This window comes from Streptomyces glomeratus (assembly GCF_021462825.1).
Lineage (GTDB): Bacteria > Actinomycetota > Actinomycetes > Streptomycetales > Streptomycetaceae > Streptomyces > Streptomyces glomeratus.
The window spans coordinates 56066-112982 of record NZ_JAKEEB010000016.1 but is presented as its reverse complement, the minus strand read 5'-3'; the positions used below and the strand labels follow the sequence as shown (position 1 = coordinate 112982).

At 72.5% G+C, this 56917-nt stretch carries 54 protein-coding genes and 1 riboswitch (1 of these 55 only partly in view); of the genes, 32 read left to right on the top strand and 22 right to left on the bottom strand.

The window, feature by feature from the left end:
• Window positions 1–727: the 5' portion of a CynX/NimT family MFS transporter gene (locus LZ604_RS20370; RefSeq protein ID WP_234516838.1), read on the bottom strand. It extends 629 nt beyond the left edge of the window; only the first 727 of its 1356 coding nucleotides appear in the window; it begins with the start codon at window positions 725–727; the stop codon falls past the left edge of the window.
• Between the two features lie 87 nt (window positions 728–814).
• Here LZ604_RS20370 and LZ604_RS20365 point away from each other — a divergent pair, with 87 nt between their 5' ends.
• Complete coding sequence (locus LZ604_RS20365) at window positions 815–1504, top strand: FadR/GntR family transcriptional regulator (RefSeq protein ID WP_234516837.1); 690 nt, start codon at window positions 815–817, stop codon at window positions 1502–1504.
• On the opposite strand, the gene LZ604_RS20360 is transcribed toward LZ604_RS20365, so the two are convergent.
• The 3 genes from LZ604_RS20360 to fabG form a co-directional block, all read right to left on the bottom strand.
• Window positions 1456–1911, bottom strand: coding sequence for a hypothetical protein (locus tag LZ604_RS20360; RefSeq protein WP_234516836.1), 456 nt, complete (start codon window positions 1909–1911; stop codon window positions 1456–1458). The genes LZ604_RS20365 and LZ604_RS20360 overlap by 49 nt on opposite strands.
• A gap of 207 nt (window positions 1912–2118) precedes the next feature.
• Window positions 2119–2886, bottom strand: a complete 768-nt coding sequence (fabI, locus tag LZ604_RS20355) for an enoyl-ACP reductase FabI (RefSeq protein WP_234516835.1) — start codon at window positions 2884–2886, stop codon at window positions 2119–2121.
• Between the two features lie 5 nt (window positions 2887–2891).
• Window positions 2892–3596, bottom strand: a complete 705-nt coding sequence (gene fabG / locus LZ604_RS20350) for a 3-oxoacyl-[acyl-carrier-protein] reductase (protein ID WP_234516834.1) — start codon at window positions 3594–3596, stop codon at window positions 2892–2894.
• A gap of 269 nt (window positions 3597–3865) precedes the next feature.
• On the opposite strand from fabG, the gene LZ604_RS20345 reads away from it, so the two are divergent.
• Genes LZ604_RS20345 through tyrS form a run of 3 tightly spaced genes read left to right on the top strand, consistent with a single transcriptional unit; the run spans window position 3866 to window position 8138 of the window.
• Window positions 3866–5422, top strand: a complete 1557-nt coding sequence (locus LZ604_RS20345) for a TldD/PmbA family protein (protein WP_234516833.1) — start codon at window positions 3866–3868, stop codon at window positions 5420–5422.
• Entirely contained in the window at window positions 5419–6813 is a 1395-nt protein-coding gene (locus LZ604_RS20340; protein WP_234516832.1) for a TldD/PmbA family protein, read from the top strand. Before LZ604_RS20345 ends, LZ604_RS20340 begins: the two co-directional genes overlap by 4 nt.
• 56 nt (window positions 6814–6869) lie before the next feature.
• The gene (gene tyrS, locus LZ604_RS20335; protein ID WP_234516831.1) at window positions 6870–8138 is read left to right on the top strand and encodes a tyrosine--tRNA ligase; all 1269 of its coding nucleotides are present in this window, start codon (window positions 6870–6872) and stop codon (window positions 8136–8138) included.
• 97 nt (window positions 8139–8235) lie between these two features.
• Here tyrS and LZ604_RS20330 read toward each other — a convergent pair whose 3' ends face one another.
• Complete coding sequence (locus tag LZ604_RS20330; RefSeq protein ID WP_234516830.1) at window positions 8236–8520, bottom strand: GlsB/YeaQ/YmgE family stress response membrane protein; 285 nt, start codon at window positions 8518–8520, stop codon at window positions 8236–8238.
• 243 nt (window positions 8521–8763) lie between these two features.
• Here LZ604_RS20330 and LZ604_RS20325 point away from each other — a divergent pair, with 243 nt between their 5' ends.
• Entirely contained in the window at window positions 8764–9159 is a 396-nt protein-coding gene (locus LZ604_RS20325; RefSeq protein ID WP_234516829.1) for a DUF3099 domain-containing protein, read from the top strand.
• A 280-nt stretch (window positions 9160–9439) separates the two neighbouring features.
• The gene (locus LZ604_RS20320; protein WP_234516828.1) at window positions 9440–9676 is read left to right on the top strand and encodes a hypothetical protein; all 237 of its coding nucleotides are present in this window, start codon (window positions 9440–9442) and stop codon (window positions 9674–9676) included.
• 112 nt (window positions 9677–9788) lie between these two features.
• Here the strand turns inward: LZ604_RS20320 and moaA are convergent, their stop codons facing one another.
• From moaA to LZ604_RS20305, 3 genes are all read right to left on the bottom strand, one after another.
• Complete coding sequence (gene moaA, locus LZ604_RS20315) at window positions 9789–10778, bottom strand: GTP 3',8-cyclase MoaA (protein ID WP_234516827.1); 990 nt, start codon at window positions 10776–10778, stop codon at window positions 9789–9791.
• A 143-nt stretch (window positions 10779–10921) separates the two neighbouring features.
• Window positions 10922–12541: a monocarboxylic acid transporter gene (locus tag LZ604_RS20310; protein WP_234516826.1), complete on the bottom strand. Its 1620-nt coding sequence runs from the start codon at window positions 12539–12541 to the stop codon at window positions 10922–10924.
• Window positions 12538–12894, bottom strand: a complete 357-nt coding sequence (locus LZ604_RS20305) for a DUF485 domain-containing protein (RefSeq protein ID WP_234516825.1) — start codon at window positions 12892–12894, stop codon at window positions 12538–12540. Before LZ604_RS20305 ends, LZ604_RS20310 begins: the two co-directional genes overlap by 4 nt.
• Window positions 12895–13192: 298 nt before the next feature.
• Here LZ604_RS20305 and LZ604_RS20300 point away from each other — a divergent pair, with 298 nt between their 5' ends.
• Together LZ604_RS20300 and LZ604_RS20295 are read left to right on the top strand one after the other, a co-directional pair.
• Window positions 13193–14722 carry a S8 family serine peptidase gene (locus tag LZ604_RS20300; protein ID WP_234516824.1) on the top strand — a complete coding sequence of 510 codons (1530 nt, stop codon included), beginning with the start codon at window positions 13193–13195 and terminating at the stop codon, window positions 14720–14722.
• 92 nt (window positions 14723–14814) lie between these two features.
• Entirely contained in the window at window positions 14815–16248 is a 1434-nt protein-coding gene (locus LZ604_RS20295) for a CoA transferase (protein ID WP_234516823.1), read from the top strand.
• A gap of 112 nt (window positions 16249–16360) precedes the next feature.
• Here the strand turns inward: LZ604_RS20295 and LZ604_RS20290 are convergent, their stop codons facing one another.
• Together LZ604_RS20290 and LZ604_RS20285 are read right to left on the bottom strand one after the other, a co-directional pair.
• Window positions 16361–17407 (bottom strand): zinc-dependent alcohol dehydrogenase family protein, encoded by a 1047-nt coding sequence (locus LZ604_RS20290; RefSeq protein WP_234516822.1) that lies wholly within the window; start codon window positions 17405–17407, stop codon window positions 16361–16363.
• Window positions 17408–17568: 161 nt separating this feature from the next.
• The gene (locus LZ604_RS20285; protein WP_234516821.1) at window positions 17569–18309 is read right to left on the bottom strand and encodes a VIT1/CCC1 transporter family protein; all 741 of its coding nucleotides are present in this window, start codon (window positions 18307–18309) and stop codon (window positions 17569–17571) included.
• 335 nt (window positions 18310–18644) lie between these two features.
• Between LZ604_RS20285 and LZ604_RS20280 the strand changes: the two genes are divergently transcribed.
• The 4 genes from LZ604_RS20280 (at window position 18645) to LZ604_RS20265 (ending at window position 21641) form a co-directional block, all read left to right on the top strand.
• A complete protein-coding gene (locus LZ604_RS20280; RefSeq protein WP_234516820.1) occupies window positions 18645–19652 on the top strand; it encodes a DEDDh family exonuclease in 1008 nt (335 codons plus the stop codon).
• Window positions 19653–19730: 78 nt separating this feature from the next.
• Window positions 19731–19964 (top strand): metallothionein, encoded by a 234-nt coding sequence (locus LZ604_RS20275; RefSeq protein WP_234516819.1) that lies wholly within the window; start codon window positions 19731–19733, stop codon window positions 19962–19964.
• Window positions 19965–20012: 48 nt separating this feature from the next.
• Entirely contained in the window at window positions 20013–20801 is a 789-nt protein-coding gene (locus LZ604_RS20270) for an SURF1 family cytochrome oxidase biogenesis protein (RefSeq protein WP_234516818.1), read from the top strand.
• Between the two features lie 84 nt (window positions 20802–20885).
• Entirely contained in the window at window positions 20886–21641 is a 756-nt protein-coding gene (locus LZ604_RS20265; protein WP_234516817.1) for an SDR family oxidoreductase, read from the top strand.
• A 91-nt stretch (window positions 21642–21732) separates the two neighbouring features.
• Here the strand turns inward: LZ604_RS20265 and LZ604_RS20260 are convergent, their stop codons facing one another.
• The 3 genes from LZ604_RS20260 to abc-f form a co-directional block, all read right to left on the bottom strand.
• Window positions 21733–22545 carry an enoyl-CoA hydratase/isomerase family protein gene (locus LZ604_RS20260; RefSeq protein ID WP_234516816.1) on the bottom strand — a complete coding sequence of 271 codons (813 nt, stop codon included), beginning with the start codon at window positions 22543–22545 and terminating at the stop codon, window positions 21733–21735.
• A 132-nt stretch (window positions 22546–22677) separates the two neighbouring features.
• Window positions 22678–22899, bottom strand: coding sequence for a helix-turn-helix domain-containing protein (locus LZ604_RS20255; RefSeq protein WP_019885249.1), 222 nt, complete (start codon window positions 22897–22899; stop codon window positions 22678–22680).
• 365 nt (window positions 22900–23264) lie between these two features.
• Window positions 23265–24863: a ribosomal protection-like ABC-F family protein gene (gene abc-f, locus LZ604_RS20250; protein ID WP_234516815.1), complete on the bottom strand. Its 1599-nt coding sequence runs from the start codon at window positions 24861–24863 to the stop codon at window positions 23265–23267.
• Window positions 24864–25268: 405 nt separating this feature from the next.
• Here abc-f and LZ604_RS20245 point away from each other — a divergent pair, with 405 nt between their 5' ends.
• Complete coding sequence (locus LZ604_RS20245) at window positions 25269–25691, top strand: VOC family protein (protein WP_234516814.1); 423 nt, start codon at window positions 25269–25271, stop codon at window positions 25689–25691.
• A 7-nt stretch (window positions 25692–25698) separates the two neighbouring features.
• Here the strand turns inward: LZ604_RS20245 and LZ604_RS20240 are convergent, their stop codons facing one another.
• The 3 genes from LZ604_RS20240 to LZ604_RS20230 all read right to left on the bottom strand — a co-directional run bounded on the left by LZ604_RS20240 (window position 25699) and on the right by LZ604_RS20230 (window position 29395).
• On the bottom strand, window positions 25699–27156 hold the full coding sequence (locus LZ604_RS20240; protein WP_234516813.1) for a hypothetical protein: 1458 nt from the start codon (window positions 27154–27156) through the stop codon (window positions 25699–25701).
• A gap of 265 nt (window positions 27157–27421) precedes the next feature.
• Window positions 27422–28549, bottom strand: coding sequence for an alpha/beta hydrolase family protein (locus LZ604_RS20235; RefSeq protein WP_234516812.1), 1128 nt, complete (start codon window positions 28547–28549; stop codon window positions 27422–27424).
• 117 nt (window positions 28550–28666) lie between these two features.
• Entirely contained in the window at window positions 28667–29395 is a 729-nt protein-coding gene (locus LZ604_RS20230) for a class II aldolase/adducin family protein (protein WP_234516811.1), read from the bottom strand.
• 195 nt (window positions 29396–29590) lie between these two features.
• Here LZ604_RS20230 and LZ604_RS20225 point away from each other — a divergent pair, with 195 nt between their 5' ends.
• The 6 genes from LZ604_RS20225 (at window position 29591) to LZ604_RS20200 (ending at window position 33850) form a co-directional block, all read left to right on the top strand.
• Window positions 29591–30340 carry a lysozyme gene (locus tag LZ604_RS20225; RefSeq protein ID WP_234516810.1) on the top strand — a complete coding sequence of 250 codons (750 nt, stop codon included), beginning with the start codon at window positions 29591–29593 and terminating at the stop codon, window positions 30338–30340.
• A gap of 190 nt (window positions 30341–30530) precedes the next feature.
• Window positions 30531–31835: an inorganic phosphate transporter gene (locus LZ604_RS20220; protein ID WP_234516809.1), complete on the top strand. Its 1305-nt coding sequence runs from the start codon at window positions 30531–30533 to the stop codon at window positions 31833–31835.
• A 15-nt stretch (window positions 31836–31850) separates the two neighbouring features.
• On the top strand, window positions 31851–32063 hold the full coding sequence (locus LZ604_RS20215; RefSeq protein WP_234516808.1) for a hypothetical protein: 213 nt from the start codon (window positions 31851–31853) through the stop codon (window positions 32061–32063).
• A gap of 240 nt (window positions 32064–32303) precedes the next feature.
• Complete coding sequence (locus LZ604_RS20210; RefSeq protein ID WP_234516807.1) at window positions 32304–33161, top strand: helix-turn-helix domain-containing protein; 858 nt, start codon at window positions 32304–32306, stop codon at window positions 33159–33161.
• A gap of 45 nt (window positions 33162–33206) precedes the next feature.
• Window positions 33207–33656, top strand: a complete 450-nt coding sequence (locus tag LZ604_RS20205; protein ID WP_234516806.1) for a hypothetical protein — start codon at window positions 33207–33209, stop codon at window positions 33654–33656.
• A complete protein-coding gene (locus tag LZ604_RS20200; RefSeq protein ID WP_234516805.1) occupies window positions 33653–33850 on the top strand; it encodes a hypothetical protein in 198 nt (65 codons plus the stop codon). Before LZ604_RS20205 ends, LZ604_RS20200 begins: the two co-directional genes overlap by 4 nt.
• Before the next feature lie 74 nt (window positions 33851–33924).
• Here the strand turns inward: LZ604_RS20200 and LZ604_RS20195 are convergent, their stop codons facing one another.
• Complete coding sequence (locus tag LZ604_RS20195) at window positions 33925–34107, bottom strand: DUF397 domain-containing protein (RefSeq protein WP_308283611.1); 183 nt, start codon at window positions 34105–34107, stop codon at window positions 33925–33927.
• 329 nt (window positions 34108–34436) lie between these two features.
• A riboswitch (cobalamin riboswitch) is annotated at window positions 34437–34577 on the top strand.
• 101 nt (window positions 34578–34678) lie between these two features.
• On the opposite strand from LZ604_RS20195, the gene LZ604_RS20190 reads away from it, so the two are divergent.
• The 13 genes from LZ604_RS20190 (at window position 34679) to cobC (ending at window position 51991) form a co-directional block, all read left to right on the top strand.
• On the top strand, window positions 34679–35635 hold the full coding sequence (locus LZ604_RS20190; protein ID WP_234516803.1) for a cobalamin biosynthesis protein: 957 nt from the start codon (window positions 34679–34681) through the stop codon (window positions 35633–35635).
• Window positions 35632–37140 carry a cobyric acid synthase gene (locus LZ604_RS20185; RefSeq protein WP_234516802.1) on the top strand — a complete coding sequence of 503 codons (1509 nt, stop codon included), beginning with the start codon at window positions 35632–35634 and terminating at the stop codon, window positions 37138–37140. Before LZ604_RS20190 ends, LZ604_RS20185 begins: the two co-directional genes overlap by 4 nt.
• Window positions 37137–40844 (top strand): cobaltochelatase subunit CobN, encoded by a 3708-nt coding sequence (cobN, locus tag LZ604_RS20180; protein ID WP_234516801.1) that lies wholly within the window; start codon window positions 37137–37139, stop codon window positions 40842–40844. The genes LZ604_RS20185 and cobN overlap by 4 nt, the downstream gene beginning before the upstream one ends.
• Window positions 40841–42844: a putative cobaltochelatase gene (locus LZ604_RS20175; RefSeq protein WP_234516800.1), complete on the top strand. Its 2004-nt coding sequence runs from the start codon at window positions 40841–40843 to the stop codon at window positions 42842–42844. The genes cobN and LZ604_RS20175 overlap by 4 nt, the downstream gene beginning before the upstream one ends.
• Window positions 42844–43452 (top strand): cob(I)yrinic acid a,c-diamide adenosyltransferase, encoded by a 609-nt coding sequence (gene cobO / locus LZ604_RS20170; RefSeq protein WP_234516799.1) that lies wholly within the window; start codon window positions 42844–42846, stop codon window positions 43450–43452. Before LZ604_RS20175 ends, cobO begins: the two co-directional genes overlap by 1 nt.
• Window positions 43452–44807, top strand: coding sequence for a cobyrinic acid a,c-diamide synthase CobB (locus LZ604_RS20165; RefSeq protein WP_234516798.1), 1356 nt, complete (start codon window positions 43452–43454; stop codon window positions 44805–44807). The genes cobO and LZ604_RS20165 overlap by 1 nt, the downstream gene beginning before the upstream one ends.
• Window positions 44804–45553, top strand: a complete 750-nt coding sequence (gene cobI / locus LZ604_RS20160) for a precorrin-2 C(20)-methyltransferase (RefSeq protein ID WP_234516797.1) — start codon at window positions 44804–44806, stop codon at window positions 45551–45553. Before LZ604_RS20165 ends, cobI begins: the two co-directional genes overlap by 4 nt.
• Before the next feature lie 108 nt (window positions 45554–45661).
• Window positions 45662–46480, top strand: coding sequence for a precorrin-4 C(11)-methyltransferase (cobM, locus tag LZ604_RS20155; protein WP_234516796.1), 819 nt, complete (start codon window positions 45662–45664; stop codon window positions 46478–46480).
• Complete coding sequence (cbiE, locus tag LZ604_RS20150; RefSeq protein ID WP_234516795.1) at window positions 46477–47718, top strand: precorrin-6y C5,15-methyltransferase (decarboxylating) subunit CbiE; 1242 nt, start codon at window positions 46477–46479, stop codon at window positions 47716–47718. The genes cobM and cbiE overlap by 4 nt, the downstream gene beginning before the upstream one ends.
• A complete protein-coding gene (gene cobJ / locus LZ604_RS20145) occupies window positions 47715–49397 on the top strand; it encodes a precorrin-3B C(17)-methyltransferase (protein ID WP_234516794.1) in 1683 nt (560 codons plus the stop codon). The genes cbiE and cobJ overlap by 4 nt, the downstream gene beginning before the upstream one ends.
• Window positions 49394–49978, top strand: coding sequence for a precorrin-8X methylmutase (locus LZ604_RS20140; RefSeq protein WP_234516793.1), 585 nt, complete (start codon window positions 49394–49396; stop codon window positions 49976–49978). The genes cobJ and LZ604_RS20140 overlap by 4 nt, the downstream gene beginning before the upstream one ends.
• Window positions 49975–50910: a sirohydrochlorin chelatase gene (locus LZ604_RS20135; protein ID WP_234516792.1), complete on the top strand. Its 936-nt coding sequence runs from the start codon at window positions 49975–49977 to the stop codon at window positions 50908–50910. Before LZ604_RS20140 ends, LZ604_RS20135 begins: the two co-directional genes overlap by 4 nt.
• Window positions 50900–51991 carry an Rv2231c family histidinol phosphate aminotransferase CobC gene (gene cobC, locus LZ604_RS20130; protein ID WP_234516791.1) on the top strand — a complete coding sequence of 364 codons (1092 nt, stop codon included), beginning with the start codon at window positions 50900–50902 and terminating at the stop codon, window positions 51989–51991. Before LZ604_RS20135 ends, cobC begins: the two co-directional genes overlap by 11 nt.
• A 35-nt stretch (window positions 51992–52026) precedes the next feature.
• On the opposite strand, the gene LZ604_RS20125 is transcribed toward cobC, so the two are convergent.
• The 5 genes from LZ604_RS20125 to LZ604_RS20105 all read right to left on the bottom strand — a co-directional run bounded on the left by LZ604_RS20125 (window position 52027) and on the right by LZ604_RS20105 (window position 56763).
• The gene (locus tag LZ604_RS20125; protein ID WP_234516790.1) at window positions 52027–52959 is read right to left on the bottom strand and encodes an SCO1860 family LAETG-anchored protein; all 933 of its coding nucleotides are present in this window, start codon (window positions 52957–52959) and stop codon (window positions 52027–52029) included.
• Between the two features lie 205 nt (window positions 52960–53164).
• On the bottom strand, window positions 53165–54256 hold the full coding sequence (locus LZ604_RS20120) for an amidohydrolase family protein (RefSeq protein ID WP_234516789.1): 1092 nt from the start codon (window positions 54254–54256) through the stop codon (window positions 53165–53167).
• Window positions 54257–54278: 22 nt separating this feature from the next.
• Window positions 54279–55073: an amino acid ABC transporter ATP-binding protein gene (locus LZ604_RS20115; RefSeq protein ID WP_234516788.1), complete on the bottom strand. Its 795-nt coding sequence runs from the start codon at window positions 55071–55073 to the stop codon at window positions 54279–54281.
• Window positions 55070–55915 carry an amino acid ABC transporter permease gene (locus tag LZ604_RS20110; RefSeq protein ID WP_234516787.1) on the bottom strand — a complete coding sequence of 282 codons (846 nt, stop codon included), beginning with the start codon at window positions 55913–55915 and terminating at the stop codon, window positions 55070–55072. Before LZ604_RS20110 ends, LZ604_RS20115 begins: the two co-directional genes overlap by 4 nt.
• A complete protein-coding gene (locus tag LZ604_RS20105; RefSeq protein ID WP_234516786.1) occupies window positions 55912–56763 on the bottom strand; it encodes a transporter substrate-binding domain-containing protein in 852 nt (283 codons plus the stop codon). Before LZ604_RS20105 ends, LZ604_RS20110 begins: the two co-directional genes overlap by 4 nt.
• Window positions 56764–56917: the final 154 nt, after the last annotated feature.

The following is a 56917-nucleotide window of genomic DNA, read 5'->3' as shown; positions in this document are numbered from 1 at the left end:
CGCCCCCGGCGGCGCTCCCGGCGGAACGGGCGCCCCGCGCGCGCACGAACGGGATCCACGGCAGGACGGCCGTCGCCGACAGCGCCGCCCACATCGCGAGCCCCGACCGCCAATCGCTGCCGAGGGCATCGGTCATGGGGACCGTGGCCGCCGCGGCCGTGGACGTGCCGAGGGCGAGCGCCATCGAGTACAGGCCGGTCATGGAACCCACCCGGTCCGGGAACCAGCGCTTGACGATCACCGGCATCAGGACGTTGCCGACGGCGATGCCCATCAGGGCGAGCGCGCTGGCGGCCAGGAAGCCCGCGGTGCTCCCCGCGTACGGGCGGATCAGGAGCCCGGCGGTGATCGCGGCCATTCCGGCGCAGACCACGGCGGCCGCGCCGAACCGACGGGCCAGCCGCGGGGCCGTGACACCGAAGACGGCGAAGCACAGCGGAGGTACGGAGGTCAGCAGTCCGGCGAGGCTGCCGCTCATGCCGAGCCCGTCACGTACCTCTTCGAGAAGGGAGCCGAGGCTGGTGATGGCGGGCCGCAGGTTGAGCGCGGTGAGGACGATGCCGACGACGAGCACACGCGTCGTCCATGCGCTCGGGCGGGCCGCGCCGCTCCCGGCCCCCGCCACCGCGGTGCCGGGTACGGGGGCGGAGCCGCGTACCGGCGTGCTCGTGCGTGTGGGTGCGGAGGCGGTCGTCGCGGTCTCGTCGGAAGCCATACCGCTCATCATAGAATCATGGGATGATTCTGGGGGCACCCCCTTGGGTTACGCTCCGGATCCTCCGGCCCCGCACCCAGGACCGCACGAAGGACCGTCATGCCGCTGAGCCACCCCCGCCGATCCGCGCTGTCCGAACAGGTCATCTCCGAACTGCGGAACCAGATCACCTCGGGCGAATGGCCGGTGGGCTCACGCATCCCGACCGAGTCCGAGCTGGTCGACCAGCTCGGGGTCGCGCGCAACACGGTCCGCGAGGCCGTTCGCGCGCTCGCGCACAACGGTCTGCTGGACATCCGCCAGGGGTCGGGCACCTACGTGGCGGCGACCAGCGAGCTGGCGGGCGTGATGCACCGGCGGTTCGCCGACGCGGACCCCACCCACGTCGCCGAGCTGCGCGCGACCCTGGAGTCGGGTGCCGCCCAGCTCGCCGCCGAGCGGCGCACCGAGCGCGATCTGAAGCAGCTGGACGCGCTCCTGCTGCGCCGTGAGGAGGCCTGGGAGTCCGGGGACGCGGAGGCGTTCGTGACCGCCGACGCGACCTTCCACATGGCGGTGGTGGCCGCGTCGCACAACGACGTCATGACGGCGATGTACGCGGACCTGGGCGAGGTGCTGCGGGACTGGCTGCGCGACGACGTCGGCGGCGAGCTGACGCCGGAGACGTACATGGACCACACCGGGCTCGTGGACGCGATCCGCACGGGCGACACGGCGGCGGCGGCCGCGGAGGCGGCGAGTTATCCGTTCATGTGCCGTCCGGGCCGGTCGCGGGCCGCGGGGCGCTGACCGGGCTCACCGGCGTGGCCGACCCACGCGGAGCGGACCCTTGCCCAGCAGCGGCCCGTGAGCCGCACGGTCATCGCGGGTCCCACGTCGACCGGGGCGGTGTCGGTGTCCAGGTCCCACCAGGGGTCGCACTCGATGTGCAGGCTCACATGGTCGGTCCGGGGATACGGGTTGTGGCAGTGGGCGACGACGTCCGTACCGGTCACACGGACGCGGCAATCGGCGCCGAAGGGCCCCGTACCACCGGCGGACTTCCCGCCCTTCCCGCGTGCGTGGGGCTCGGTGCGCTCTGCGCGCGCGTGGCGCTCGGTGCGCTCCCCGCGCGCGTGCGGCATCGCCTCGTACGGCAGGACGGTCACCAGGGCAAGGGCGAGGAAGACCGGGGCGAAGCGGCGGGACAGGCGCACAACGGAACCTCCCAGGCCGTACGGCTGCGGGGCGGTGCGTACTCCCAGCGTGCGTGCCGGTCACTCGCGGGCGCCCGGCCGGGTACTCCGAACGGGCGATGCCCCGCTCCCCGCGTGGAACGGGAAACGGGGCATCGACCTCGTACGACGGGAACGAGGGCCGCGTCAGCGGACGCGCAAGCCGTCAGCCCTCATGGACCGGGCCGCTCAGGCGCCGATGGCGTGCAGGCCGCCGTCCACGTGGATGATCTCGCCGGTGGTCTTCGGGAACCAGTCGCTCAGCAGGGCGACGATGCCGCGGCCGGCCGGCTCGGGGTCCTTCAGGTCCCACTCCAGCGGAGAGCGGGTGTCCCACACGGAGGCCAGCTCGCCGAAGCCCGGGATGGACTTGGCGGCCATGGAGCCGAGCGGGCCCGCCGAGATCAGGTTGCAGCGGATGTTCTGCTTGCCCAGGTCACGCGCGATGTAGCGGCTGGTGGCTTCCAGGGCGGCCTTGGCCGGGCCCATCCAGTCGTACTGCGGCCACGCGAACTGCGCGTCGAAGGTGAGGCCGACGACCGAGCCGCCGTTCTGCATCAGCGGCAGGCAGGCCATGGTCAGCGACTTCAGGGAGTACGCCGAGACGTGCATGGCGGTGGCGACCGACTCGAACGGCGTGTTGAGGAAGTTGCCGCCGAGGGCGTCCTGCGGGGCGAAACCGATGGAGTGCACGACGCCGTCGAGGCCGCCCAGCTCCTCGCCGACGACGTCGGCCAGGCGCGCCAGGTGCTCGTCGTTGGTGACGTCGAGCTCGACGACCTTGGTGGGCTTGGGGAGCTTCCTGGCGATGCGCTCGGTCAGCGTGGGCCGCGGGAACGCGGTCAGGATGATCTCGGCACCCTGCTCCTGGGCCAGCTTCGCGGCGTGGAACGCGATGGAGGACTCCATCAGCACACCGGAGATCAGGACGCGCTTGCCCTCGAGAATTCCGCTCATGGTGATCAGTGACCCATTCCCAGTCCGCCGTCAACGGGGATGACGGCTCCAGTGATGTACGAGGCGTCGTCGGAGGCGAGGAACCGCACCGTCGCGGCGATCTCCTCCGGCTGCGCGTAACGGCCGAGCGGCACCTGCGACATGATGTTCGCCCGCTGTTCGTCGGTGAGCGCCTTGGTCATGTCGGTGTCGACGAAACCGGGCGCGACGACGTTGAAGGTGATGTTGCGCGAGCCCAGCTCACGGGCGAGGGAGCGCGCGAAGCCGACCAGGGCGGCCTTGGAGGCGGCGTAGTTCGCCTGCCCGGCGGACCCGAGCAGCCCCACCACCGACGAGACCAGCACGACGCGGCCCTTCTTCGCGCGCAGCATGCCGCGGTTGGCGCGCTTGACGACGCGGAAGGTGCCGGTGAGGTTGGTGTCGATGACCGAGGTGAAGTCCTCCTCGGACATGCGCATCAGCAACTGGTCCTTGGTGACGCCCGCGTTGGCGACGAGGATCTCGACAGGGCCGTGCTGGGCCTCGATCTCCTTGTAGGCCTGCTCCACCTGCTCGGTGTCGGTGATGTCGCACTTGACCGCGAGGAAGCCGGCCGGCGGCTCGCCCGAGCGGTACGTGATCGCGACCTTGTCGCCGGCGTCGGCGAACGCGCGGGCGATGGCGAGGCCGATGCCCCGGTTGCCTCCAGTGACGAGAACCGAGCGGCTCAACGGATCACCCTTTCGATAGCGGTCTGGAACCCCTGCAAGACAGGCGCCTTCGTCGAAAACCTATCGGTCCGGCCCCCCGCACGGACAATCGGGCACCGACAGTGGCGTAGGGGACTCACTGTCGGATCCCTACAGAAGTGGCGGCCGCGGAGTGAGCCGGGAGGCTCGTCGGAGGCAAAGGTCCGTTCGTCGGACGGAAGGATATGGTCCGCTCGGTCCCATGGGAGACATGATCGGATCCGACAGGCCACGACAGCAGGGAGACGTCCGTGCCCCACTCCATCGACGAAGCCTTCACGGCACTGCCGCTGCGGGCCCTGGCCGACGCCGCGCTGGCACGCGCGCGGGCGCTGGGCGCCGAGCACGCGGACTTCCGCTTCGAGCGGGTGCGCAGTGCCGCGTGGCGGTTGCGCGACGGCAAGCCGGCCGGGTCCTCGGACACGACCGACCTGGGGTACGCGGTGCGGGTCGTGCACGGGGGGACCTGGGGGTTCGCCTCGGGCGTCGATCTGACCCTGGACGCCGCGGCCAAGGTGGCGTCGCAGGCGGTGGCGATGGCCAGGCTGTCGGCACAGGTCATCAAGGCGGCGGGGTCCGACGTGGGGGCACCGCCCACGCCGTTCGGGCAGTGGGGGAGGGTGGAACTGGCGGACGAGCCGGTCCACGCGGAGCGGACCTGGGTCTCCTCGTACGAGATCGATCCCTTCACCGTGCCCGACGAGCACAAGACGGGACTGCTGGCCGACTGGAGCGCGCGGCTGCTCGCGGCCGACGGGGTCGACCACGTGGACGCCTCGCTGATGACCGTCCACGAGAACAAGTTCTATGCCGACACCGCGGGCACCGTGACGACCCAGCAGCGCGTGCGGCTGCACCCCCAACTCACCGCGGTCTCGGTCGACGACTCCACGGGTGAGTTCGACTCGATGCGCACCCTCGCGCCGCCGGTCGGCCGCGGCTGGGAGTACCTGACGGGCACCGGCTGGGACTGGGACGCGGAGCTGGAGCAGATCCCGGAGCTGCTCGCCGAGAAGATGCGCGCGCCGAGCGTGGAGCCGGGTGTGTACGACCTGGTCGTCGACCCGTCCAACCTGTGGCTGACCATTCACGAGTCCATCGGGCACGCCACCGAACTGGACCGGGCGCTCGGCTACGAGGCCGCGTACGCCGGCACCTCCTTCGCCACCTTCGACCGGCTGGGCAAGCTGAGGTACGGCTCCGAGCTGATGAACGTCACCGGCGACCGCACCGCCGAGCACGGCCTCGCGACGATCGGCTACGACGACGAGGGCGTCGAGACGCAGTCCTGGGACCTGGTCAGGAACGGCACACTGGTCGGCTACCAGCTGGACCGGCGCATCGCCCGGCTGACCGGTTTCGAGCGGTCCAACGGGTGCGCCTACGCCGACTCGCCCGCGCACGTTCCCGTGCAGCGCATGGCCAATGTGTCGCTCCGGCCGGATCCGGCCGGACTGTCCACCGAGGATCTGATCGGCAGCGTGGACCGCGGGATCTATGTCGTCGGGGACCGTTCCTGGTCCATCGACATGCAGCGCTACAACTTCCAGTTCACCGGCCAGCGGTTCTTCCGTATCGAGAACGGGCGGATCACCGGCCAGCTGCGGGATGTCGCGTACCAGGCGACGACCACCGACTTCTGGGGATCCATGGTGGCCGTCGGCGGTCCGGGGACCTATGTCCTCGGCGGCGCCTTCAACTGCGGCAAGGCCCAGCCGGGCCAGGTCGCGTCGGTCTCGCACGGCTGCCCGTCCGCCCTCTTCAAGGGAGTCAACATCCTCAACACCACCCAGGAGGCCGGTCGATGAGCGCCCGTACGAACAAGCCGCACGAGATCGTCGAGCGTGCCCTGGAGATGTCCCGCGCGGACGGGTGCGTCGTCATCGCCGACGAGCACTCCACCGCCAACCTCCGCTGGGCGGGCAACGCACTGACCACGAACGGGGTCACCCGCGGGCGCACCCTCACCGTCGTCGCGACCGTCGACGGCGCGCAGGGGACGGCGTCGGGGGTCGTCTCCCGCTCGGCCGTCACCGCCGACGGGCTGGAGTCGCTGGTGCGGGCAGCGGAGGCCGCCGCACGCGGCGCGGGCCCCGCCGAGGACGCACAGCCGCTGGTGACGGGTGTGCCGCAGTCCCCGCACTTCATGGACGCGCCCGCGGAGACCTCGTCCGCCGTCTTCACCGACTTCGCGCCGGCGCTCGGCGAGTCCTTCGCACGCGCGCATGCGGGCGGGCGTGAGCTGTACGGCTTCGCCAACCACGAAGTCGTCTCGACGTACATCGGTACGTCGACCGGGCTGCGGCTGCGTCACGACCAGCCGAGCGGCACGCTGGAGCTCAACGCCAAGTCCCCGGACCGCACGCGCTCGGCGTGGGCGGGATGCTCGACGCGGGACTTCGAGGACGTCGACCCGGTGGCGCTGGACGCCGAGCTGTCGCAGCGGCTGGCCTGGGCGGAGCGCAGGGTCGAGCTGCCCGCGGGCCGGTACGAGACGCTGCTGCCGCCCACCGCGGTCGCGGACCTGCTGATCTACCAGATGTGGTCCTCGACGGGCCGGGACGCGGCCGAGGGCCGCACGGTCTTCAGCAAGCCCGGCGGTGGCACACGCGTCGGCGAGAAGCTCTCCGGGCTGCCGTTGTCCCTGCGCAGCGACCCGGACGAGCCGGGTCTGGAGACGGCGCCCTTCGTGATCGCGCACGCCTCCGGCGACGATGCGTCGGTCTTCGACAACGGACTGCCGCTGAAGGCCACCGAGTGGATCCGCGACGGGGAGCTGAGGCGTCTGACGACCACCCGGCACAGCGCGGCCCTGACCGGGCTGCCGCTCGCGCCGTCGATCGGGAATCTGATTCTCGGCGGTGGCGCCGACCGGTCGCTGGAGGAGATGGTCGCCGACACCGGGCGGGGGCTGCTGCTGACGTGCTTGTGGTACATCCGGGAGGTCGACCCGGCGACGCTGCTGCTGACCGGCCTGACCCGGGACGGCGTCTACCTCGTGGAGAACGGCGAGGTCACCGGCGAGGTGAACAACTTCCGCTTCAACGAGTCCCCGGTGGACCTGCTGGGCCGCGCCACGGAGGCCGGGCGCACCGAAAAGACGCTGCCGAGGGAGTGGGCCGACTGGTTCACTAGGGCTGCGATGCCCTCGCTGAGGGTGCCGGACTTCAATATGAGCTCGGTCAGCCAGGGCGTATAACCTCGTACCGGTGGTCACTCGACCACCCGAGGACCTTCCAAGGAGATACGAGAACCGTGACGGACATCGTCGACGAACTGAAGTGGCGGGGGCTCATCGCCCTCTCCACGGACGAGGACGCACTGCGCAAGGCGTTCGCGGACGGTCCCGTCACGTTCTATTGCGGCTTCGACCCCACCGCTCCCAGCCTGCACCTCGGCAACCTGGTACAGATCCTGACCATGCGCCGGATCCAGCAGGCGGGCAACCGCCCGCTGGGCCTGGTCGGGGGCGCCACGGGCCTGATCGGCGACCCGAAGCCGACCGCCGAGCGCACGCTGAACGACCCCGAGGTGGTGGCCGGCTGGGTGGCGCGGCTGCGGGGCCAGATCGAGAAGTTCCTGGACTTCGAGGGGCCGCACGCCGCGACGATGGTCAACAACCTGGACTGGACCCAGGGCCTGTCGGCCATCGACTTCCTGCGGGACATCGGCAAGCACTTCCGGGTCAACAAGATGATCTCGAAGGAGGCCGTCGCCCGCCGGCTGCACTCGGACGCGGGTATCAGCTACACCGAGTTCAGCTACCAGATCCTCCAGGGCATGGACTTCCTGGAGCTGTACCGGAGGTACGGCTGCACGCTGCAGACCGGCGGCAGCGACCAGTGGGGCAACCTCACGGCGGGCGCGGACCTGATCCACAAGGTGGAGCCGCACGTCGCCGTGCACGCGCTGGCTACGCCGCTGATCACCAAGGCGGACGGCACCAAGTTCGGCAAGACGGAGTCCGGCACGGTGTGGCTCGACCCGGAGCTGACCACGCCGTACGCCTTCTACCAGTTCTGGCTGAACGCCGACGACCGGGACGTCTCGAAGTTCCTGCGCATCTTCAGTTTCCGTTCCCGTGAGGAGATCGAGGAGCTGGAGCAGCAGACGGAGGAGCGTCCGCAGGCCCGCGCCGCCCAGCGTGCGCTCGCCGAGGAGCTGACGACGCTGGTGCACGGTGCGGACCAGACGGCCGCCGTGATCGCCGCGTCCAAGGCGCTCTTCGGGCAGGGCGAGCTGGCGGACCTCGACGAGAAGACGCTGGCCGCGGCCCTCTCCGAGGTGCCGAACGCCCGGGTCTCCGAGCTGGAGCCGGTGGTGGACCTGTTCGCCGAGGTCGGCCTGGTGCCCAGCAAGTCGGCGGCGCGCCGCACCGTGAAGGAGGGCGGCGCCTACGTGAACAACACGAAGGTCACCGCCGAGGACGCGGTGCCCGCCCGGGAGGAGCTGCTGCACGGCCGCTGGCTGGTGCTGCGCCGCGGCAAGAAGAACCTGGCCGCGGTCGAGGTCGCGGGAGACTGAGGCGCGCCCGGCCTCATGGGCCGGGCGCGTGCAAGACAGCCGGACAGGAAAAGGGGGCGGCCCCGTCGGGAGACGGGGCCGCCCCCTTTCCGTGCCGTCAGACTCTCTCCCTGTCTCTGCCTCTGCCTCGCATCGACATGTACGCCATCTCGCCCAGGAAGACGAGGACGACCGCGGCTGCGAGCTGGAGACCGTGGCGGCCCCAGTCGATGCCCCGGGTCTCCGCGATCCCGATGGAGCGGGCGATGGCGTTGCCGATGATGCCGCCGATCATGCCCATGAGGGTGGTCAGCCAGAGGGGACTGTGCTGTCTGCCCGGCAGGATGAGCTTGGCCAGCAGGCCCAGCACGAATCCGACGATGATCGCCCACAACCAGCCCATGGCTGCCTCCTCGTACGGCTCGACGCGAGCGGTACGCCCAGTCTCGGGCGGTCCGCCATACGGCGCATGTCGGATGCATCCGTCCGCGCGCGAGCGCAGCGCGTCGCCCAGGCGGGAGCGGCCCCGGTCTCGAAGCCGCCCAAGGCTCGGCGTAACGTGGTGGGTGTTCGGGCTCGGCCCCTGACCGGCTACGGACCAGGTGCGGGCCGGGGAGAGTCCGGGGCAGACGGGTGGTGGAAGGTGATGCGGAAGCTGAGCAGCGGGGGGCAGACCCCGGTGTTCCGGATCACGGGTGCCCGGCAGGGACTCGAGGCCGACGTACGCGGCCGGCAGCGCCGTTACGTCATCTCCATGAGCATCCGTACGATCTCGGTGATCCTCGCGGCCACCCTGTGGAACATCGAGCGGCCGTTCGCCATCGTCGCGCTGGTCCTGGGTGGGGTCCTGCCCTATGTGGCGGTCGTCATCGCGAACGCGGGACGGGAGAACGCGCCGTCGCTGCCGTCCTCGTTCCTCCATGTCCCGGTGCGCCCGATGATCGCACCGCCCGCTGCGGACCAGCACACGGAATCCGTCCCGGAAGACGAGCCGGACGGGCGCGCGGCGGACGCCGGGGGCGAGCCGCGCGAGCGGGCCTGACCACGGCGGCCGCCGGATGCGGAATCGCATCCCCCGCGAAGCTCAGGAAAAGCTCAGGACAATCATGTTGTTCCGGTGCCGGGCACCGGGTTACCCGTGACATACTGCGTACGCGCTCCGCATCCCCCGTCGGAGCGACAGACCGACGCCGGGCAGCTCCCCCCGTGGCTGCTCGGCGTCGCCTTTTGGGGGCCATCGTGCTGTCACGTGTCGATGACCACCGTCCTCGGTCGAGGGGCTCGTGGCGCAGGGGCGGGAGCACGCTAGGGTCGGGCATGTGATGGCCCCTGATCCCGATGCGCCCATGTGCTCCGCCAAGGGCTGCCGCGCCGCCGCCGTGTGGGTGCTGGCCTGGAACAACCCGAAGCTGCACACGCCGGAGCGCCGCAAGACCTGGCTGGCGTGCGAGGAGCACCGCGAGTACCTGTCGAAGTTCCTCGGCGTGCGCGGGTTTCTGAAGGACGTCGTGAAGCTGGAGGATTGGGAGACTCCCGGCACGGGCCCCTCGGCGGGCTGACTCGGCACCAGGGCCCGGCCGCCGACCGGACTCGGCACCAGGACTCGGCCGCCCACGGGACTCGGCCGCCGATCGGACCCAGCCCCCCGTCGGACTCAGCTCCCGATCGCGCTCAGCCCCCGATCGCCGACATCGGCCGCTCGGGCTGGAGGAACGACGGGTCGTCCAGTCCGGAGCCCGCCTTCTTGCCCCACATCGCAAGCCGCCAGATACGGGCGATCTCCTCGTCCGCGGCGCCGGAGCGCAGCGCCTCGCGCAGGTCGGTCTCCTCGGTGGCGAACAGACAGGTGCGTATCTGGCCGTCGGCCGTCAGACGGGTGCGGTCGCAGGCCGCGCAGAAGGGGCGGGTGACCGAGGCGATGACGCCGACGCGGTGCGGGCCGCCGTCGACGATCCAGCGCTCGGCAGGGGCGGAGCCGCGCTCCCCGGCGCCCTCCGCGGTCAGCTCGAAGCGGGTGCGCAGCGAGGCCAGGATGTCGCCCGCGGTGACCATGCCCTCCCGCTTCCAGCCGTGCTGGGCGTCCAGGGGCATCTGTTCGATGAAGCGCAGCTCGTATTCGTGCCGGACCGCCCAGGCGAGGAGGTCCGGGGCCTCGTCGTCGTTGAGCCCCGGCATCAGGACGGAGTTGACCTTGACCGGGGTGAGGCCTGCCTCGTGCGCGGCCCGGAGGCCGTCGAGGACGTCCTGGTGGCGGTCCCGGCGGGTGAGCGCCTTGAAGACGTCCGGGCGCAGGGTGTCCAGTGAGACGTTCACCCGGTCCAGGCCCGCCGTCTTGAGGGCCGCGGCCGTGCGCCTGAGGCCGATGCCGTTGGTGGTGAGGGACATCTGGGGCCGGGGGGTCAGCGCGGCGACCCGCTCCACGAGGCCGACGAGACCCGGGCGCAGCAGCGGCTCGCCTCCGGTGAAGCGGACCTCCTCTATCCCGAGGGAGCTGACCGCGATGCCGATCAGGCGGACGATCTCGTCGTCCGTCAGCAGGTCCGGCTTGGCGAGCCACTGCAGGCCCTCCTCGGGCATGCAGTACGTGCACCGCAGATTGCACCGGTCTGTCAGCGAAACCCTCAGGTCGGTGGCCACCCGGCCGTAGGTGTCTATGAGCACGCGGGCCCCCTCCCTCGTCACGGATCGCTTTCCCGTCATCTGCGAGCCTACGTGACGGCAGCGACAACGACAGCGCCCGAACCCACGAGGTGCGCCACGGCCGCATCGTAGATCCCTACGATGCGGCCGTCGGCGCGGGGTGGTCAGTGGGCCCCGGTGCCGGTCAGGGACCGCACCTCCAGTTCCGCGTACTTGCCCGGGTCCGGCTGCTCCTTCGACAGGAGCGTGCCGAGCCAGCCCAGCAGGAAGCCCACCGGGATGGAGATGAGGCCCGGGTTCTCCAGGGGGAACCAGTGGAAGTCGGCGTGCGGGAACATCGACGTCTCCTTGCCGGAGACCACCGGCGAGAACAGCACCAGGCCGACGGCGGTCACCAGGCCGCCGTAGATCGACCACAGGGCCCCGGAGGTGGTGAACCGCTTCCAGAAGAGGCTGTAGAGGATCGTCGGCAGGTTCGCGGAGGCGGCGACCGCGAAGGCGAGGGCGACCAGGCCCGCCACGTTCAGGTCGCGGGCGAGGGCCCCGAGGGCGATGGAGACGGCGCCGATGCCGACGGTCGCCCAGCGGGCGGCGTTCACCTCCTGTTTCTCGCTCGCCTGTCCCTTCTTGATGACGTTGGCGTAGATGTCGTGCGCGAACGACGACGAGGAGGCGAGGGTCAGGCCCGCGACCACCGCCAGGATCGTGGCGAAGGCGACCGCCGAGATGGAGGCCAGCAGGATCGCGCCCCAGTCGGAGCCCGTGCCTCCCAGGTGGAGGGCGAGCAGGGGCGCGGCCGTGTTGCCCGCCTTGTTGGAGGCGATGATCTCGTCGGGTTTGATGAGGGCGGCGGCGCCGAAGCCGAGGGCGAGGGTCATCAGATAGAAGGCTCCGATGAGGCCGATCGCCCAGTTCACCGACTTCCGGGCGGCCTTCGCGGTGGGCACCGTGTAGAAGCGGATCAGGATGTGCGGCAGGCCCGCGGTGCCGAGGACCAGGGCGATGCCCAGGGAGAGGAAGTCCAGCTTGCTGGTGCCGGTGGCGCCGTACTTCAGTCCGGGCTCCAGGAAGGCGGAGCCCTTGCCGGTGTTGGCTGCGGCCTTGCCGAGCAGGTCCGACAGGTTGAAGTGGAACTTCAGCAGCACCAGGAAGGTCAGCAGCAGGGCGCCCGCGATCAGCAGCACGGCCTTGACCATCTGCACCCAGGTGGTGCCCTTCATGCCGCCGATGGTGACGTACACGATCATCAGGACGCCGACGAGGGCGACGATGCCGATCTTGCCGCCGTCGCTGGTGATGCCGAGGAGCAACGAGACCAGGACGCCCGCGCCCGCCATCTGGGCCAGCAGGTAGAAGATCGACACGACGATCGTGGAGGTGCCGGCCGCGGTGCGGACCGGGCGCTGGCGCATGCGGTACGCCAGTACGTCGCCCATGGTGTACCGGCCGGAGTTGCGCAGCGGCTCGGCGACCAGCAGCAGGGCCACCAGCCAGGCGACCAGGAAGCCGATGGAGTACAGGAAGCCGTCGTAGCCGAAGAGGGCGATGGCGCCCGCGATACCCAGGAAGGACGCGGCGGACATGTAGTCGCCTGAGACCGCGAGTCCGTTCTGGAAGGCGGTGAACTGGCGGCCGCCCGCGTAGAAGTCGGCGGCGTTCCTGGTCTGGCGGCCGGCCCAGACGGTGATGACGAGGGTCGCGGCGACGAACACCGCGAAGAGGGTGACGATGAGCGGCCGGTGCTTGCTCGCCTCACCGGCGGCCAGGAGCACTGCCGGGCTCATGCGCCTGCCTCCATCCGGGACTTGATGGCCTCGGCCTTGGGGTCGAGCCGGGCGGCGGCGTGGCGGGAGTACCACCACGCGATCAGGAACGTGGTGAGGAACTGGGCGAGGCCGAGCACCAGGGCGACGTTGAGGTTGCCGAGAAGCCTGGTGCCCATGAACCCGCCCGCGTAGTTCGACAGCAGCACATAGACCAGGTACCAGGCGATGAACGCCACGGTCAGCGGGAAGGCGAAAGAGCGGTGGGAGCGGCGCAGGTCACCGAATTCGGCGCTCTCCTGGACCGCGATGAACGCGTCGGTGGTCGGATAGCCGGCTTCTGTCTTGGAGGGGGGAGGTGCGTCGGTCGCCACGGTGTCTCCTCGCATACGGGCGTCATAGTGATGTGGGTCACATCACCGGGGTGCGACGCTAGCGTTCCGGTGTGTGATCCGACAGGGGGCGGCGGCCGCCGGGGTGCCCCCTGCCCGAGGTCACGGCGCGCCTCACGGGCCGGTTCAACTCCCTTGGTTTCTTTTTTACGTAGTCGCCCGAAGCCATTGCTGATCGCCCGGGGCGGCGGATAGCGTCACCCTGCACCACCCGTCATGTACCTGCCGGGATGCCACCGCGTTCCGGCTCGTTCACGTTTCCGGATGATGTGGAGATCCCATGGCTCATCTGCGTTCCAGACGCCGGCTCGCCCTTGCCGTGCCGGTCGTGCTGTCGCTCACCGCCTCCCTGGGCTTCCTGCCGGGCACGGCGTCGGCCGCCCCGAACACCGCCCCCGTGGCACGGACCGCCGATGGGCCCGAACTCGCCTATGTCGTCAACACCCGGACGGACCGTCATACGATCGCATCGGTGCGGCAGGCGATCGCCGCGGCCGACGGCACGATCGTGGTGACGTACGACCGGATCGGTGTGTTCGTCGTCCACTCCGCGAACCCCGACTTCGCCAAGACCCTGCGTACCGTCCGCGGGGTGCAGTCCGCCGGCGCGACCCGGACCGCCCCGCTGACCGCGGCGGGGACCACGGACGAGGGCGCGGCGCAGTACCTGACGAAGGCTCAGGCGGCCAAGCTCTCCGGCGCCTCGGCGGCCGCGGGCGAGAGCGAGCCCCTCGAGGCCGACCAGTGGGACCTGCGCGCGATCGGCGCCGACCAGGCCGCGAAGATCAACCCGGGCAGCCGGAAGGTCACCGTCGCCGTCATCGACACCGGGGTCGACGACACCCACCCGGACCTCGCCCCGAACTTCTCCGCGTCGCAGTCCGCGAGCTGCGTCGGCGGCAAGGCGGACACCTCCTACGGCGCCTGGCGGCCCGCGAAGCCCGAGCACTACCACGGCACGCATGTCGCGGGCGAGATCGCGGCAGCCCGCAACGGCATCGGCGTGGCCGGTGTCGCGCCGAACGTCGAGGTCTCCGCCATCAAGGTGGCCGACCCGGTCAGCGAACTCTTCTACCCCGAGAGCGTCGTCTGCGCGTTCGTGTTCGCCGCCGACCACGGCGTGGAGATCACCAACAACAGCTACTACGTCGACCCGTGGCTCTACAACTGCATGGACGACCCGGACCAGCGGGCCATCGTCGACGCGGTCGACCGTGCCCAGCGGTACGCCCAGCACAAGGGCACTCTCAGCGTCGCCTCGGCGGGCAACTCCAACGACGACCTCGACTCCCACTCCCTGGCCGACGCCTCCAGCCCCGACGACTCCACCGCGGTGAACCGCACGGTCGACCCGCACGAGTGCTTCGACGTGCCGACCCAGCTGCCTGGTGTGGTCACGGTCAGCGCGACGGGCGTTTCCAAGGCCAAGTCGTACTACTCCAGTTACGGCGACGGCGTGATCGACGTGGCGGCACCCGGCGGCGACAAGTACCAGATCCCGGACACGCCGTCGAAGAACGGCCGCATCCTCTCCACCATGCCGGGCGGCCAGTACGGCTTCCTTCAGGGCACCTCGATGGCGTCGCCGCACGTCGCGGGCGTGGCCGCGCTGCTGAAGTCGGCGCATCCGTGGGCGAGCCCGGCCGAGCTCCAGGCACTGCTCAAGGCGCAGGCCGACAACCCGGGCTGCCCGGCCGGCCCCTACGACGGCAACGGCGACGGGGTCGTGGACGCCACCTGCGTGGGCGGCGAGCGCGTGAACGGGTTCTACGGGTTCGGCATCGTCAACGCGCTGCGTGCGGTGAAGTAGCGCGACGCGCCGCCGGCGCGCGGGTCCCGGTGGAGCGACTGCACCGGGACCCGTCGGCCATGTTGATCGAGTACATCCGGCAGAGTGCCCCCATGACCGATACGGACACGACATGGGCGGCGCTGGGCGGGGACCCGGCACTGGTGCGCAGGATCTCGTGTGTCCCACGTGAGGGGACGCTGTCCTCGCGGCTGCCCGTACGGGAGGTGGCGCGGGCCTGTGTCGGGGCCTGCGCGCTGGCTGCCGCCGAGTGGGGCGCACGTCGGGCCGGGCTGCCGGTCGTGCCCGAGGTCCTGGTGGACGACGGGGCGGTGGCCACCGCCTTCCACAGCGAGCGGCATCTGCGGCTCGACGGCCGCGAGCCGGTCAACTTCGCACCACTCTCCCGCTTCTGGCGCACGGCGGACGGCTGGGTGCGCACGCACGCGAACTATCCACATCACCGCGAGCGGCTGCTCGGCGCCCTCGGGCTGGCGGCGGAGGCGTCCGTGGAAACCGTGGCCGCCGCGATCGCCGAGCGGTCGGCCGCCGAGGTGGAGGACGGTGTGTACGCGGCCGGAGGGCTCGCGGTCGCACTGCGCACGCCCGGGGAGTGGGCGGCGCACGAGCAGGGGCGCGCGGTCGCCGCGCATCCTCTGGTGAGCCGTGAGCGGCTCGATGAGGCGCCCGTACGCCCGCTGATCCCGCTCGAGCGCTTGGCCGGACAGCCGCTGCTGCCTGCCGCCGGTCTGCGGGTGCTGGATCTCACACGGGTCATCGCGGGCCCGGTGGCCACCCGCACGCTGGCGCTGCTCGGCGCGGACGTACTGCGGATCGACGCACCACACCTGCCGGAGATTCCCGATCAGCATGCCGACATGGACTTCGGCAAGCGGTCCACGGTCCTCGACCTGGCGGCGCCTGCGGGCCGGCGGGCCTTCGAGGAACTCCTGGAGCAGGCGGACGTGGTCGTCACGGGCTACCGGCCCGGCGCGCTCGACCGGTGGGGACTCACCCCCGGACAACTGGCCGAGCGGCGGCCCGGGCTCGTGGTGGCGCAGTTGTCGGCGTGGGGTGCGTACGGGCCCTGGGGCGGGCGGCGGGGCTTCGACAGCCTGGTGCAGGTCGCCACCGGGATCGCGGTGAGCGAGGGGTCGGTGGAGCGGCCGGGAGCCCTGCCCGCGCAGGCCCTGGATCACGGCACGGGCTATCTGCTGGCCGCGGCGGTGCTGCGGTCCCTCACCGAGCAGACGGAGGAGGGCGGAAGCCGGGTCGTACGGCTGGCACTCGCACGGACCGCGGCCTGGCTGACGCACGGAACGGACCGGGGAGCCGGGCGCGACGCGGCCGTGTACGACGGCCCCGCGGACGGGGCCGCGTACGGCGGCCCGGAACCCTGGCTCCGGGAGACCGACAGCGCACTGGGGCGGCTGCGGTATGCCCTGCCTCCACTGCGCTTCACGGACGGACCGTCCGACTGGGCGCGACCGCCCGGTCGGTGGGGCCGGGACCCGGCCCGGTGGGCCACGACCGCTTCGGGAGGCTGAACGGGCCGGGGGCCCGGCCAGGGGGGTGCGCCGGGCGTCCGCCGCACTCGCTGCGGACCCTGCGGCGCCCGCCCCGGGGGCGGCGGGCGCCGCATTGCCGTGGGCGCTGCGCTCAGCTGCCCGTGACGAGCACCTTGAGCGCCGTGCGCGCGTCCATCGCCTTGTAGCCCTCGGGCACACCCTCCAGGTCGACCGTCAGGTCGAAGACCGGCGAGGGGTCGATGGTGCCGTCGAGGACGTCGGGCAGCAGCTCCGGGATGTACGCGCGCACCGGCGCGACGCCGCCGCGCAGGGCGATGTTCCGGTCGAACATGACGCCCAGGTCGAGTCCGGTACCGCTGCCGTGCGGGACCCCGACGAAGCCGATGGCGCCCCCGTCGCGGGTGATGTTCACGGCGGTACGCATCGACTGCTCGGTGCCGACGGCCTCGACGACGGCGTGCGCTCCCTGTCCGCGCGTCAGCTCACGGACGGCTTCCACGGCGGCGTCCCCGCGTTCGGCGACGACGTCGGTGGCGCCGAAGCGGCGGGCGATGTCCGTACGGACCTGGTGGCGGCCCAGTGCGATGATCCGCTCGGCGCCGAGCCGCTTGGCGGCCAGCACGGCGCACAGTCCGACGGCCCCGTCGCCGACCACGGCCACCGTGGCACCCGGGCGGACTCCCGCACCGAGGGCGGCGTGGTGCCCGGTGCCCATGACGTCGGAGAGCGTCAGCAGCGCGGACAGCAGCCGGTCGTCCGAGGCGGCCTCCTTGGGCAGCCGGACGAGGGTGCCGTCGGCGAAGGGAACGCGCACGGCCTCACCCTGCCCGCCGTCGTACCCGACCGAGCCCCAGAAGCCACCGTGCTCGCAGGAGGTGGTGAGCCCCTCACGGCAGTAGTCGCAGACGCCGTCGGACCACATGAAGGGTGCGACGACGAGATCGCCGCGCCGGACGCCGCTGACCTCGGAGCCGGTCTCCTCCACGAAGCCGAGGAACTCGTGCCCGATCCGCTGCCCCGGCTGCCGGGCCGCCTCACCGCGGTACGCCCACAGGTCGCTGCCGCATATACAGGCCCGCAGCACGCGGACGACCGCGTCGGTGGGCAGCTGCACCAGGGGCTCGGGCACGTCCTCCACCCGCATGTCGTAGGGGGCGTGGATGGTGGTGGCGCGCATGGCGAGGATCCCTCTCGTGCGATCGTGGCGAAGTGCGCTCGGGGGGTGGTCGAGCGCACTTCACGGTACGACGTCACCGTCCCGTCGCGCGCCGAGGGTGCCCCGGACCAGCGGGGCCGCGCGGTGGGGTGCGGACGGGGTACGGCGTGGGACCCGCCCCTCTACACGCCCGCGGCCCCGAGCAGCGTCCCCGCCGCATAGGTGACGCCCATCGCCAGCGCCCCACCCGCCACGTTCCGCGCCACGGCGCGGCCCGGCTTCGCCGCGCCCAGGCCGGCACTGATCCAGCCGGTGACGACCAGGGCGGCCAGCACGGACACCACCGTCACCGGGAGCCGCCAGGACGCGGGCGGCAGCACGATGGCGAGCAGCGGCAGCAGGGCGCCCACCGTGAAGGCGAGGAAGCTGGCCCCCGCCGCGTGCCACGGGTTCGCCAGCTGGTCGGGGTCGATACCGAGCTCCACGCGCGCGTGGGCGCGCAACGCGTCGCGTGCCGTCAGCTGGGCCGCCGCCTCGCGGGCCACCTCCCGGGACAGGCCCCGCCGCTCCAGCAGTTCCGTCAGCTCCTCCAGCTCCGCCTCCGGCTGCTCCCTCAGCTCCCGCCGCTCCAGGGCCAGAGCCGCCCTTTCCGAGTCCCGCTGCGTCGACACGGACACATACTCGCCCGCCGCCATGGACATGGAGCCGGCGAGCAGACCCGACAACCCCGCCGTCAGCAGTGCCGCGCGGTCGGTCGTGGCGCCGGCGACGCCGACCACGAGACCCGCGGTGGAGACGATGCCGTCGTTGGCGCCGAGGACCGCGGCGCGCAGCCAGTTCAGGCGCGAGCCGAGCGCACCGTGGTGAGCCTCCTGGTGCGCCCGGCCGCCGGCGGGCGTTCCACCCGGTACCGCATCGTTCACGCCGGGAGGGTCTCATTCCGGGCGGGGAGGAACGACGGGCCACGCCGACGGGGGCCGAAGGAGGTTCCGGCGGCCTGTGCACTGCGGTGGAGCATGCCGGGTGAACCAGCGGTATCGGCCTCCGTCAACCGGCCCGAGCATGAACGAAGTTGTCCGGCGCGGCGGCCCGCCTCCACGGTGCTGCGGGCGGCGAGCGGCACGAGCGCCCCGGGATCGGGGCGAACTCCGGTGGTACACCCCGCGGTTGTGCGCACCCCCGCGCGAGGGCGCACGGCGGGCTCCGCCGCGCCGGGCCGGAACACCGCTGTCGGTCGCGGCCCGTATCCTCAGTGACCATGCTCGAAGACCATGCGACCGCAGCGTCCTCCCCCACAGCGTGGCCGGCCGCGTATCCCAAGGGATACGCGGTCGTTGACGTGGAGACCACCGGCCTGGCCCGGGACGACCGGATCATCTCCGCGGCCGTCTACCGGCTGGACGCGCGCGGCGAGGTCGAGGACCACTGGTACACGCTGGTCAATCCGGAGCGCGATCCGGGCCCTGTGTGGATCCACGGTCTGACGAGCGAGATGCTCGAAGGCGCCCCGCTCTTCGGGGATATCGCCGAGGAGTTCTCATCCCGGCTGGCGGACCGGGTGCTCGTCGCGCACAACGCCGTCTTCGACTGGCAGATGATCGCACGGGAGTACGCGCGTGCGCAGCGCGAGGCGCCGGTGCGTCAGCGGCTGTGCACCATCGCGCTCTCCAAGGAACTCGGCCTTCCGCTGCCCAACCACAAGCTGGAGTCACTGGCGGCGCACTTCGGCGTCGTCCAGCGGCGCGCGCACCACGCACTCGACGACGCGCGCGTGCTGGCGGAGGCGTTCCGGCCCAGTCTGCGGACCGCGGCGGCGGGGGGTCTGCGGCTGCCGCTGCACGAGTGCCGGCCGTTGACCGAATGGGCGGACGGGCCCGCACCGCGCATCGGACGGCAGGGGGGCGGTTACGGCGGTTACCGGCCCGGCAGCTGGCGCCCCTCCCGCAGAAGGCCTGCATGCCCCTATCCCAACCCGGGGCGGTATGAAGAAGGCAAACGACTCAAACAGGGCATGCGGGTCGCCTTCTCCGGCGACACTTCGGTCGACCGGGAGCTGCTGGAGGACCGCGCGACGGAGGCCGGTCTGCACGTCGCGACGAGCCTGTCCCGGCTGACCAGCCTGCTCGTCACCAACGATCCGGACTCGGGCACGTCCAAGGCCGTCAAGGCGCGGCAGTACGGCACGCCGGTGGTGGACGAGGCGGCGTTCGGCCAGCTGCTGCGAGACGTCGAGCCCGCGGCGGAGCATCTGCTCGGCGGCCGCTGACGGACGTACGGGTGATTGCCGCGCGACTCGCCCGCCCACCGCTCGCCCGCGCGACAGCCACGGCTCACCCTGTGGCGCATGGCGAGATGTGAAGTGTGCGGCAACGACTACGGAATGACCTTCGAGGTGCACGCGCAGGGCGAGGTGCATGTCTTCGACTGCTTCTCCTGCGCCATCCACCGTATGGCCCCGATCTGCGAGCATTGTCGTGTTCAGATCATCGGACAGGGCGTCGAGGCGGACGGCCACTGGTACTGCGGAGCCCACTGCGCCCGCGCGGAGGGGAAGGTGGGGATCGTCGACCGGGTCTGAGACACCCCCCGTGCCGGTGCCCCACGTCCCGAGATGTACGGTCGTGGGGTGTACCGCTTCCTGTTGTCCCGGCAATGGGTGATCCTCACCCTTGTCGCCCTCGCGCTCATCCCGACGATGATCGAGCTGGGCTTCTGGCAGCTGCACCGTCACGAGCACAAGGTCGCGCTGAACAAGGTGATCGCCGACTCGCTGGCGGCGACGCCGGTTCCGGCCGAGTCGCTCACCTCGCCCGGGGCGACGGTCGCGCACAAGGACCTGTACCGCCGGGTGACGGCGAAGGGCACCTTCGACCCGGCCCGGGAGGTCGTGGTGCGCCGCCGCACCAACACCGACGGCGAGGTCGGCTACCACGTCCTGACCCCCTTCGTCCTCGACGACGGGAAGGTTCTGATGGTCAACCGGGGCTGGATCCCGGCGAACGGCGCGCAGACCGACTTCCCCAGGATCCCGGCGCCCGCGCAGGGCGAGACCACCGTCACGGGCCGCCTGATGCCGGACGAGACGACCGCGGAGAGCGGCATCAAGAACGTGCAGGGCCTGCCGGACCGCCAGGTCATGCTGATCGGAAGCGAGCAGCAGGCGCAGCGTCTCGGCAGGCAGGTCCTCGGCGGCTACATCGAGCTGACCTCGCCTGCCCCGAAGGGCGGCAGCCCCGAGCTGCTGCCCGACCCCGAGCACAGCGACATCGGCCCGCACATGGCCTACGCCGTGCAGTGGTGGCTGTTCTCGGCGGGCGTCCCCGTCGGCTGGTTCGTACTGGCCCGCCGGGAGGCCCGCGAACGCCGGGCGGCGGCGGAGCAGCCGGCGGAGGAACCGGCAGCGGCCACGGCCTGAGGGCCCTGGGGCTTTCTGCCGGCGGAGGACCCCGGGCGGGGACCACCCTCGCCCTCACGGGGACCGGGCGGCAGGATGGGGGCCATGGATCTTGGACTGAAGGACCGGGTGTACGTCGTCACCGGCGGCACCCGCGGACTGGGCAACGCGGCCGCGCGGGAACTCGTCGCCGACGGGGCGAAGGTGATCGTCACGGGCCGCGATGGGACGCGGACCGCCGAGGCCGCCGCCGCGCTGGGCGCGAACGCGGTGGGTGTGGCCGTCGACAACGCCGATCCGGAGGCGCCGGCCCGGCTGATCTCCGCGGCGCGCGAGCACTTCGGCCGCTTCGACGGCATCCTCGTCAGCGTCGGGGGGCCGCCGCCCGGCTATCTCGCCGACACCACGGACGAACAGTGGACGGCCGGCTTCGAGTCGGTGTTCCTGGGCGCGGTACGGCTGGCCCGCGCGGCCGCCGAGGAGCTGTCCGAGGGCGGTGTCATCGGTTTCGTGCTCTCCGGTTCCGTGCACGAGCCGATCCCGGGCCTGACCATCTCCAACGGCCTGCGCCCCGGCCTCGCGGGCTTCGCCAAGTCCATCGCGGACGAGCTGGGCCCGCGCGGCATCCGTGTGGTCGGCCTGCTCCCGGCCCGGATCGACACCGACCGGATGCGCGAGCTGGACACCCTCTCGGCGGACCCGGAGGCGACGCGCGCGGCCAACGAGGCCCGGATCCCGCTGCGCCGTTACGGCACCCCCGAGGAGTTCGGCCGCGCCGCCGCGTTCCTGCTGTCACCGGCGGCCTCGTACCTCACGGGCATCATGGTCCCGGTCGACGGCGGCTTCCGGCACGGTTTCTGAGGAAGACCCGACACCGGACGGCACGACCCTCGCGCCTCCGCTGCCGGCCCGGGCGGCCTCGGCCCGGGCCTCGGGGGCGCGCCGTCGTGCCTCAGTCGCCGGTGCCGGCCAGGTCCCGCAGGCGCCGGGCCTGCGCGGCCCGCTCCGCGGCGCGCTGCTCCTCGTAGGTCCGCTCCTGCGCCCCGCGCAGCAGTGCCTTGGTCTCGATGACCGCCTGCCGGTCCGCGCCGAGCAGGGCGGACGCCAGATCGCGTACGGTGCCGTCGAGCTCCTCGCGGGACACGGAGATGTTCGCGAGCCCGGTGGTCACGGCCTCCTCGGCCAGGACGAAGCGGCCCGTCAGACAGATCTCCAGCGCGCGGGCGTACCCGACCAGGCTCACCAGCGGGTGCGTGCCGGTGAGGTCCGGTACGAGGCCCAGGCTGGTCTCGCGCATGGCGAACTGCACGTCGTCCGCGACGACACGCAGGTCGCAGGCGAGAGCCAGCTGGAAACCCGCGCCGATGGCATGCCCCTGCACGGCGGCGATGGACACGAGGTCGTTGCGCCGCCACCAGGTGAACGCCTCCTGGAATCCGGCGATGGCCGCGTCCAGCTCGCCGTCGCTGCTGCGCGCGAGGTCGATGAAGCTCGGTTCCCCGGCGATCCCCTCGGGCGTGAACATCTGACGGTCGAGCCCCGCCGAGAACGACTTGCCCTCGGCGCGCAGCACGACCACACGGACGGAACCGGGCACCACACGTCCGGCCTCCGCCAGCGCCCGCCACAGAGCGGGGCTCTGCACGTTGCGCTTGGCGGGGTTGGTCAGCGTCACCGTGGCGATCTTGTCGTCGACGGTGAGCCGTACGCCGTCCTTGTCGAGTACCGGGCCGTCCTTGTCGAGTACCGGGTCGAGCGAAGCCATGCGGCGCCTCCGATGGGTGCGGTCAGAAGAGGATGCCATACGAGGGCACCCGCAAGTGACTGCACAGTAACCACCCGGCCGATCACCCGACCGACCGGGTGGCCACCACCGAAGCCGATGGGCCGCCCGGCGTCAGGCCGTCGGGGCCTTCTTGCCCCGCGTCGCCCCGCCACGCCCTCGAAGCGTGACACCCGACTCGCTGAGCATCCGGTGCACGAAGCCATACGAGCGGCCGGTCTCCTCGGCCAGTGCTCGGATGCTCGCACCGGAGTCGTACTTCTTCTTCAGGTCTGCCGCGAGCTTGTCGCGCGCGGCGCCGGTCACCCGGCTGCCCTTCTTCAGAGTCTCGGCCACCCGTGCCTCCTCATGGGAAGTGCGCTCTGGTCTCCTCATGATCACCCCTCGGGGGCGTGATGGCCACCCATTCGGCAAGGTCCGTGCCACAAGGTTGTGACGACAGGAGCACATCCCCACGAGCGGAATCCGGGGTTCCGCCCGGTCGTGTGCGTACGCCCGAACGGGTGCATCCGGGAACCCCCAGGTCAGCGACGAGCGACGGCCGAGCCCTTGGGACAAAAGGGCTCGGCCGTCGATTGCGTGTAGGACACACCCCGGTACGAGGAGATCTCACACAGATGATGGATCACGGATGGGCCGAATGATCCATACGCAGTTGATCACCTGTGCGGTCAACCGGGGCTGACCGCTCCGGCGGGGCGTCAGGCGAGGGTGACGAGGTCGGCGTAGTCGGCGCCCCACAGGTCCTCGACGCCGTCGGGCAGCAGGATGATCCGCTCCGGCTGGAGCGCCTCGACCGCTCCCTCGTCGTGGGTGACCAGGACGACGGCGCCCTGGTAGGTGCGCAGCGCGCCGAGGATCTCCTCGCGGCTGGCCGGGTCGAGGTTGTTGGTCGGCTCGTCCAGCAGCAGCACGTTCGCGGACGACACCACCAGGGTGGCGAGGGCGAGGCGGGTCTTCTCGCCGCCGGAGAGGACCCCGGCCGGCTTGTCGACGTCGTCGCCGGAGAACAGGAACGAGCCGAGCACCTTGCGGACCTCCACGAGGTCCATGTCGGGTGCCGCGGAGCGCATGTTCTCCAGGACCGTGCGGTCCGCGTCCAGGGTCTCGTGCTCCTGGGCGTAGTAGCCGAGCTTGAGTCCGTGGCCGGGGACGACGGCACCGGTGTCCGGCTGCTCGACACCCGCGAGCAGCCGCAGCAGGGTGGTCTTGCCGGCGCCGTTGAGGCCGAGGATGACCACCCGGGAGCCCTTGTCGATGGCCAGGTCGACGTCGGTGAAGATCTCCAGCGAGCCGTACGACTTCGACAGGCCCTCGGCCATCAGCGGCGTCTTGCCGCACGGGGCCGGCTCCGGGAAGCGCAGCTTGGCGACCTTGTCGGACTGCCGGACTGCCTCCAGTCCGGCGAGGAGCTTGTCGGCCCGGCGGGCCATGTTCTGCGCGGCGACCGTCTTGGTCGCCTTGGCGCGCATCTTGTCCGCCTGCGCGTTCAGCGCGGCGGCCTTCTTCTCGGCGTTCTGCCGTTCGCGCTTGCGGCGCTTCTCGTCGGCCTCGCGCTGCTGCTGGTAGAGCTTCCAGCCCATGTTGTAGACGTCGATCGCGGCGCGGTTGGCGTCCAGGTAGAACACCTTGTTGACGACCGTGTCGACCAGGTCCACGTCGTGCGAGATGACGATGAAGCCGCCGCGGTAGGTCTTCAGGTAGTCGCGCAGCCAGACGATCGAGTCGGCGTCGAGGTGGTTGGTCGGCTCGTCGAGGAGCAGGGTGTCCGCGTCGGAGAACAGGATGCGGGCCAGCTCGATGCGGCGGCGCTGACCGCCGGAGAGGGTGTGCAGTGGCTGGCCGAGCACACGGTCGGGCAGGTTCAGCGCGGCGGCGATGGTCGCGGCCTCGGCCTCGGCGGCGTACCCGCCCTTGGTGAGGAACTCGGTCTCCTGGCGCTCGTACTGCTTGAGGGCCTTGTCGCGGGTGGAACCCTTGCCGCTGGCGATGCGCTGTTCGTTCTCGCGCATCTTGCGGATCAGCACATCGAGACCGCGCGCGGACAGGATGCGGTCGCGAGCCAGCACGTCCAGGTCGCCGGTGCGCGGGTCCTGCGGGAGATAGCCGACCTCTCCGGAGCGGGTGACGGTGCCCGCGGCGGGGATGCCGTCGCCGGCGAGGACCTTGGTGAGGGTGGTCTTGCCGGCGCCGTTGCGGCCGACGAGGCCGATGCGGTCGCCCTTGGCGACGCGGAAGCTGGCGTTCTCGATGAGGATGCGGGCACCGGCGCGCAGCTCGATGCCGGAAGCGGAGATCACGGACAGACTCCAGGGCGGGAGGGATGGCGGGATGGGCGGCTGAGGACGTTCCCGCCGTCTAATGCGCGAGGAGAATGGCCATGGGCCCCAGTCTAACGGGGGCATGCAAGCGCTTTGTTCCGTACGCGTCGTTCGGCACTGTGACGCTCATTGCTGTGCGGGACCGGAGGGTAGGCGTGGGGGCGGCGGACCGGGCGGCGGCGCGGCCGGGATGTCCTCCGTCCGGGCCAGGGGGGCCGGCACCGGTTTCCGGGGCGTACGAGGATGCGCCGGGCCGGGCGGGGTACAGGGCGACCGGCCCGCGCGCCGGGCCGGCCTGCCGGCGCCGGGAGCCGCTGTCGGTGCCCGGTGCGAGACTGGGGGAAAGGCCGGGTTTCCGGCCGGGACTCGGGAGGGGTGAGCGGGATGGCGGGCATGGACGGCAGGCGTCCGAGCATCTACCCGACGCTGCTGTACGCGGACGCGAAGGCGGCCATCAGACAGCTCACGGAGGCGTTCGGCTTCACGGAGCTGTCGGTGTACGAGAGCGACGAGGAAGGCGACGGCACGGTGCTGCACGCCGAGCTGGTGCAGGGCAACGGCGCGGTCATGCTGGGGTCGAAGGGCCGCGGCGGCCTCTTCGACGAGGCCATGAAGGGGGCGGGCCCGTGCGCGGTGTACGTCGTCGTGGACGACGTCGACGCCCACCACCGGCGGGCCGTGGAGCACGGTGCGGAGATCCTGATGCCCCCGACGGACCAGGAGTACGGCTCGCGGGACTACATGGCCCGCGACATAGAGGGCAACATCTGGAGCTTCGGCACCTACGCCCCCGACACGGCCGTCTGAGCGGCGGTCAGCTGCCTCCGGTGTGCACCTGGAACGCGGCGCGCCGCACGGCCCTGGCGAGCGCCGGGTCCGGGTGGGCGGCAGCGAGCGCGACCAGGACCTGCACGGTGCGGGGATGCCCGACCGCGCGGACCTCGTCGAGGAGCGCGGGCACGGTGGCCTGCACGGCCGACTCCAGATGGCGCACCAGCAGCGGGGCCTCTCCGTGGTCGGCGACGGCCGCGGCGGTGTCGACCCACAGCCAGGTGGCCTCCTCCCGGGTGAGGACCTCGTGTGCGTCCTCGGGGTCGGTGCCCTCCTGTTCGGCGAGCCAGATCAGCGCGTAGGGGCGCAGCGTGGTCTCCTCCGCGGCGGCCCGCACATCGGGTTCGGCGGGCGCCCCGACCACGCGCAGCGCCTCGAAGGCCAGTCCGCGCAGCAGGGCGTCCTCGCCACGGGCGGCGTCCAGGAGTTCGGTGACGGCGCTGCCGACGGGGCGGGCGGCGAGCCAGGCGCGGTACTCGGCGCGGGCCGCGTTCGGGCGGAGCCCGGCGCAGCCGCGCAGCATGTCCTCCGCGTTCTGCTCGATGTTCCCGGCGGGGCTCTGCGCGGCGACGCAGATCTGCTCCAGCTTGACCCAGACCGCCCAGCTGCCGAGCGGTGTCAGGGTGGCCTGCCCGTCGGCCCAGGTGAGGGCTCCGACGTAGGCGAGCGCGTCGAGGGCCCAGTCGAGCAGGGGGGCGAGCGGGGTGGCCTCGGCGGGGTCATGGGCCGGTGCGGCTGCCGCCCCGGGGCCGGCGGGGGTGGCGCGGACCTTCTCGTGGAAGGGGTGCGCGGCGATGGGCGGGACGTAGGCGACCTCGCACCGTTCGGTGCGCAGTTCGGTCACCCGCTGTTCGAGGAGGTCGAGAAGCTGCTCGACGGGGACGGGGCCCGCGGACAGCTGGAGGAAGGACAGCACCTGGGGCATGGCCGAGACGACCTCGGCGACGGCGGAGTGCTCGCGGCCGGCGGGCTCGGGGTAGGCGAGCGACCAGGCGTCGAAGAGGGCGACCCAGCCACGCAGGACCGCGGAGTCGTCGCGGTTCCAGGCGCGCAGCCGCCAGCCGGGGCGGGCGATGTCGCCGTGCACCTCGACGAGGCCGGCCAGGCGCGCGGTGTCCCAGTCGGCACGCACCTGAGCGGGGGTCAGTCCCAGGGCGGTGGCGGCCCGTTCGGCGGTGGCGTCGGAGAGGGTGCCCTTGCCGTCGGACGTGGCGCCGTCACGGCCCCGCCCGAGCGAGATGTCGGCCCAGCGGGCGACACGGGCCGCGTCGGCCAGGCGGGCACGGGCCATTCCGGCCAGCTCCGCGGGCGGGGGCGTGCCCTCGGGCGGCCGGGGCGCGGGGCGGCGCGAGCGGCCCTGGGCCACCGCTCGGGGAGCGGCGGCGAGCGGCCGCGGGCGGACGAGTCGGAGCCTGGAGTCGCGCGGGGTACGGGACGTCACAGGGGCAGTCTTCCGGTTGACGGTCCGAAAACCCAAACGGAATGTCACGGCGGGCGACAGGGCTGGCCAACGCACTGGTCCCGAAAACGGGATGCGACGGGACAAGGGCCTCTCGGGAGGAGCTAAGCGGAAGGGTCCCCGGGGGGGCGGGCCGCGGGTCGCCGTGGGGCGCGTCGGTGCAGCCGGGGATGGATACGTCAGCGGACCCGGTGGGGGATGCGGAGCCCGGGGACGGGTGCGGTACGCGAGGCCGGGAGCCGGTGGGTCACATCAGCGGGGTCAGGAAGCGCCGCAGGGCCTCTTCGTAGGCCTCGGGGTCGGCGTTCCACATCGCGCCGTGCGGGGCGTCCCGGACCGTGTGCAGGGTGACGAGGTCTCCGCGGCGTTCCGCGAGGCGGCGTGAGGGTGCCCAGGGGGCGACGGCGTCGTCGGGGCCGTGGAAGATGAGGGTCGGCACGGTGAGCTGCTGCGGGTCGGCGGGCCCGTGGACGTGGTCGCCGTACAGACCGGTGCGGCCCTGGGCGGCGCGGACGGCCAGCGGCAGCAGCGCACCGGGGGTGCGGCGGGCCATGGCGAGGGAGCGCAGTGTGGCCTCCCAGTTGAGCACAGGCGAGTCCAGGACCAGTCCGGAGACCCGTGCGCGCAGCGTGGAGTGTGCGGCGGCGCGCAGGGCCATGGTGGCCCCGGTGGACCAGCCGTACAGGACGACGCGCTCGGCGCCGTGGCCCACGGCGTGGCGGATGGCGGCCTCGACGTCGCGCCACTCGGTCTCCCCGAGATGGTTCAGGCCGTCCAGCGGGCGTGGTGCCCCGGGGTCGCCGCGGTAGGCGAGGTCGAGCACCGGGAACCGCTGCCGGTGGAGGAACTCGATGACGTTCATCGGGTGTTCCCGAGTGGTGCCGAGCCCGTGCACGGTGATCACCCAGGTGTCACGGGCCCCGGGCACGAACCAGGCGGGCAGGACCCCGAGTTCGCCCTGCACGTCGACGTCGGTGTGGTCGAGGCCGAGGGCGGTGCCCGGGTCGCCGACGTACAGGTTCGGGGTGAGCCATGTCCGGTCGCCGGGTTCCAGCGTGCCGTGGACGACGCGTTCCAGGCGGCGTACCACGGTGTCGGCGGAGTGGGGGGCGGTGTTCAGCACCGGGCCGACGACCGCGTGGGAGCCGTCCCCGGACAGGCCGTAGATGCCGGGGCGCCGGGAGGCCAGGTCGCGGGTGAGCGTGATCCGCCCGGCCGCCGTGGAGTGCACGGTGAGGCGGGGCTCGGTGGGCAGCGGGCGACCCGGCGGTGCCTTGAGCGCGGCGTTGCTGGCGAAGCGGCCCGCGGCGATACCGGCCGCGCCCGCGGCGATGGCTACGGTGACGGCTGCGGCCGCCGCTTTCACTGTGCGCACTTGTCCAGTCTCCCGTCGCAGGTCGCCCCCGGCCAGCGGGAGGAGGGCGCGGGCGCTGTGCGGGGCACACCGTGCGGCCCCGGTCGCGGCCCTCCCGGTCGCCGCCCTCCACTGCTGCTACTGCTGTCCGTACCCCCGCAGGCGTTCTTCAGCCTCCGCCAGCTGCTCACGGGTGAGGAGGGCCGGGGTGAGGCCCGGTACCGACGACGCCGTCAGCCAGACCCGGCACATCCACTCCAGCTGTGCGGTGCGGTCGTACGCCTGGGTGAGTGACGATCCGTAGGCGATCGTGCCGTGGTTCTGCAGGAGGCACGCGGTGCGGTCCGCCAGGGCGCCGAGCATGTTCTCGGCCAACTCCTCGGTGCCGTAGGCCGCGTAGGGGGCCACCCGGACCGCCCCACCGAGCGCTCCCGCCATGTAGTGGATCAGCGGCAGCTCCGGTACCAGGGTGGAGACGGCTGTCGCGTGCACGGCGTGGGTGTGGACGACGGCCCGCGCCCCGGTGGCGCGGTAGACGGCGAGGTGCATCGGCAGCTCGCTCGTCGGCCGCAGGGAGCCGAGCACCTGACGGCCGTCGAGTCCGACGCCGACGACGTCGCCGGGGGCCAGCCGCTCGTAGGGCACTCCGGTGGGTGTGACCAGCACGGCGTCGCCGACGCGTACGGAGACGTTGCCGGACGTGCCGACGACCAGTCCGTCGGCCACGGTCCGGCGGGCCGTCGCGACGAGCTCGTCCCAGGCCCGTGCGACCTCGTCCTTCGTGTCGGGCGCCCCCGGGCCCGCTTCCCCTCGTACGTCTTCCCGTGGTTCCCGCGCGTCCCGTGCGCCGCGTCGCTGCTCAGCCATGCCGCGATCTTCCCAGGCGGGCGCCGGGCCCGCCGGTGCTCCGGCGCACTGTAGGGCGGAAGGCACGCGTCCGTAAGGGCGCGCATCCGCGGAGGTGAACCTCGGGACGGAATGGCCGGTGCCCGACCGGCTTCCGGCGATCTTCCAGTAGCGTCTGGACGATTTGTCGCACACGTCGCCATTCCGGGGGCAAGCATGGCCCGTGATCGCACATCGTCCCGCCGTCGCGGCCACATCGCCGGCGCCGCGGTGTCCGCGGCGGCACTCGTCCTGACGGGATCCCTCGGCGGGAGTCCGGCGTCGGCGGCCGGCGCACCGAGGGGACACGATGTCTCCTCGCACCAGAAGAACGTGGACTGGGCCGGCGCCAGGACGAAGGGCGCACGGTTCGTCTTCATCAAGGCGACCGAGTCCACCACCTACCGCAACCCCTACTTCACCCGGCAGTACGACGGCGCCCGCGCCGCGGGCATCATCCGTGGCGCATATCACTTCGCCGCGCCCGACCGGTCCTCCGGCGCCGAGCAGGCCGCGTACTTCGTGCGCCACGGCGGTGCCTGGCGCGCGGACGGCTGGACCCTGCCGCCCGCGCTCGACCTCGAGGACAACCCGTACGACCGGAAGCGCACGTGCTACGGGCTGAGCAGGGCCGGGATGGTCGGCTGGATCAGGTCCTTCAGTGACGAGGTCAGGCGCGAGACCGGCCGCCGCCCCGTGATCTACACCACCGCCCACTGGTGGAACGACTGCACCGGCGGCAGCGGCGTCTTCGCGGCGGACCACGCGCTGTGGATCGCCCATCATGGCGCGCCGGGCGCGGGGGCGCTTCCCGCGGGGTGGTCGTTCTGGACGTTCTGGCAGTACGACAACAGCGGCAGCCTGCCGGGTGACCAAAATCTCTTCAACGGCTCCCTGGGCCGGCTGAAGAGGTTCACCAAGGGCTAGACGAGGCCCACCCAAGCCCCCGGAGGGCGAAGTTCCGCCTTCGTTCGAGAGCGGCGCCGCCATCAGCCTGCCAAAAACGGAGGAGCAGCACCCCGTTTGATACACCCCCAGGTATATCCCAGTTCATCTTCCGTTCACCCAGGTTGCCTACGGTCTCCCTACCACTGACCTCCCACAGAAGCCTGGGTAAATGGAACACATCACGCTCCTCCTCGGAATCGTGATCGTCACCGCTCTCGTGTTCGATTTCACGAACGGTTTCCACGACACTGCCAACGCGATGGCGACAACCATCTCGACCGGCGCCCTGAGGCCCAAGACGGCGGTGGCGATGTCCGCCGCGCTGAACCTCGTCGGCGCCTTCCTCTCCGTCGAGGTCGCCAAGACCATCTCCGGCGGCATCATCAACGAACAGGGCATACGCGTCGAAGTGATCTTCGCGGCCCTGGTGGGCGCCATCCTCTGGAACCTGCTGACCTGGCTTCTGGGTCTGCCCTCCAGTTCCTCCCACGCTCTCTTCGGAGGTCTGATCGGCGCGGCCGTCGCCTCGGCCGGCTGGTCCGCCGTCAACGGTTCGACGATCGTCACCAAGGTCCTGATCCCCGCGGTCGCCGCGCCGATCGTGGCGGGACTCGCCTCCATGCTGGCGACGCGCCTGTCGTTCGCCGTCGGCAGCCGCGCCGACGAGAAGGCGACCGCGAAGGGCTACCGCGCCGGGTCGATCGCCTCGGCCGGTCTGGTCTCCCTGGCACACGGCACCAACGACGCCCAGAAGACGATGGGCGTCATCACCCTCGCGCTCGTCACCGGTGGCGTCATCGCCCCCGGCTCGAACCCTCCCACCTGGGTCATCGTCTCCGCCGGCCTGGCCATCGCGCTCGGCACCTACCTGGGCGGCTGGCGCATCGTCCGCACCCTGGGCAAGGGCCTGACCGACCTGGCGCCGCAGCAGGGCTTCGCCGCCCAGACCAGCGCGGCGACCGCGATCCTCGCCTCCTCGCACATCGGCTTCTCGCTCTCCACCACCCAGGTCTGCTCCGGTGCCGTCATGGGCGCCGGCCTCGGCCGCAAGGGCGGAGTGGTCCGCTGGTCGACCGCGACCCGGATGTTCGTCGCCTGGGGCCTGACCCTCCCGGCCGCCGGCCTGGTCGGCGCGGGCGCCGAACTCCTCACCGACCAGGGCACGTGGGGCACCGTCGCCACCGGTGTGCTCCTGGTGGCCGGCGCCGGCGTCATCTGGTCCCTGTCCCGCCGCAAGCCGGTCACGGTCGACAACGTCAACGACGTCGAGGCGGAGCCCGCGGGCGTCGTCACGACGGCCATCGCCGCGGTGATCCCGCCGCCGGCGGGCCAACTCGCCTCGGCCGACGCCCAGACGGACCCGGCCACCGGCCCGAAGGTCACGATCCCGGCCCAGACCACCGGTCCGAGGGCCACCATCCCGGCCCAGACCACCGGCCCCTCCGCGGAGCCGACCAGCCCCGCGACGGTTTAAGGAAGCACACCCCTCATGAAGATCGACTGGGCAGCACTCGGCTCCGTCTTCGGCGTCAGCCTCGTGGTCACCGTGGCCCTGGTGGGCCTGTTCACCCTGGGCGTCGTGGGACTCGCGAAGAAGGAGTCGCCCCGGGGCGGCGCCGCGCTCGCGGCCACCGGCGCATACGCCTGCTTCGCGGCGTGCGCGGCGGCGGTGGCGTACGGGATCTATCTGATCGTCTCCTGACCCCACGCCCCACGCCCGCCCGGGCGCATGACAAGCCCTCGCAGTGATCCTCACTGCGAGGGCTTGGTCTTTGGTGGGACATGTACCGGTTTGCTACGTTCTACACCGCATCGCGACCGCGTCGAAAAGACAGGTGTCAGAACGCAGGTGTCTGGCCGCGCACGCCCAACGCACCTAGTCTGGTGGGTGAGTTGCTGCTCGACGTCGGCCGCCCGACCCCGACGTGTGGCAAGGAGCGACATGGCCAGGGACATCGATCCGAGCCTGAACCGACGCAGGCTCCGCCTCGAACTGCGCAGGGCGCGCGAGGACGCCGGTCTCACCCAACGGGAGGCCGCCGACGCGCTGGAGTGGTCCCTGTCCAAGCTGATCCGGCTGGAGGCGGGGACGGTCAGCCTGAGCGTGACGGACCTGCGCGCACTGCTCCAGCTGTACGACGTCACGGACCCAGAGCTGGTGGCGGAACTGGAAGACGCCGCCCGCGGGTCGAAGGGACCGTCCTGGTGGGCGCCGTACAACGACATGGTGCGGCCGCAGTTCGCCCAGTACCTGGGCTACGAGGGCGCCGCGACCTCGATCCGCTTCTACCACCCGTCCGTCGTCTGCTCGCTGCTCCAGATCGAGGACTACACACTGGCCCAGCTCGCGCCCCGCGAGAACGGGGATCTGGCCCGTCGCTCGGCGGAACTGCGCGCGACGCGACAGGAACGGATCTTCGACGGCGACAGCGGCCCGGACGTGCAGATCGTCCTGGACGAGGCGGTCGTCCGGCGGGTCATCGGCGGTCCGGGGGTGATGCGCCGTCAGCTGGAACACCTCAAGACGATGTCCCGGCATCCCCGGGTCACCCTGCGCCTGCTGCCGTTCACGGCCGGCGCGCACTACAGCATGGGTGCGTCCTTCACCCTGCTCGGCTTCACGGACGGCGACGACCTGCTGTACCTCGAAGGCGCCACCGGCAGCGTGGCCAACCGTGAGGACCTCGGTCTCACGGCCCGCTACCAGGAGTGCTTCGAGGACATCAGCACCAAGGCGTACGAGGGCGACCGGATGGTCGAGCTGATCGACGCGGTCAAGGAGAGTCTCGGCAACAGCTGAAGCCCGGGGAGGACGACCCGGGCGGACAACGGGGAGGAAAGACCCATGGCGGTCCTCGGGTTCCTTGAGTGGTACAGGCAGCTGCGCGCCTCCCGCTTCCCGGCGGCGGGTGACCCGCCCGGCTCCGCCGCGGGAACCGGCGGCGCGGGCGGGTCGGCGCCCCTGGCCGACGAGGGGGACGCCCCCGCCGGGGACGGGATATGCCCGCCCGCGAGCCGTCTGCTGCTGGGCACGGCGTGCGGCAGCGCCCTGCTGCTCGGCATCGCCGTGTCGGCCCGGGTGGCCACCGGACTCGGCACGGGCGTCCTGACCCCCCTGACCGCGACGGTGCTGGGAACGCTCGGCGCGGCCGTCGTCACCGCCCTCGCCGCACGGATCGGCCGGGCGCTGCGCGGCCGCTCGGGACCGGCGCGCCTGCCGGAGGTCAGCGCGTCCCCGAACCCCGCGGACGAACAGCCGCCGCAGCCCGGTCGAGAACACGGAGACGTTCCGTGACCGGGGTGAGGCCCCACCACAGGCCGGCGCCGGCCGCCGCGACGATCGTCACCACCAGCCAGACCAGGGCCCGTGCCGTGGATCCCGGCACGAGCAGTGCGGCGAGCGCTCCGATGGCCACCGCGAACACCCCCGTGGTCAGGGAGAAGAGCGCCAGCGGGGCCGCCGCCGACAGAGCGGTGCGCGGGGTGTGAGGCCCTCCCGCGCGCGCCGAGAGTTCCTTGGCACTGTCCCCCATGCGGGTCCCTCCCGTCCTCTGGACGGACTGTCAGAAACCGTCCACTGCCGGGTCCTCGAGCCCAGCCAGCAAACCACACCATGCGGTACGGCGAAAGACGAGCACCGGGCCGGTGCGCCGTTTCGAGTCACGCACCAGAATGTGCGCCCCCTCGACGGCCACCTCCACACAGTCGGTGTTGTCACCTCCCGAATGACTGCTCTTCCGCCACACACGCGCCGACGCCACCCTGCCGATCACACCGACCTCCGTCTCATCAGTCAGCGCACCGACCCGGCGTCCTCACCGCGACGCTCCCGAGCGCCGTGTCCCACCGCTGCCCGGGGCAGCAGAGGCCGGCCACACCAGGGTCGTCTCCCCGCAACGAATCACCCAATGCCGCTCGTCGGCGCTCTCCGCGTTCGCCTTGCCGCTCCCTGGGAGTGTTCCCAGGTTGCCCGCCAGGAAAGAGCACAGAAAGCGCCGATTCGAGTGGCTGACGACATTTCGGGGGTGTGGGGCTCAGCACACCGTTGCGTCGCAGGTCAAGAGCAAGTTGACGGGTGTTCGGGGAGCGTGGTGGACTGCCGGGGCCAATACGGCGGCAGGAGAGGAAGCCGGTGCGAGTCCGGCGCGGTCCCGCCACTGTCACCGGGGCACCACACGCCCCGGGAGCCAGGAACTCTCACCGCCGGTCTCGTCGAGCCAGGGCGTGGACACCCTGAGTGAGGACATATCGCCATGCGCGGCTGCCGCTTGAGGTCCCGAACCCGGGTCCTGCCCCACCCCACGCTCGGCTGAGCCCATGGGTGCCGATCGCGTCTTCGCGTACGGCGCCGCCGCCGGTCTCCTCGGCGACCTGCTCCTCGGCGATCCGCGCCGCGGGCACCCGGTCGCCGCGTTCGGACGGGCCGCGGCTGCCGTGGAGCGGGTGCTGTGGCGGGACCACCGCGGGTGGGGCGCGCTGCACACCGCCCTGTGCGTCGGGGGTGCCGTGTCGTCCGCGGCGCTGGCCGCACGGGCCGTACGTCCGTCCCGTACCGCGTCGGTCGCGCTGACCGCCACCGCCACCTGGGCCGTCGTCGGCGGTACTTCGCTGGCGCGCGAGGCCCAGTTGGTCGGGCGCTCCCTCGCGGCGGGCGACATCGAGGGTGCCCGCGCGCGGCTGCCGCACCTGTGCGGGCGGGATCCGCAGGCGCTCGACGCCGACGGGATCGCGCGGGCCGTGGTCGAGTCCGTCGCGGAGAACACCTCGGACGCCGTGGTGGGCGCGCTGGTGTGGGGAGCCGTGGGCGGGGTGCCCGGGCTCGTCGGCTTCCGGGCCGTCAACACCCTCGACGCCATGGTCGGTCACAAGTCGCCCCGTCACCGCCGCTACGGGTGGGCCTCGGCGCGCCTCGACGACCTCGCGGGCTGGCCCGGGGCCCGGCTGACCGCGCTCCTCGCGGCGGCCACGGGCCCGGACCGGCGCGGGGCGGTGCGCGCCTGGCGGGCGGACGCCGGACGGCACCCGAGCCCCAACGCCGGTCCCGTGGAGGCCTCCTTCGCGGGGGCGCTGGGGGTGCGGCTGGGCGGGACGCTGTCGTACGCGGGGCGGGTCGAGCACCGGCCCCTGCTCAACACCCGGGGGCGTGCCGTCCGGATCGACGACATCGAACGGGCGGTGCGGCTGTCCCGCCGCGTGACCGCGCTCGCGCTCGGCGTCACCGTCGCCGGTCGCCTCCTCACCCGTAGGGTTCTCGCGAAGGGACGTACGTCATGAGCGGCGGTCTCCTCGTCGCCGGCACCACCTCCGACGCGGGCAAGAGCGTCGTGACCGCCGGGATCTGCCGGTGGCTGGTGCGGCAGGGGGTCAAGGTCGCGCCTTTCAAGGCGCAGAACATGTCCCTCAATTCGTTCGTCACCCGCGAGGGCGCCGAGATCGGGCGGGCGCAGGCCATGCAGGCGGGGGCCTGCCGCATCGAGCCGACCGCGCTGATGAACCCCGTGCTGCTCAAGCCGGGCGGCGAGCAGAGCAGTCAGGTCGTGCTGCTCGGCAAGCCGGTCGGCGAGCTGAGCGCGCGCGGCTACCACGGCGGGCGGCAGCAGCGGCTCCTCGGCACCGTCCTGGACTGCCTCGCCGAGTTGCGGGGCACGTATGACGCGGTGATCTGTGAGGGGGCCGGCAGTCCCGCCGAGATCAATCTGCGGCGGACGGACATCGTGAACATGGGCATCGCGCGGGGGGCGCGGCTGCCCGTGCTGGTCGTCGGCGACATCGACCGCGGCGGTGTGTTCGCCTCCTTCTTCGGGACCGTCGCGCTGCTCTCGCGTGAGGACCAGGAACTGGTCTCCGGTTTCCTGGTGAACAAGTTCCGCGGGGACGTCTCCCTGCTGGAGCCGGGGCTCGACATGCTGCAGGGCCTCACCGGGCGGCGGACGTACGGGGTCCTGCCGTTCCGGCACGGCCTCGGCATCGACGAGGAGGACGGGCTGAGGGTGTCGCTGCGGGGCGCGGTCCGCGAGTCGCAGGTGGCCGCGCCCCTCGGCGAGGACGTGCTGCGGGTCGCCGTGTGCGCCGTCCCGCTGATGTCCAACTTCACCGATGTGGACGCCCTGGCCGCCGAACCGGGCGTCGTCGTGCGGTTCGTGGACCGGCCCGAGGAACTGGCCGACGCGGATCTCGTCGTCCTCCCGGGCACCCGGGGCACGGTCCGGGCCCTCGACTGGCTGCGGGAGCGGGGGCTGGCGGAGGCGATCGTCAGGAGGGCCGCCGACGGGCGGCCCGTGCTCGGCATCTGCGGCGGTTTCCAGATGCTCGGCGAGCACATCGAGGACGACGTCGAGAGCCGCCGGGGCCCGGTGGACGCGCTCGGGGTGCTTCCCGTGCGGGTGCGGTTCGCACGCGAGAAGACCCTGACCCGTCCGGTCGGCGAGGCGCTCGGCGAGCGGGTCGAGGGCTACGAGATCCACCACGGGGTCGCCGACGTCCTGGGCGGAGAGCCCTTCCTGGACGGCTGCCGGGTGGGCGCCGTCTGGGGCACCCACTGGCACGGCTCCCTGGAGTCGGACGGTTTCCGGCGGGCGTTCCTGCGCGAGGTGGCGGCCGCCGCGGGCCGCCGCTTCGTTCCGGCCCCCGGCACGTCGTTCGCCGCGCTGCGCGAGGAGCAGCTCGACCGGCTCGGCGACCTGATCGAACAGCACGCGGACACGGACGCGCTGTGGCGGCTCATCGAGTCGGGCGCGCCGCAAGGACTGCCCTTCATTCCACCGGGAGCACCCGCATGAGCACAGTGTTGTTGTTGTCGACCGCCGACACCGATCTGCTGGCGGCCCGTGCCTCCGGCGCGCCCTACCGGATCGGCAACCCGGCCCGCGTGGACGTCGCGGAGGAGCTTCCGGGGCTGATCGAGGGCGCGGACATCGCCGTCGTTCGGCTGCTGGGCGGAAAGCGCGCCTGGGAGGACGGGCTCGCCGCGCTCAGGTCCGCCGGTATCCCCACGGTGCTGCTCGGCGGGGAGGCCGTCCCCGACGCGGAGCTGATGGCGGAGTCGTCCGTGCCCGCCGGCGTCGTGGCGGAGGCGCTGCGGTACCTGGTCGAGGGCGGTCCCGCCAACCTCACCGAACTGGCCCGCTTCCTGTCCGACACGGTGCTGCTGACGGGCGAGGGCTTCGTCGAGCCGCAGAAGATGCCCGAGTACGGCGTCCACGGAGAGCGTGCCCGGACCGAGGGCCGCCCCACCGTGGGTGTGCTCTTCTACCGCGCCCACGAACTCAGCGGCAACACCGCGTTCGTGGACACCCTGTGCGACGCCATCGAGGAGCGGGGCGCCAACGCCCTTCCGGTGTACTGCGGATCCCTGCGCGGCGCCGATGCCGGTCTGTACGAGATCCTCGGCCGGACGGACGCGCTCGTCGCCACCGTCCTCGCCGCCGGCGGCACCCACGCGGCACAGGCGTCGGCGGGCGGAAAGGATCCCGTGGTGCGCAGCACCTCCGTCGAGGGCGATGGTGGGGGGCGGGCGGACGAGGAGGCCTGGGACATCGGGGCGCTCGCCGACCTGGACGTCCCCGTGCTGCAGGGGCTGTGCCTCACCTCCTCGCGCGCCGCGTGGGAGGAGTCGGATGCGGCCCTGTCCCCCATGGACGCGGCGATGCAGGTGGCGATCCCGGAGTTCGACGGCCGCCTCGTCACCGTGCCCTTCTCCTTCAAGGAGCAGGGTCCGGACGACGTGCCGGTGTACACCGCCGACCCGGAGCGGGCCGCGCGCGTCGCCGGAATCGCCGTACGGCACGCCCGGCTGAAGCACAAGCCGAACGCCGAGAAGAGGCTCGCGCTCGTCTTCACCGCCTACCCGACCAAGCACTCCCGGGTCGGCAACGCGGTCGGCCTGGACACGCCCGCGTCGGCGGTACGGGTCCTGGACGCCCTCCGGGACGCCGGGTACGGACTGACCGAGTACCCCTCGGGCGGCGACGAGCTGATCCACCGGCTCATCGAGGCCGGCGGCCACGATGTCGAGTGGCTCACCGAGGAGCAGCTGGCCGCCGCGCCCGCGCGGGTGCCCCTCGCCGACTACCGGGCATGGTTCGACACGCTGGACGCGGACCTCAAGGACGCCATGGTCCAGGCGTGGGGCGAGCCGCCGGGCGGCCTGTACGTCGACGGCGACGACATCGTGCTGGCCTCACTGCGTTTCGGGAACGTCGTGGTGATGATCCAGCCGCCGCGCGGTTTCGGCGAGAACCCGATCGCGATCTACCACGACCCGGACATGCCGCCGTCCCACCACTACATGGCGGCCTACCGCTGGCTGGAGAACACCTTCCGGGCCGACGCGATCGTGCACATGGGCAAGCACGGCACGATGGAGTGGCTGCCGGGCAAGGGCCTCGGGCTGAGCCGGGGCTGCGCGCCGGACGCCGTCCTCGGCGAGCTTCCGCTGGTCTACCCGTTCATCGTCAACGACCCGGGCGAGGGCACCCAGGCCAAACGGCGCGGGCACGCCACGGTCGTCGACCACCTGGTCCCGCCGATGGCCCGTGCCGACACCTACGGAGACCTGGCCAAGCTGGAGCAGCTGCTCGACGAGTACGCGCTCGTCTCCGACCTGGACCCGGCCAAGGCGCCCGCCGTACGGGCCCAGATCTGGACCCTGGTCAAGGCCGCCGAACTGCACCACGACCTGCATGTGGACGAGCAGCCGGACGACGACGCGTTCGACGAGTTCGTCATGCACATCGACGGCTATCTGTGCGAGATCAAGGACGTGCAGATCCGCGACGGTCTGCACATCCTCGGCGGCGGCCCGGTCGGCGAGCCCCGGGTGAACCTCGTCCTCGCCGTGCTGCGCGCCTCGCAGGTGTGGGGCGGGAAGGCGAACGCGCTTCCGGGGCTGCGGGCCTCGCTGGCGGAACACTTCGGCTTGGTGGAGAAGGAGCTGCTCGCCACGCCGGGTGCGCCGGTGAAGGTGCCGGTGGAGCTGACGGACCTGGTCCAGGGTCCCTCGCGCACGGCCGCCGACGCGATCGACCTGCTGGAGCAGCTGTGCCGGCGGATCGCGGAGGGGATGGAATCGCGGGCGTGGGAGGTCACGGCGGTTCCCGCCCTGGTCCATGACGTGCTCGGCACCGAAGTCCCCGACGCCGTCGCCGTGCTGGAGTTCGCCTGCACCGAGGTGGTGCCCCGGCTGGCCCGGACCACCGACGAGATCGGGCACATCCTCAAGGCGCTGGACGGCGGTTACGTCCCGGCCGGTCCCTCGGGCTCCCCGACCCGGGGTCTGGTCAACGTCCTGCCGACCGGCCGGAACTTCTACTCCGTCGACCCCAAGGCCATTCCCTCCCGGCTGAGCTGGGAGGTCGGGCAGTCCCTGGCCGACTCGCTGGTCGCGCGGTACCTCCAGGACACCGGCGAATACCCCCGCTCGGTCGGCCTGACCGTCTGGGGCACCTCCGCCATGCGCACCCAGGGCGACGACATCGCCGAGATCCTCGCGCTGCTGGGCTGCCGTCCGGTCTGGGACGACGCCTCCCGCCGCGTGACCGGCTTCGAGGTGATTCCCCTGGCGGAACTGGGCCGCCCCCGTATCGACGTCACGGTCCGTATCTCGGGCTTCTTCCGGGATGCGTTCCCGCACGTCGTCGCGCTCGTCGACGACGCGGTGCGCACCGTGGCCGAGCTGGACGAGCCCGCCGGGCGGAACTTCGTACGCGCCCACGCCGACGAGGACACCGCCGTGCACGGCGACCGGCGGCGCGCCACGGCCCGTGTCTTCGGCTCCAAGCCGGGGGCGTACGGTGCCGGGCTGCTGCCGTTGATCGACGCCCGCAACTGGCGCAGCGACGCCGACCTCGCCGAGGTGTACGCGGTGTGGGGCGGCTACGCGTACGGGCGCGGGCTCGACGGGCGGGCGGCGCGCGGGGACATGGAGACCGCGTTCCGGCGGATCGCCGTGGCCGCCAAGAACGTCGACACCCGTGAGCACGACCTCGTCGACGCGGACGACTACTTCCAGTACCACGGCGGGATGGTCGCGATGGTCAGGCATCTGACCGGTACCTCACCCGAGGCGTACGTGGGCGACTCCGCCGTGCCCGACCAGGTGAAGACCCGCACGCTGGGCGAGGAGACGCACCGGGTCTTCCGCGCCCGTGTCGTCAACCCGCGCTGGATGGCGGCCATGCGGCGCCACGGCTACAAGGGTGCCTTCGAGATGGCGGCGACCGTCGACTACCTCTTCGGCTACGACGCCACGGCCGGAGTCGTCGACGACTGGATGTACGAGAAGCTCAGCGCGGAGTACGTCTTCGACGCCGAGAACCGCGACTTCATGAAGAAGTCCAACCCGTGGGCGCTGCGCGGCATCACCGAGCGGCTCCTCGAGGCCGCCGACCGCGGCCTGTGGGCCGAGCCGGACGCGGACACGCTGGAGCGGCTGCGTGCCACCTACCTGGAACTGGAAGGCGACTTGGAGGGCGACGAGAAGTGAGTACTCCTTTTCCGTTCACGGCCGTCGTCGGCCAGGACGACCTGCGGCTCGCGCTGCTGCTGAACGCCGTGTCGCCGGCGGTCGGCGGGGTGCTGGTGCGCGGCGAGAAGGGCACCGCCAAGTCCACCGCCGTACGCGCCCTTTCGGCGTTGCTGCCGGAGGTGGACGTGGTCCCCGGGTGCCGCTTCTCCTGTGACCCCGCGGCGCCGGACCCGCGCTGCCCGGACGGGCCGCACGAGGCCGGCGCGGGGACGCGGCGGCCGGCCCGCATGGTGGAGCTGCCGGTCGGCGCCTCCGAGGACCGGCTCGTGGGCGCCCTCGACATCGAACGTGCGCTGGCCGAGGGCGTGAAGGCGTTCGAGCCGGGACTGCTCGCCGACGCGCACCGCGGGATCCTCTACGTCGACGAGGTCAACCTCCTCCACGACCACCTGGTCGACCTGCTCCTCGACGCGGCCGCGATGGGCGCCTCCTACGTCGAGCGCGAGGGTGTGTCCGTACGGCACGCCGCCCGATTCCTGCTCGTCGGCACCATGAACCCGGAGGAGGGCGAGCTGCGGCCACAGCTGCTCGACCGGTTCGGGCTGACGGTGGAGGTGTCCGCCTCGCGCGAGCCCGACCAGCGTGTGGAGGTCGTCCGGCGGCGGCTCGCCTACGACGACGACCCCGAGGGCTTCGCGGCGCGCTGGGCCGAGGAGGAGACCGCCGTACGGGCGCGGATCGTGGCCGCGCGGCAGCTGCTGCCGTCCGTGCGGCTCGGAGACGGGGCGCTGCGGCAGATCGCGGCGACCTGCGCCGCGTTCGAGGTGGACGGCATGCGCGCGGACATCGTGATGGCGCGCACGGCCACCGCGCTGGCCGCCTGGGCGGGACGGAGCGATGTGCTCGCCGAGGACGTGCGGCAGGCCGCGTTGCTCGCCCTGCCGCACCGGCGGCGGCGCAACCCCTTCGACGCTCCGGGACTCGACGAGGACAGGCTCGACGAGACCCTGGAGCAGTTCGGCGGCTCGGACGACGACGATCCGGGGCCGGACGGTCCCGGCGGCGGGGGCGGGCAGCCGGCGCCGGACGACGCCCCGCAGGGCGGCGGCGACACCGCCGCGCGGCCCGAGGCCGGGGAGAGCGGCCGGCCCCAGTCCTCCGGCTCCGGGGAACAGGGGGCCGTCCGCGCCTCCGAGCCCTTCCGGGCCAAGGTGCTGACGGTGCCGGGGCTCGGCGACGGCGCCGCCGGCCGGCGGTCCCGGGCGCGGACCGAGCACGGGCGGACCACGGGCGCACGGCGGCCCCGGGGAGCGCTCACCAAGCTGCACCTCGCGGCGACCGTGCAGGCGGCGGCACCGCACCAGCGGGCGCGCGGGCGGTCGGGCCCCGGGCTCGTGGTGCGCCGGGACGATCTGCGGCAGGCGACGCGGGAGGGCCGCGAGGGCAATCTCGTGCTGTTCGTGGTCGACGCCTCCGGGTCGATGGCCGCCCGGCAGCGGATGGGTGCCGTGAAGGGTGCCGTGCTGTCGCTGCTGCTCGACGCCTACCAGCGGCGGGACAAGGTGGGGCTCGTGACCTTCCGGGGCACGGCGGCCGACGTCGCGCTGCCGCCGACCTCGTCCGTGGACGCGGCGGCGGCCCGGCTCGAGTCGCTGCCGACCGGAGGCAGGACACCGCTGGCCGCCGGGCTGCTCAAGGCCCATGACGTACTGCGGGTCGAGCGGTTGCGGGACCCCGCGCGGCGCGCCCTGGTCGTGGTGGTGACGGACGGACGGGCCACCGGAGGCACCGATGCGGTCGCACTCGCCGGGCGTGCGGCGGGGCTGCTGGCCGCCGAGGGTGTCGCGTCCGTGGTCGTGGACTGTGAGTCGGGGCCCGTGCGGCTGGGGCTTGCCGGTCGGCTCGCCGGGGAGCTGGGCGGTACGGCGGTGACGCTGGACGAGCTGCGCGCGGACAGCATCGCCGGGCTCGTACGGAACGTGCAGGGCACACAGAGGACCACGAGGAGGGCCGCGTAATGCCGCAGGGACAGCCGAGTGTCGTGCCGGACGACGGACTGACGACCCGTCAGCGACGAAACCGCCCGCTCGTCGTCGTGCACACGGGCGTCGGCAAGGGCAAGTCGACCGCCGCCTTCGGGCTCGCGCTGCGCGCCTGGAACCAGGGCTGGCCGATCGGGGTGTTCCAGTTCGTCAAGTCGGCCAAGTGGAAGGTCGGCGAGGAGAACGCGCTGCGCGTGCTGGGGGCGTCCGGTCAGGGCGGAACCGTCAACTGGCACAAGATGGGCGAGGGCTGGTCGTGGGTGCAGCGCGACCTCCAGGGGGACAACGCGACGAACGAGGAGAAGGCCCGGGAGGGCTGGGAGCAGGTCAAGCGTGACCTGGCCGCGGAGACGTACCGGCTGTACGTGCTGGACGAGTTCGCGTATCCGATGCACTGGGGCTGGGTCGACACCGAGGAGGTCGTCGAGGTGCTGCGTACCCGCCCCGGCACCCAGCATGTGGTGATCACCGGACGGAACGCGCCCGAGCGGCTTGTGGAGTTCGCCGACCTGGTGACCGACATGTCCAAGGTGAAGCACCCGATGGACGTGGGCCAGAAGGGCCAGAAGGGCATCGAGTGGTGATGTCCTCCCCCTCCTCCGTCCCCCGGCTGGTCGTCGCCGCGCCCTCCTCGGGCAGCGGCAAGACCACCGTGGCCACGGGGCTGATGGCGGCCTTCGCCGGGCGGGGGCTCACCGTGTCCCCGCACAAGGTCGGGCCCGACTACATCGACCCCGGGTACCACGCGCTCGCGACCGGGCGCGCGGGACGGAACCTCGACGCGTACCTGTGCGGACCGGAGCTGATCGCGCCGCTGTTCCTGCACGGCGCGCGCGGCTGCGGCCTGGCCGTGGTCGAGGGTGTGATGGGGCTGTACGACGGAGCCGCCGGCGAGGGGGAGCTGGCCTCCACGGCGCAGGTGGCGAAGCTGCTGAGGGCGCCCGTGGTGCTGGTCGTCGACGCGTCCTCGCAGTCGCGGTCGGTGGCGGCGCTGGTGCACGGGTTCGCGTCCTGGGATCCACAGGTGCGGATCGGCGGCGTGATCCTGAACAAGGTCGCGTCGGACCGGCACGAGGAGCTGCTGCGGGACGCACTGGACGCGTCCGGGGTGCCGGTGCTGGGGGTGCTGCGCAGGGTGGCCGGAGTCGGCACGCCCTCGCGGCACCTCGGGCTGGTACCGGTGGCCGAGCGGCGGGCGGAGGCGGTCGAGGCGGTCGCCGCGATGGCCGAGCAGGTGCGCCAGGGGTGCGACCTGGACGCGCTGTACGCGCTGGCGCGGAGCGCGGGCGCGCTGCCGGACGCCCCCTGGGAAGCGCCGGCCTGCGGGACCGGCGCAGGGGACGTGGTCGCCGTGGCCGGCGGCCCCGCCTTCACGTTCTCCTACGCCGAGCACGGGGAACTGCTGGCCGCCGCCGGCGCCGAGGTCGTCGTCTTCGACCCCCTGCGGGACGAGCGACTGCCGGACGGCACGGCGGGGCTGGTCATCGGCGGCGGCTTCCCGGAGGTGTACGCCGCCGAGCTGTCCGCCAACGGGCCCCTCCGCAAGGCCGTCGCCGAGCTGGCGCTCGGCGGCGCCCCGGTCGCCGCCGAGTGCGCCGGTCTGCTGTACCTGTGCCGCGAGCTGGACGGGCAGCCCATGTGCGGGGTGCTCGACGCGAAGGCCCGGATGAGCGAACGGCTGACCCTCGGCTACCGGGACGCGGTGGCCGTGAGCGACAGTGTCCTCGCCGTGGCCGGAACGCGGATGCGGGGCCATGAGTTCCACCGGACCGTGGTCGAGCCCGCGGCGGGGGCGGCTCCCGCCTGGGGGGTGCGCGTCCCCGCGCGGCGCGTCGAAGGTTTTGTACAGCAAGGTGTGCACGCCAGTTATCTGCACACGCACTGGGCCGCCACGCCCGGTGCGGCCCATCGGTTCGTGGAGAGGTGCCGGACGTCATGAGCAGCAGGCTGATCGGAGTCGGGGTGGGCCCCGGCGACCCCGAGCTGGTGACCGTCAAGGGCGTCAACGCTCTGCGGGAGGCCGACGTCGTCGTCGTCCCCGTGATGGGTGCCCCGGACGGAACGGACGACGGGGAGCGCGGGCGCGCCGAGGCGACCGTGCTGCACTACGTGCCCGAGGAGAAGGTCGTCCGCGTCGTGTTCGCGCTCAACGAGCGCACCGACCGGGCGCGGCGCGAGGCGGCCTGGGACGCGGCCGGGGAGCGCGTGGCCCGGCTCCTCGGCCGGCACTCCGCCGTCGCCTTCGCGACCATCGGCGATCCCAACGTGTACTCGACGTTCACCTATCTCGCGCACACCGTGCAGGAGTTGGCGCCGGGAACGCGCATCGAGACCGTGCCCGGCATCACCGCCATGCAGGACCTGGCCGCACGGTCGGGTGCGGTGCTGACCGAGGGCACCGAACCGCTGACGCTCGTGCCCGTCACGGCCGGTTCCGCGGCGCTCAAGGACGCCCTCGGCGGCCCCGGTACCGTCGTGGCCTACAAGTTCGGGCGGCAGGCGCACGAGGTGGCCGAGGCGCTGCGGGAGACCGGGCGCATCGACGACGCCGTGTGGGGGGCCTCGCTCGGGCTGCCGGAGGAGTCCGTCCGGCCGGCCTCCGACCTGGACGGCCGGCCGCTGCCCTACCTGTCCACCCTCATCTCGCCGGCCCGGCGCGACGGCACCCGCGGCGGCAAGCTGTGACCGCCGGCAGATCAGCGCGCCGGGACCGCCGGCGGCCGGACGAATGCCGGCCCTGTGCGCATCCGCGTTCCGCACCACCCGAGTTTTCGTAGGAGAGGACCGATTCCCATGGCCGATGCCCCCACCGGCAAGGTGACCTTCGTCGGTGCCGGCCCCGGCGCCGCCGACCTGCTGACGTTCCGTGCCGCGCGCGCCATCGCCGAGGCCGACGTCGTGATCTGGGCGGCCAGCCTGGTGCAGGCGGAGGTCCTCGAGCACGCGCGCGAGGGCGCCGAGATCCTGGACTCGGCGACCCTGTCCCTGGAGGACGTCGTCGCCGTGTACGAGCGGGCGCACGCGCAGGGCCTGCGCGTGGCCCGGATCCACTCCGGGGACCCGGCCCTGTGGGGCGGCACCCAGGAGCAGCTCGACCGGTGCGCCGGGATCGGCATCGAGACCGAGGTCGTGCCGGGTGTCTCCGCGTTCTCCGCCGTCGCCGCGCTCGCACGGCGGGAGCTGACGATCCCCGAGGTCGCCCAGTCCGTCGTGCTGACCCGGCTCGGTGGCGGCAAGACGCCGATGCCGCCCGGGGAGGAGGTGCGCGAGTTCGCCCGGCACGGCACCACGATGGCGATCTTCCTGTCGGCGGCCCGCAGCGGCCAGCTGGTACGGGAGCTGCTGGAGGGCGGCTATCCGACGACCACCCCGGTCGTGGTGGCCTACCAGGCGACCTGGCCGGAGGAGCTGATGGTGAGGTGCACCATCGGCACGCTGGAGGAGACCGTCAAGGAACACAAGCTGTGGAAGCACACCCTGTTCCTGGTCGGCCCGGCGCTCGACGCCCACGGCACCCGCTCGCACCTGTACCACCCCGGTCACTTCCACGGCTACCGCAAGGCCGACCCGGAGGCCCGCAAGGCCCTGCGCGCCCGCGGCGCGAACACATGATCACCGTCGTCGGCACGGGCACCGGGACGCCCCTTCCCGCGGACGCGGTCGCCGGGGCGGACCTGGTGGTGGGCGCCCGCCGGCATCTGGCGGCCGCCCGGCTGCCTCAGGACGCGGAGCGGATCGTCCTGGGGCCGCTGGCACCCGCGCTCGACGCGATCGAGCACCACCTCGGCAAGGGGCGGCGGGTCGCGGTGCTCGCCTCCGGGGACCCCGCCTTCTTCGGGATCGTCCGCGCGCTGGCCGAGCGGTTCGGGCCGGAGCGGCTGGACGTGCGGCCGGGTGTGTCCTCCGTGGCCACCGCCTTCGCGCGGCTCGGGCTGCCATGGGACGACGCGGTGGTGGTGAGCGCGCACGGCCGTGATCTGCGGACCGCGGTGCAGGTGTGCCGGGCGCGTCCGAAGGTGGCCGTGCTCACCGGTCCGGGTGCCGGCCCCGCCGAACTGGGGGCGGCCCTCGCCGGCGGCCCCGGCGAGCGGGTCCTCGTCGTGGCGAGCGCACTCGGCGATCCCGGGCACGAGCGCGTGGAGCGCCTGACGCCCGCCGAGGCAGCGGGACGCGACTGGGGTGCGGCGGTCAGCGTGGTGCTGTGCCTCGACCCGGCGGCGGCTCTCGGGCCGGTGCGCACGGTGGCGGGACCGGAGCCCGGCCCCGACGTCTGGGCCCTGGAGGAGAGCGCGTTCACCCACCGCGACTCCATGATCACCAAGTTCGAGGTCCGTGCCCTGGCGCTGGCCCGGCTGGGGCCGCGCCTCGGCGATCTGGTCTGGGACGTCGGCGCGGGCTCCGGCTCGGTGGCCGTGGAGTGCGCCCGGCTCGGTGCGGCCGTCACCGCGATCGAGAAGACCGCGGACGGTGTCGCACGAATCCGGGCCAATGCCGCGGCGCACGGCGTCGACGTGCGGGTCGTGCACGGTGCCGCGCCCGGCGCGCTGGACGGGCTGGACGAGCCCGACGCCGTGTTCGTCGGGGGCGGCGGACGCGAGCTGCCCGCCATCGTGACCGCGTGCGCACGGCGGGCGCGGCGGGCCGTGGTGATCGCCATGGCCGCGCTGGACCGCGTACCGGCGGCGCGCGAGGCGCTGATCGGGGCCGGGTTCACCTGCGACGGCGTGCTGCTGCAGTCGTCCCGGCTGGCGCCGCTGCCGGGCGACGTGACCCGGCTCGCCGCGACCAACCCTGTTTTCCTGCTGTGGGGCACGCGGCCTCCGGCGCGTACCGAAGGAGTTGCTCAGTGATCGGCCTCATTTCCGCCACCGCGGCGGGGGCGGCTGCGCGGGACCGGCTGGCGGCGGCGTGGCCCGACCGGACGCGGGTGTACGACGGCCCGGCCGGGGACGCCGTACGGGCCGCGTTCGCGGAGTGTGACCAGCTGGTGTGCTTCCTGGCGACCGGGGCGGTCGTCCGGCTCGTCGCCCCGCTGCTGGCGGACAAGGTCTCCGACCCGGGCGTTGTGTGTGTCGACGAGGGCGGCCGGTTCGCGGTGTCCCTGGTCGGCGGGCATGCGGGCGGGGCCAATGAACTCGCCCGCGCGGTGGGCGAGGTGCTGGGGGCCGAGCCCGTGGTGACGACCGCGACGGACGCGGTGGGGCTGCCGGGCCTCGACATGCTCGGGTTCCCCGTCCAGGGCGATGTCGCCGGGGTCTCGCGGGCGCTGCTCGACGGGGAGCCGGTGGCCCTGGCGGCGGAGGTGAGCTGGCCGCTGCCGCCGCTGCCGGTCGCTGTGGAGGGCGCGTACACGATCCGGGTGACGGACCGGGCCGTGGAGCCCGCCACGCACGAGGTCCTGCTGCGGCCGCCGTCCCTGGTCGTCGGCGTCGGCGCGTCCAAGGGCGCTCCGGTCGACGAGGTCCTCGCCCTGGTGGAGGAAGCACTGCGGGACGCCGGGCTCTCCCCCGCGTCGCTCGCCGAACTCGCCACCGTCGACGCCAAGGCCGAGGAGCCCGGCATCCTGGGCGCGGCCGAGCGGCTCGGGGTGCCCGTGGTGACGTATCCCGCGGAGGAGCTGGCGGAGGTCGAGGTGCCCAACCCCTCCGACGCGCCGCTCGCCGCGGTGGGCACGCCGTCCGTGGCGGAGGCGGCCGCGCTGGTCGGCGGCGGTGAACTCCTGGTGCCCAAGCGCAGGTCGGCCGGGACTCCGGCGATGGCGACCTGTGCCGTGGTCCGCAGGCCGGGGCGCGGACGGCTCGCCGTCGTCGGGCTGGGCCCCGGCGCCCGGGACCTGCTGACGCCGCGCGCTCGGGCGGAGTTGCGGCGCGCGTCGGTGCTGGTCGGGCTCGACCAGTACGTCGGCCAGATCCGCGATCTGCTGCGGCCCGGCACCCGGATCCTGGAATCGGGGCTCGGCGCCGAGGAGGAGCGGGCGCGTACGGCGGTCGCCGAGGCCCGGAAGGGGCATGCGGTGGCGCTGATCGGCAGCGGCGACGCCGGGGTGTACGCGATGGCCTCGCCCGCGCTGGCCGAGGCGTCCGACGACATCGACGTGGTGGGGGTGCCCGGGGTCACGGCGGCGCTCGCGGCCGGGGCGATCCTCGGCGCGCCGCTGGGCCACGACCATGTGTCGATCAGCCTCTCCGACCTGCACACCCCCTGGGAGGTCATCGAGCGCAGGGTGCGCGCCGCGGCGGAGGCCGACCTCGTGGTGACCTTCTACAACCCGCGCAGCCGGGGCCGGCACTGGCAGCTGCCGAAGGCGCTGGCGATCCTCGCCGGGCACCGGGCGCCCTCGACGCCGGTCGGTGTCGTACGGAACGCGTCGCGGCCGGACGAGTCCGCCCGGCTGACGACCCTGGCCGGTCTCGACCCGGCGACGGTCGACATGATGACGGTCGTGACCGTCGGCAACACGGCGACCCGTGAGATCGCGGGACGCATGGTGACGCCGCGCGGCTACCGCTGGCAGGAGGAGCCCAAGTGAACCGTGTGGTCCACCCGATCGAGCAGGAGTCCTTCCGGCGGCTGCGCGCCCGCCTGGACACCTCGCACTTCCCTCCGCTGACGCGGGCGGTGGTGGAACGGGTCATCCACTCCGCCGCCGACCTCGAGTACGCGACGGATCTCGTGCTGGACGAGGCCGAGTTGGCCGGGGCGCACGCCGCGCTGCACGCCGGAGCGCCGGTGGTCGTGGACGTCGAGATGGTGGCCGCCGGGATCACCCGGCGCGAGACGGTCTGCCGTCTGAAGGACGCCAGGTCCGGTCCCGGGCTGACCCGGTCGGCGCATGCGATCCGGCTGGCCTACGAGGAGGTCGGCCCCGGAGCGCTCTGGGTCATCGGCTGCGCACCGACCGCTCTGGAGGAGCTGCTGACCCTCGATGCCTCCCCCGCGCTCGTCATCGGCCTGCCGGTCGGTTTCGTCGGCGCGGTCGAGTCCAAGGCGGCGCTGCGCGAGAGTGGGCTGCCCGCCGTGAGCAACGTGTCCGAGAAGGGCGGTTCGGCGGTCGCTGCGGCCGCGCTCAACGCCCTGCTGTACCACCCCACTTCGAAGGAGAGCCTGTGACCACCCCGCCGCCCGCCCTGCTCATCGCCGGCCACGGCACCCGGGACGAGGCCGGCGCCGAGGCGTTCCGCGACTTCGTGCGGGAGCTGGGGCGCCGCCACCCCGAACTGCCCGTCGCGGGCGGCTTCATCGAGCTGTCGCCGCCGCCGCTGGGCGAGGCGGTGGCCGAGCTGGTGCAGCGGGGGGCGCGCAGGTTCGCCGCCGTGCCGCTGATGCTGGTGTCCGCCGGGCACGCCAAGGGGGACATCCCGGCGGCACTGGCCCGCGAGAAGGAGCGGCACCCGGGGATCTCGTACACGTACGGACGTCCGCTCGGCCCGCACCCGGCGCTGCTGTCGGTGCTGGAGCGGCGGCTGGACGAGGCGCTGGGCGGCTCGGCCCGCACCCCTGAGGACCGGGCCGATGTGACCGTGCTGCTGGTGGGCCGGGGCTCCACCGACCCCGACGCGAACGCCGAGGTGTACAAGGCGGCGCGGCTGCTGTGGGAGGGGCGCGGGTACGCGGGCGTGGAGACGGCGTTCGTCTCCCTGGCGGCGCCGGATGTGCCGAGCGGACTCGACCGGTGCGCGAGGCTGGGCGCGAGGCGGATCGTGGTCCTGCCGTATTTCCTCTTCACGGGCATCCTGCCGGACCGGGTGCGGCAGCAGACGGAGGGCTGGGCGGAGGCGCATCCGGAGGTCGAGGTGCGCTCGGCGGACGTCATCGGGCCGGAGCCGGAGCTGCTCGACCTGGTGAGGGAGCGGTACGAGGAGGCGGTGAAGGGGGATCTGCGGATGAACTGCGACTCATGCGTGTACCGGATCGCGTTGCCGGGCTTCGAGAACAAGGTGGGGCTGCCGCAGCAGCCGCACTTCCACCCGGACGACGACGGCCACCACCACGGTCACGGGCACCACCACCACGGTGGGCACACACACTCCCATGCACACTGACACTCATATGCACACGGAACACGAGGGCGGTCCGCACGACCTACGGCATCACGGGGACGCCGAGGTCCGGGACGACGGGGCGGCGCTGTGCGACCTCGCGGTGAACGTGCGGGCGGACACGCCCCCCGCATGGCTGCGCGAGGTGATCGCCGGGTCGCTGGACGGGCTCGCGGCGTACCCCGACGGGCGGGCCGCACGGGCGGCGGTGGCGGCGCGGCACGGGCTGACCGCCGAGCGGGTCCTGCTCACGGCGGGCGCCGCCGAGGCGTTCGTCCTGCTCGCGCGTGCCCTCAAGGCCCGTCGACCGGTCGTGGTGCACCCGCAGTTCACGGAGCCGGAGGCGGCGCTGCGGGCGGCCGGGCATGCCGTGGGCCGGGTCCTGCTGCGGCAGGCGGACGGCTTCCGCCTGGATCCGGCGCTGGTTCCCGAGGATGCGGACCTGGTGCTGATAGGCAACCCGACGAACCCGACGTCGGTGCTGCATCCGGCGGCCTCGATCACCGAACTGGCCCGCCCCGGACGCACGTTGGTGGTCGACGAGGCGTTCATGGACGCGGTTCCCGGGGAGCGGGAGGCGCTGGCCGGCCGCACGGACGTGCCCGGGCTCGTGGTCCTGCGCAGCCTGACCAAGACCTGGGGGCTGGCGGGCCTGCGCATCGGCTACGTCCTGGCCGAACCCGGGACGATCGCCGAACTGGAACGGGCGCAGCCGCTGTGGCCGGTGTCCACGCCCGCGCTCGCGGCGGCCGAGGCATGTGTGTCGCCCCGGGCGCTGGCGGAGGCGGCGCACGCGGCACACCGGGTGGCGGCGGACCGGGCGCATCTGGTGGCGGGACTGCGGGAGTTCGGGCCCGACGGGCTGCATGTGGTCGAGCCGGCCGAGGGCCCGTTCGTCCTGGTCCGCCTGGCGCGTGCGGCGGCGGTACGCCGCCATCTGCGGGATCTCGGCTTCGCGGTGCGCCGCGGGGACACGTTCCCGGGCCTGGACGGCAAGTGGCTGCGGCTGGCGGTACGGGACCGGGCGACGGTGAACCGCTTCGTGCAGGCCCTGGACCGTGCGGTGACGCTGGCGGGGCGGTGAGGGGGAACGCCGGACGAGCTGGTTCCGGCGTGGGGTCAGCCGCGCCGGCGGCGGGCGAGGCCCACCGCTCCCCCACCGGCCAGGAGCATCACGACCGCCCCGGCCACGACGTACGGCGTCACCGCGCTTCCGCCGGTCTGCGCGAGGCCGGCCCTCCTCGCGGGCGCCCCCTGCGGCCTGAGGTCCTCGACGGGATGTGTGGCGGAGGCGGTGGGAGCGGCCGGTGCGCCGCCCGCCGCGGCGGGGGCCGCCGGTGCCTCGCAGGAGACGCCGCCGAGCGTCAGCGCCCCCTGCACCTCCGCCACGTTCAGCTTCGCCGGGTTCACGGTCACCGTCAGCCGCAGCGCGGAGGCCGCCGCCGTCCGTGAGGTCGTCCGGGTGGGCGACACCTCCAGCCGCACCTCTCCCACGCCCGGCACCTTCACGTCCGCCGGGCCACCGGCCGTCACCCTCACCGTCCGGCCGAGCACCGTCACCGCGCCCAGCAGGTTCGCCGTGGCGACCGGCTTCTTCCCGGCCTCGCACACGGCCTTCGAGGTGACGCCGTCGACCTCGATCAGGGACAGCAGGGGCAGCCCGGGCACATGGACCCGTGCGTGCGCCAGGCTGGTGGAGGCCTCCGCTCCGGTCGCGGACACCGTCGCCCTCGCCGTGGCGGCGTCCGCGGTGAGCACGCTGAACGGCCGCCCGCCGTCCACGCCGTCGAGACGTGCCGACAGCGCGGTCCGGTCCGCGCTCTGCGGAGCCTCGACGGCGTTGAGGGAGACGGTGAGCGGGGCGTTCACGGTCTTGTCGAGCAGGGACACATCGAGTCCGGTGCGCAGCACCACGGCGCTCGCGCGCCCACGGTGCTCGGTGGCGCCGGCGGAACCGGCGCCACCGAGCACCGTGGGACCTGTGGCCAGGGCGGTGGCCACCGCGACGGTGGCCAGACGGCGTGCGGGCATGCGGAAGATGGTGCCGTTCACGGGTGGGACCCCCAGGGAAGACAGGCTTGGGACCCGGAAAGAATCGCGGCACCGGTGACGCACCGTCAGCGATACGACACGACTTCACCCCATCGGGGATCTTTCGCGAACCTTTTCGAAATATGCGGCACGTCTGTTCCCCGGCGTCCCCGGGACATCCCCCACACCGGGGGCGCGCGGTCGTCCCGTGGACGCGCCTTGACCCCTATCCCACGATCCGCCCGTTCAGCACCACCCGCCGGGGCGCCGCCAGCACCCGGACGTCCGCACGGGGGTCCGCCTCGTACACCACGAGGTCCGCGGGCGCCCCCTCCTCGAGGCCGGGCCGGCCGAGCCACCGCCGGGCGCCCCAGGTGGTCGCGGACAGTGCCCGAACCGGCGGGATACCGGCGGTGACCAGCTCGGCGACCTCTCCGGCCACCAGCCCGTGCGCCAAAGAACCACCGGCGTCGGTGCCGACGTACACCGGGATCCCGGCGTCGTACGCGGCGCGCACGGTGTCGTAACGCCGCTCGTACAGCCGTCGCATGTGCGCCGACCAGCGCGGGAACTTCGACTCCCCGCCCCGTGCGAGCCTGGGGAAGGTCGCGATGTTCACGAGGGTCGGGACGATCGCCACGCCCCGCTCCGCGAACAGCGGGATCGTCTCCTCCGTGAGGCCCGTCGCATGCTCGATGCAGTCGATGCCCGCCTCGACCAGGTCGCGCAGCGAGTCCTCGGCGAAACAGTGCGCGGTGACCCGCGCCCCCAGCCGGTGGGCCTCCGCGATCGCCGCCTGGACCGCCTCGCGCGGCCAGCAGGCGGACAGGTCCCCGGCGTCCCGGTCGATCCAGTCGCCGACGAGCTTGACCCAGCCGTCGCCGCGCCGGGCCTCCTGGGCGACGTACGCGACCAGGTCCTCGGGTTCGATCTCCCAGGCGTAGTTGCGGATGTAGCGGCGGGTGCGCGCGATGTGCCGGCCGGCCCGGATGATCGCGGGCAGGTCGTCGCGGTCGTCGATCCAGCGGGTGTCCGACGGGGAGCCCGCGTCCCGGATCAGCAGGGTGCCCGCGTCCCGGTCGGTCAGCGCCTGTTTCTCGGCGACGTCCTCGGAGACCGGTCCGTGGGCGTCCAGGCCGACGTGACAGTGCGCGTCGACGAGACCGGGCAGCGCCCAGCCCTCGACGGTACGGACGTCCCGGGCCCCGGCCGGCCGGTCGTAGGAGATCCGGCCGTCGACCACCCACAGTCCGTCCCGGACCTCCTCGGGCCCGACGAGCACCCGCCCCTTCACGTGCAGTACCGCGTGATCGCTCATGTACCGCACACTAGTCCGCCTTCTACTCGCTCTTGCCCGCCCGGTCGGAGATCTCCTCCTCCACCTCGGCCATCGCGGGGTCGAGGAGCCGGGAGAGGAAGTGCCGGGTGCGCTGGTGGCGGGGGTTGCCGATGACCTGGCCGGGCGTGCCGTCCTCGACGACCACACCGCCGTCCATGAAGACGACCCGGTCGGCGACCTCCCGTGCGAAGGTCATCTCGTGGGTGACGACCATCATCGTCATGCCCTCCTCGGCCAGCATCCTCATCACGGCGAGAACGTCGCCGACCAGCTCGGGGTCGAGCGCGGAGGTCGGCTCGTCGAAGAGCATCACCTCGGGGCCCATGGCGAGCGCACGGGCGATCGCCACGCGCTGCTGCTGGCCGCCGGAGAGGGAGGAGGGGTAGGCGTCCGCCTTCTCGGCGAGGCCCACGCGCCGCAGGTTCTCGGCGGCGGTCCGGGCGGCCTGCGCCTTGTCCCGCTTGAGGACGCGGCGCTGCGGCAGGGTCAGGTTCTCGGTGACCGTGAGGTGCGGGAACAGGTTGAACTGCTGGAAGACCATGCCGATACGGCGGCGGGCGGCGTCGATGTCCACGTCGGGGTCGGTCAGCTCGGTGCCGCCGACGAAGACCTGCCCCTTGGTGGGCTCCTCCAGGAGGTTCACACAGCGCAGCAGGGTGGACTTGCCGGAGCCCGAGGGGCCGATGACACAGACCACGTCGCCCTGGCCGATCTCCAGGTCGATGCCGCGCAGCACCTCGTTGTCCCCGAAGGACTTGTGCAGGTCCCGGATCCGGATCTCTGGGGTACGGCTCACTTGACGGCCTCCTGGGCCTTGGCCTCCATACGGCGTACGAGGAAGCCGAGCGGGATGGTGACCAGCAGGTAGCACAGGCCGGCGACCAGGATCGGCGTGGAGTTGGCGGTCTGGCTGGCGAGGTCGCGGCCGAACTTGGACAGTTCGCGCTCCTCCAGGGTGACGCCCAGGAACAGCACCATCGAGGAGTCCTTGAAGAGCAGGACCAGTTCGTTGGTGAGCGGCGGGAGGATGATCCGGAACGCCTGCGGAATGATGATCGAGACCATGGCCCGGGTGGGCGAGAAGCCCAGCGAACGGGCCGCCTCCATCTGGCCCCTGGGTACGGCCTGGATGCCCGCGCGGATGGTCTCCGCCATATAGGCGGCCGACACCAGGCCGAGCGCGAGGGCCACCTTGCCGTAGGTGCCGCCGACGATCTCCATCCCGGGGAAGGCCAGCGGCACGGCGACCCCGACGAAGATGAAGATCAGCAGCGCGGGCAGGCCGCGGAAGATCTCGATGTAGACGCCGGCGACCCAGCGGTAGGGGCCCACGGACGACAGCCGCATCAGCGCGATGACCATGCCGAGCACCAGGCCGACGACAAAGCCGGACAGGGTGTACAGCACGGTGTTCTTCAACGCCAGGACGATGACGTCCGGGAACATCTGCCGGGCGATGGCCGTCTGCGCGAACTGGTTCCGCAGCCGGCCCCAGTCCGCCGAGACCGCCAGAGCGATCACGGCGGCGACGAAGACGGTGTACTGGGCGCCGCGCGAGAGCCTGCGCCGCCCGCGCCGGGTCAGGCCCTTTCTGCGCGGTGCGACGGCGGACCCGGCCGTGTCCGTGGGATGGCTCATGAGGCCGAGGGCGAGGGGCTGGACGGGGTGTACGGGCCGATCCACTTCTCGTACAGCTTCTTGTACGTGCCGTCGGCCTTCGCGCCGGCGATCGCCTTGTTGACCGCGGCGAGGAGCTTCGCGTTGCCCTTCTTCACCGTGAAGCCGTACTGCTCACCGGTGTTGAGGTTGTCCACCACCTTGAAGGCGCCCGCGTTGGCCTTGTCCTTGAGCCAGCCCTGGACGACCGGGTAGTCGATGATGACGGCCTGCACCTGGCCGGTCCGCAGACCGTTGAGGACGGCGTCGGAGGACTCGAAGGAGATCGGGTCGAAGCCCCGCTTCTTGGCGTAGTCCTCGCCGGTGGTCTGGGCCTGGGCGCCGAGCTTCCTGCCCTTGGCCTTCAGGTCGGCCAGCGAGCCGACGCCGCTCTTCTTGTCGACCAGGACGGCCTGGGTGGCGTCGAAGTACGGGTCGGAGAAGTCGACGTTCTTCTTGCGCTCGGGGGTGATCGTCATACCGGCCGCGGCCAGGTCGCACTCGCCGGAGTTGAGGAACGCGCCGGTCTTGAAGTTCTCGAAGGGCGTGTCGAGGATCTGCTGCTTGACCCCGAGGTCCTTGGCGACCAGGTCGATCAGCGAGACGTCGAAGCCCTGCACCTTGCCGTCGATCTCCGACTGGAAGGGCGGGTAGGGCAGGTGCGTGCAGGTGGTGAGCTGACCCGCCTTGACGAGGTCGACCCCGCCGGCGGCCGTCTTGCCTGCGCTGCCGCCGCTGCCGCTCGAGGTGCAGCCGGCCACGAGCACGGCACCAGCCGTCGCGGTGATGGCGGCCAGGAAGCGGGCCCGGCGGCCGAGGAGCGTCTTCACGGGGGGACCTCTCTATGGGGGTGTGGGGGGATGTGCGGGATCCGATTATAAGGAGAAGTTTGAGTCTCTCAAACCAATCCCATGGCTCCCAGGTCCCCCCGCCTAAGAACCAAGCGGTCGAAAGGGTGAAACACCGACGACCAGGCTCGGCTTC

Coding starts and splice junctions, on each gene's coding strand:
- LZ604_RS20225 (WP_234516810.1), top strand. CDS start 29,591: ATGGCCCGTGATCGCACATCGTCCCGCCGTCGCGGCCACATCGCCGGC.
- LZ604_RS20205 (WP_234516806.1), top strand. CDS start 33,207: ATGGCGGTCCTCGGGTTCCTTGAGTGGTACAGGCAGCTGCGCGCCTCC.
- LZ604_RS20310 (WP_234516826.1), bottom strand. CDS start 12,541: ATGAGCCCGGCAGTGCTCCTGGCCGCCGGTGAGGCGAGCAAGCACCGG.
- LZ604_RS20265 (WP_234516817.1), top strand. CDS start 20,886: ATGGATCTTGGACTGAAGGACCGGGTGTACGTCGTCACCGGCGGCACC.
- LZ604_RS20340 (WP_234516832.1), top strand. CDS start 5,419: ATGAGCGCCCGTACGAACAAGCCGCACGAGATCGTCGAGCGTGCCCTG.
- cobM (WP_234516796.1), top strand. CDS start 45,662: ATGGCCGATGCCCCCACCGGCAAGGTGACCTTCGTCGGTGCCGGCCCC.
- cbiE (WP_234516795.1), top strand. CDS start 46,477: ATGATCACCGTCGTCGGCACGGGCACCGGGACGCCCCTTCCCGCGGAC.
- LZ604_RS20230 (WP_234516811.1), bottom strand. CDS start 29,395: ATGGCTGAGCAGCGACGCGGCGCACGGGACGCGCGGGAACCACGGGAA.
- LZ604_RS20215 (WP_234516808.1), top strand. CDS start 31,851: ATGAAGATCGACTGGGCAGCACTCGGCTCCGTCTTCGGCGTCAGCCTC.
- cobC (WP_234516791.1), top strand. CDS start 50,900: ATGCACACTGACACTCATATGCACACGGAACACGAGGGCGGTCCGCAC.
- cobI (WP_234516797.1), top strand. CDS start 44,804: ATGAGCAGCAGGCTGATCGGAGTCGGGGTGGGCCCCGGCGACCCCGAG.
- LZ604_RS20290 (WP_234516822.1), bottom strand. CDS start 17,407: ATGCGCGCCACCACCATCCACGCCCCCTACGACATGCGGGTGGAGGAC.
- LZ604_RS20245 (WP_234516814.1), top strand. CDS start 25,269: ATGGCGGGCATGGACGGCAGGCGTCCGAGCATCTACCCGACGCTGCTG.
- LZ604_RS20220 (WP_234516809.1), top strand. CDS start 30,531: ATGGAACACATCACGCTCCTCCTCGGAATCGTGATCGTCACCGCTCTC.
- LZ604_RS20300 (WP_234516824.1), top strand. CDS start 13,193: ATGGCTCATCTGCGTTCCAGACGCCGGCTCGCCCTTGCCGTGCCGGTC.
- LZ604_RS20295 (WP_234516823.1), top strand. CDS start 14,815: ATGACCGATACGGACACGACATGGGCGGCGCTGGGCGGGGACCCGGCA.
- LZ604_RS20165 (WP_234516798.1), top strand. CDS start 43,452: ATGTCCTCCCCCTCCTCCGTCCCCCGGCTGGTCGTCGCCGCGCCCTCC.
- LZ604_RS20185 (WP_234516802.1), top strand. CDS start 35,632: ATGAGCGGCGGTCTCCTCGTCGCCGGCACCACCTCCGACGCGGGCAAG.
- LZ604_RS20210 (WP_234516807.1), top strand. CDS start 32,304: ATGGCCAGGGACATCGATCCGAGCCTGAACCGACGCAGGCTCCGCCTC.
- LZ604_RS20280 (WP_234516820.1), top strand. CDS start 18,645: ATGCTCGAAGACCATGCGACCGCAGCGTCCTCCCCCACAGCGTGGCCG.
- LZ604_RS20275 (WP_234516819.1), top strand. CDS start 19,731: ATGGCGAGATGTGAAGTGTGCGGCAACGACTACGGAATGACCTTCGAG.
- LZ604_RS20325 (WP_234516829.1), top strand. CDS start 8,764: ATGCGGAAGCTGAGCAGCGGGGGGCAGACCCCGGTGTTCCGGATCACG.
- LZ604_RS20320 (WP_234516828.1), top strand. CDS start 9,440: ATGGCCCCTGATCCCGATGCGCCCATGTGCTCCGCCAAGGGCTGCCGC.
- cobO (WP_234516799.1), top strand. CDS start 42,844: ATGCCGCAGGGACAGCCGAGTGTCGTGCCGGACGACGGACTGACGACC.
- fabI (WP_234516835.1), bottom strand. CDS start 2,886: ATGAGCGGAATTCTCGAGGGCAAGCGCGTCCTGATCTCCGGTGTGCTG.
- LZ604_RS20330 (WP_234516830.1), bottom strand. CDS start 8,520: ATGGGCTGGTTGTGGGCGATCATCGTCGGATTCGTGCTGGGCCTGCTG.
- LZ604_RS20110 (WP_234516787.1), bottom strand. CDS start 55,915: ATGAGCCATCCCACGGACACGGCCGGGTCCGCCGTCGCACCGCGCAGA.
- LZ604_RS20260 (WP_234516816.1), bottom strand. CDS start 22,545: ATGGCTTCGCTCGACCCGGTACTCGACAAGGACGGCCCGGTACTCGAC.
- LZ604_RS20120 (WP_234516789.1), bottom strand. CDS start 54,256: ATGAGCGATCACGCGGTACTGCACGTGAAGGGGCGGGTGCTCGTCGGG.
- cobN (WP_234516801.1), top strand. CDS start 37,137: ATGAGCACAGTGTTGTTGTTGTCGACCGCCGACACCGATCTGCTGGCG.
- LZ604_RS20365 (WP_234516837.1), top strand. CDS start 815: ATGCCGCTGAGCCACCCCCGCCGATCCGCGCTGTCCGAACAGGTCATC.
- LZ604_RS20190 (WP_234516803.1), top strand. CDS start 34,679: ATGGGTGCCGATCGCGTCTTCGCGTACGGCGCCGCCGCCGGTCTCCTC.